General features: G+C 54.8%; 55 protein-coding genes (1 of these 55 running past the window's edge). 3 read left to right on the top strand and 52 right to left on the bottom strand.

Annotated features, from left to right (window positions below; genetic code table 11):
* Positions 1-123: the final stretch of a nitrous oxide-stimulated promoter family protein gene (locus FZ041_RS00275; RefSeq protein ID WP_075442748.1), read on the top strand. Its footprint begins 339 nt before the window's first position; 123 of the gene's 462 nt are visible here — the last part of the coding sequence; its start codon lies beyond the left edge, outside the window; the stop codon is at positions 121-123.
* Positions 124-176: 53 nt separating this feature from the next.
* Here FZ041_RS00275 and FZ041_RS00270 read toward each other — a convergent pair whose 3' ends face one another.
* The 4 genes from FZ041_RS00270 to FZ041_RS00255 all read right to left on the bottom strand — a co-directional run bounded on the left by FZ041_RS00270 (position 177) and on the right by FZ041_RS00255 (position 7,461).
* On the bottom strand, positions 177-1,376 hold the full coding sequence (locus tag FZ041_RS00270) for an FtsW/RodA/SpoVE family cell cycle protein (protein WP_149188138.1): 1,200 nt from the start codon (positions 1,374-1,376) through the stop codon (positions 177-179).
* 12 nt (positions 1,377-1,388) lie between these two features.
* Entirely contained in the window at positions 1,389-2,039 is a 651-nt protein-coding gene (gene trmB / locus FZ041_RS00265) for a tRNA (guanosine(46)-N7)-methyltransferase TrmB (RefSeq protein ID WP_075442746.1), read from the bottom strand.
* Positions 2,040-2,057: 18 nt separating this feature from the next.
* Complete coding sequence (locus FZ041_RS00260; protein WP_149188137.1) at positions 2,058-3,974, bottom strand: sigma 54-interacting transcriptional regulator; 1,917 nt, start codon at positions 3,972-3,974, stop codon at positions 2,058-2,060.
* A 109-nt stretch (positions 3,975-4,083) separates the two neighbouring features.
* Entirely contained in the window at positions 4,084-7,461 is a 3,378-nt protein-coding gene (locus tag FZ041_RS00255; protein WP_187626264.1) for an EAL domain-containing protein, read from the bottom strand.
* 185 nt (positions 7,462-7,646) lie between these two features.
* On the opposite strand from FZ041_RS00255, the gene FZ041_RS00250 reads away from it, so the two are divergent.
* Positions 7,647-7,979, top strand: a complete 333-nt coding sequence (locus FZ041_RS00250; RefSeq protein ID WP_075442743.1) for a hypothetical protein — start codon at positions 7,647-7,649, stop codon at positions 7,977-7,979.
* 53 nt (positions 7,980-8,032) lie between these two features.
* On the opposite strand, the gene FZ041_RS00245 is transcribed toward FZ041_RS00250, so the two are convergent.
* From FZ041_RS00245 to FZ041_RS00025, 45 genes are all read right to left on the bottom strand, one after another.
* Positions 8,033-8,467, bottom strand: a complete 435-nt coding sequence (locus tag FZ041_RS00245) for a F0F1 ATP synthase subunit epsilon (protein WP_149188135.1) — start codon at positions 8,465-8,467, stop codon at positions 8,033-8,035.
* 3 nt (positions 8,468-8,470) lie between these two features.
* Positions 8,471-9,886, bottom strand: a complete 1,416-nt coding sequence (gene atpD, locus FZ041_RS00240) for a F0F1 ATP synthase subunit beta (RefSeq protein WP_075442741.1) — start codon at positions 9,884-9,886, stop codon at positions 8,471-8,473.
* Between the two features lie 23 nt (positions 9,887-9,909).
* The gene (gene atpG / locus FZ041_RS00235; protein WP_075442740.1) at positions 9,910-10,764 is read right to left on the bottom strand and encodes an ATP synthase F1 subunit gamma; all 855 of its coding nucleotides are present in this window, start codon (positions 10,762-10,764) and stop codon (positions 9,910-9,912) included.
* A 19-nt stretch (positions 10,765-10,783) separates the two neighbouring features.
* Positions 10,784-12,301 carry a F0F1 ATP synthase subunit alpha gene (gene atpA, locus FZ041_RS00230; RefSeq protein WP_075442739.1) on the bottom strand — a complete coding sequence of 506 codons (1,518 nt, stop codon included), beginning with the start codon at positions 12,299-12,301 and terminating at the stop codon, positions 10,784-10,786.
* A 24-nt stretch (positions 12,302-12,325) separates the two neighbouring features.
* Positions 12,326-12,868 (bottom strand): F0F1 ATP synthase subunit delta, encoded by a 543-nt coding sequence (locus FZ041_RS00225; protein WP_075442738.1) that lies wholly within the window; start codon positions 12,866-12,868, stop codon positions 12,326-12,328.
* A complete protein-coding gene (atpF, locus tag FZ041_RS00220; RefSeq protein WP_149188134.1) occupies positions 12,862-13,365 on the bottom strand; it encodes a F0F1 ATP synthase subunit B in 504 nt (167 codons plus the stop codon). Before atpF ends, FZ041_RS00225 begins: the two co-directional genes overlap by 7 nt.
* A gap of 42 nt (positions 13,366-13,407) precedes the next feature.
* Positions 13,408-13,659, bottom strand: coding sequence for a F0F1 ATP synthase subunit C (gene atpE / locus FZ041_RS00215; protein ID WP_075429131.1), 252 nt, complete (start codon positions 13,657-13,659; stop codon positions 13,408-13,410).
* A gap of 45 nt (positions 13,660-13,704) precedes the next feature.
* Positions 13,705-14,385: a F0F1 ATP synthase subunit A gene (gene atpB / locus FZ041_RS00210; RefSeq protein WP_075442737.1), complete on the bottom strand. Its 681-nt coding sequence runs from the start codon at positions 14,383-14,385 to the stop codon at positions 13,705-13,707.
* 31 nt (positions 14,386-14,416) lie between these two features.
* Positions 14,417-14,791, bottom strand: a complete 375-nt coding sequence (locus FZ041_RS00205; protein WP_149188133.1) for a hypothetical protein — start codon at positions 14,789-14,791, stop codon at positions 14,417-14,419.
* Between the two features lie 323 nt (positions 14,792-15,114).
* Positions 15,115-15,360 (bottom strand): AtpZ/AtpI family protein, encoded by a 246-nt coding sequence (locus tag FZ041_RS00200; RefSeq protein WP_149188132.1) that lies wholly within the window; start codon positions 15,358-15,360, stop codon positions 15,115-15,117.
* 53 nt (positions 15,361-15,413) lie between these two features.
* Positions 15,414-16,577: a non-hydrolyzing UDP-N-acetylglucosamine 2-epimerase gene (gene wecB / locus FZ041_RS00195; protein WP_149188131.1), complete on the bottom strand. Its 1,164-nt coding sequence runs from the start codon at positions 16,575-16,577 to the stop codon at positions 15,414-15,416.
* Positions 16,578-16,653: 76 nt separating this feature from the next.
* The gene (locus FZ041_RS00190; RefSeq protein ID WP_149188130.1) at positions 16,654-17,706 is read right to left on the bottom strand and encodes an MraY family glycosyltransferase; all 1,053 of its coding nucleotides are present in this window, start codon (positions 17,704-17,706) and stop codon (positions 16,654-16,656) included.
* Positions 17,707-17,807: 101 nt separating this feature from the next.
* Complete coding sequence (locus FZ041_RS00185; RefSeq protein WP_075442732.1) at positions 17,808-18,272, bottom strand: deoxycytidylate deaminase; 465 nt, start codon at positions 18,270-18,272, stop codon at positions 17,808-17,810.
* Complete coding sequence (locus tag FZ041_RS00180) at positions 18,262-18,678, bottom strand: RuvC family protein (RefSeq protein ID WP_149188129.1); 417 nt, start codon at positions 18,676-18,678, stop codon at positions 18,262-18,264. The genes FZ041_RS00185 and FZ041_RS00180 overlap by 11 nt, the downstream gene beginning before the upstream one ends.
* A gap of 50 nt (positions 18,679-18,728) precedes the next feature.
* The gene (locus FZ041_RS00175; RefSeq protein ID WP_149188128.1) at positions 18,729-19,952 is read right to left on the bottom strand and encodes a DUF3084 domain-containing protein; all 1,224 of its coding nucleotides are present in this window, start codon (positions 19,950-19,952) and stop codon (positions 18,729-18,731) included.
* Positions 19,953-19,991: 39 nt separating this feature from the next.
* Positions 19,992-21,092 (bottom strand): LptF/LptG family permease, encoded by a 1,101-nt coding sequence (locus FZ041_RS00170; protein ID WP_149188127.1) that lies wholly within the window; start codon positions 21,090-21,092, stop codon positions 19,992-19,994.
* Positions 21,093-21,106: 14 nt separating this feature from the next.
* A complete protein-coding gene (gene lptB / locus FZ041_RS00165) occupies positions 21,107-21,826 on the bottom strand; it encodes an LPS export ABC transporter ATP-binding protein (RefSeq protein ID WP_075442728.1) in 720 nt (239 codons plus the stop codon).
* A 37-nt stretch (positions 21,827-21,863) separates the two neighbouring features.
* Positions 21,864-22,553, bottom strand: a complete 690-nt coding sequence (locus tag FZ041_RS00160; protein WP_149188126.1) for an LptA/OstA family protein — start codon at positions 22,551-22,553, stop codon at positions 21,864-21,866.
* The gene (gene lptC, locus FZ041_RS00155) at positions 22,550-23,101 is read right to left on the bottom strand and encodes an LPS export ABC transporter periplasmic protein LptC (RefSeq protein ID WP_149188125.1); all 552 of its coding nucleotides are present in this window, start codon (positions 23,099-23,101) and stop codon (positions 22,550-22,552) included. The genes FZ041_RS00160 and lptC overlap by 4 nt, the downstream gene beginning before the upstream one ends.
* Positions 23,101-24,012: a lysophospholipid acyltransferase family protein gene (locus FZ041_RS00150; protein ID WP_149188124.1), complete on the bottom strand. Its 912-nt coding sequence runs from the start codon at positions 24,010-24,012 to the stop codon at positions 23,101-23,103. Before FZ041_RS00150 ends, lptC begins: the two co-directional genes overlap by 1 nt.
* A gap of 38 nt (positions 24,013-24,050) precedes the next feature.
* The gene (locus FZ041_RS00145) at positions 24,051-24,611 is read right to left on the bottom strand and encodes a KdsC family phosphatase (RefSeq protein ID WP_075442724.1); all 561 of its coding nucleotides are present in this window, start codon (positions 24,609-24,611) and stop codon (positions 24,051-24,053) included.
* A gap of 1 nt (position 24,612) precedes the next feature.
* The gene (locus tag FZ041_RS00140; protein WP_075442723.1) at positions 24,613-25,584 is read right to left on the bottom strand and encodes a KpsF/GutQ family sugar-phosphate isomerase; all 972 of its coding nucleotides are present in this window, start codon (positions 25,582-25,584) and stop codon (positions 24,613-24,615) included.
* 50 nt (positions 25,585-25,634) lie between these two features.
* The gene (gene kdsA, locus FZ041_RS00135) at positions 25,635-26,462 is read right to left on the bottom strand and encodes a 3-deoxy-8-phosphooctulonate synthase (RefSeq protein WP_149188123.1); all 828 of its coding nucleotides are present in this window, start codon (positions 26,460-26,462) and stop codon (positions 25,635-25,637) included.
* Positions 26,463-26,496: 34 nt separating this feature from the next.
* Positions 26,497-27,228, bottom strand: a complete 732-nt coding sequence (kdsB, locus tag FZ041_RS00130) for a 3-deoxy-manno-octulosonate cytidylyltransferase (RefSeq protein ID WP_149188122.1) — start codon at positions 27,226-27,228, stop codon at positions 26,497-26,499.
* 31 nt (positions 27,229-27,259) lie between these two features.
* Entirely contained in the window at positions 27,260-29,767 is a 2,508-nt protein-coding gene (gene lpxK, locus FZ041_RS00125; RefSeq protein WP_149188121.1) for a tetraacyldisaccharide 4'-kinase, read from the bottom strand.
* An 18-nt stretch (positions 29,768-29,785) separates the two neighbouring features.
* Positions 29,786-31,516, bottom strand: a complete 1,731-nt coding sequence (gene msbA / locus FZ041_RS00120) for a lipid A export permease/ATP-binding protein MsbA (RefSeq protein WP_075442720.1) — start codon at positions 31,514-31,516, stop codon at positions 29,786-29,788.
* A 16-nt stretch (positions 31,517-31,532) separates the two neighbouring features.
* A complete protein-coding gene (lpxB, locus tag FZ041_RS00115) occupies positions 31,533-32,696 on the bottom strand; it encodes a lipid-A-disaccharide synthase (RefSeq protein ID WP_149188120.1) in 1,164 nt (387 codons plus the stop codon).
* An 82-nt stretch (positions 32,697-32,778) separates the two neighbouring features.
* Complete coding sequence (locus FZ041_RS00110; protein ID WP_075442718.1) at positions 32,779-33,585, bottom strand: LpxI family protein; 807 nt, start codon at positions 33,583-33,585, stop codon at positions 32,779-32,781.
* Positions 33,586-33,609: 24 nt separating this feature from the next.
* Positions 33,610-34,425, bottom strand: a complete 816-nt coding sequence (lpxA, locus tag FZ041_RS00105; protein ID WP_149188119.1) for an acyl-ACP--UDP-N-acetylglucosamine O-acyltransferase — start codon at positions 34,423-34,425, stop codon at positions 33,610-33,612.
* A 190-nt stretch (positions 34,426-34,615) separates the two neighbouring features.
* Positions 34,616-35,056, bottom strand: a complete 441-nt coding sequence (gene fabZ, locus FZ041_RS00100; protein ID WP_149188118.1) for a 3-hydroxyacyl-ACP dehydratase FabZ — start codon at positions 35,054-35,056, stop codon at positions 34,616-34,618.
* A 36-nt stretch (positions 35,057-35,092) separates the two neighbouring features.
* A complete protein-coding gene (gene lpxC, locus FZ041_RS00095; protein ID WP_149188117.1) occupies positions 35,093-35,923 on the bottom strand; it encodes a UDP-3-O-acyl-N-acetylglucosamine deacetylase in 831 nt (276 codons plus the stop codon).
* A gap of 74 nt (positions 35,924-35,997) precedes the next feature.
* Positions 35,998-36,864 carry a lysophospholipid acyltransferase family protein gene (locus FZ041_RS00090; protein ID WP_149188116.1) on the bottom strand — a complete coding sequence of 289 codons (867 nt, stop codon included), beginning with the start codon at positions 36,862-36,864 and terminating at the stop codon, positions 35,998-36,000.
* A 75-nt stretch (positions 36,865-36,939) separates the two neighbouring features.
* Positions 36,940-37,959 carry a UDP-3-O-(3-hydroxymyristoyl)glucosamine N-acyltransferase gene (gene lpxD, locus FZ041_RS00085; protein ID WP_149188115.1) on the bottom strand — a complete coding sequence of 340 codons (1,020 nt, stop codon included), beginning with the start codon at positions 37,957-37,959 and terminating at the stop codon, positions 36,940-36,942.
* Between the two features lie 21 nt (positions 37,960-37,980).
* Positions 37,981-38,430 carry an OmpH/Skp family outer membrane protein gene (locus tag FZ041_RS00080; protein WP_075442712.1) on the bottom strand — a complete coding sequence of 150 codons (450 nt, stop codon included), beginning with the start codon at positions 38,428-38,430 and terminating at the stop codon, positions 37,981-37,983.
* 20 nt (positions 38,431-38,450) lie between these two features.
* On the bottom strand, positions 38,451-39,584 hold the full coding sequence (locus tag FZ041_RS00075) for a hypothetical protein (RefSeq protein WP_149188114.1): 1,134 nt from the start codon (positions 39,582-39,584) through the stop codon (positions 38,451-38,453).
* Between the two features lie 70 nt (positions 39,585-39,654).
* The gene (locus FZ041_RS00070; RefSeq protein ID WP_075442710.1) at positions 39,655-40,119 is read right to left on the bottom strand and encodes an OmpH/Skp family outer membrane protein; all 465 of its coding nucleotides are present in this window, start codon (positions 40,117-40,119) and stop codon (positions 39,655-39,657) included.
* Between the two features lie 144 nt (positions 40,120-40,263).
* A complete protein-coding gene (locus FZ041_RS00065) occupies positions 40,264-41,562 on the bottom strand; it encodes an acylphosphatase (RefSeq protein ID WP_149188113.1) in 1,299 nt (432 codons plus the stop codon).
* A 34-nt stretch (positions 41,563-41,596) separates the two neighbouring features.
* Positions 41,597-43,519, bottom strand: coding sequence for a BamA/OMP85 family outer membrane protein (locus FZ041_RS00060; protein WP_187626263.1), 1,923 nt, complete (start codon positions 43,517-43,519; stop codon positions 41,597-41,599).
* Between the two features lie 34 nt (positions 43,520-43,553).
* Complete coding sequence (locus tag FZ041_RS00055; RefSeq protein WP_149188112.1) at positions 43,554-44,084, bottom strand: preprotein translocase subunit SecG; 531 nt, start codon at positions 44,082-44,084, stop codon at positions 43,554-43,556.
* A gap of 149 nt (positions 44,085-44,233) precedes the next feature.
* Positions 44,234-44,866 carry a sigma-70 family RNA polymerase sigma factor gene (locus FZ041_RS00050; RefSeq protein ID WP_149188111.1) on the bottom strand — a complete coding sequence of 211 codons (633 nt, stop codon included), beginning with the start codon at positions 44,864-44,866 and terminating at the stop codon, positions 44,234-44,236.
* Positions 44,867-44,896: 30 nt separating this feature from the next.
* Complete coding sequence (locus FZ041_RS00045) at positions 44,897-49,240, bottom strand: translocation/assembly module TamB domain-containing protein (protein WP_255449168.1); 4,344 nt, start codon at positions 49,238-49,240, stop codon at positions 44,897-44,899.
* 50 nt (positions 49,241-49,290) lie between these two features.
* Complete coding sequence (locus FZ041_RS00040; protein ID WP_149188234.1) at positions 49,291-50,871, bottom strand: TolC family protein; 1,581 nt, start codon at positions 50,869-50,871, stop codon at positions 49,291-49,293.
* Between the two features lie 81 nt (positions 50,872-50,952).
* Positions 50,953-52,242 (bottom strand): MlaD family protein, encoded by a 1,290-nt coding sequence (locus FZ041_RS00035; protein WP_369407306.1) that lies wholly within the window; start codon positions 52,240-52,242, stop codon positions 50,953-50,955.
* Complete coding sequence (locus FZ041_RS00030; RefSeq protein ID WP_149188110.1) at positions 52,239-52,985, bottom strand: ABC transporter ATP-binding protein; 747 nt, start codon at positions 52,983-52,985, stop codon at positions 52,239-52,241. Before FZ041_RS00030 ends, FZ041_RS00035 begins: the two co-directional genes overlap by 4 nt.
* A gap of 27 nt (positions 52,986-53,012) precedes the next feature.
* A complete protein-coding gene (locus FZ041_RS00025; protein ID WP_439653951.1) occupies positions 53,013-53,801 on the bottom strand; it encodes an MlaE family ABC transporter permease in 789 nt (262 codons plus the stop codon).
* 161 nt (positions 53,802-53,962) lie between these two features.
* On the opposite strand from FZ041_RS00025, the gene rnhA reads away from it, so the two are divergent.
* Entirely contained in the window at positions 53,963-54,664 is a 702-nt protein-coding gene (gene rnhA / locus FZ041_RS00020) for a ribonuclease HI (protein WP_075442702.1), read from the top strand.
* 47 nt (positions 54,665-54,711) lie between these two features.
* On the opposite strand, the gene FZ041_RS00015 is transcribed toward rnhA, so the two are convergent.
* The 3 genes from FZ041_RS00015 to FZ041_RS00005 form a co-directional block, all read right to left on the bottom strand.
* A complete protein-coding gene (locus FZ041_RS00015; protein WP_075442701.1) occupies positions 54,712-55,263 on the bottom strand; it encodes a UbiX family flavin prenyltransferase in 552 nt (183 codons plus the stop codon).
* 60 nt (positions 55,264-55,323) lie between these two features.
* A complete protein-coding gene (serS, locus tag FZ041_RS00010) occupies positions 55,324-56,607 on the bottom strand; it encodes a serine--tRNA ligase (RefSeq protein ID WP_149188109.1) in 1,284 nt (427 codons plus the stop codon).
* A gap of 99 nt (positions 56,608-56,706) precedes the next feature.
* Entirely contained in the window at positions 56,707-57,570 is an 864-nt protein-coding gene (locus FZ041_RS00005) for a hypothetical protein (protein ID WP_149188108.1), read from the bottom strand.
* Positions 57,571-57,671 lie beyond the last annotated feature (101 nt).

The following is a 57,671-nucleotide window of genomic DNA, read 5'->3' as shown; positions in this document are numbered from 1 at the left end:
AAGCTGGCCAGCATGGGCGTCGATTATGCGAAATACCAGCAGGCCAAGAAAATCGACGATAAGGTCAAGGCCAAAGAAGAGGCTTCCAAGAAACGCGCCAAAGACCGCAAGGCAAAGAAATAATCCAGCAATATAAAAAACCTTCCCACGGGAAGGTTTTTTTGTTGCTGGATCCATTATTTCACCAAGCGAAGCTGCGGACGGCTGCTGGCCGCTTCCTGGCCAGGCTTGCCCTTGACGGCTTCCATCTTCCTGCCGGCCGCGTCACCGTAATCCGGCGCACGGCCATGGTCGCAGATATTGAGCAGCATCCCCATGGCAATCATCGTGACCAGCAGCGATGAGCCACCATAGCTGATGAAGGGCAGCGGCACGCCGACGACGGCGAACATGCCACCGACCATCGCAAGGTTCGCCAGCGCCTGGCCAAGAATCAAGAGCATGATACCCATGGCCAGGATCTGGCCGAACTCATCGGCCGCACGGTTGGCAATGCGGACACAGAAGAAAATCAACAGGGCAAACAGCAAGAATACCATCAAGGCACCGACATACCCATGCTCCTGGCAGAAAATCGCAAAAGCGAAATCCGTATGTGCCTCGGGCAGATACTCGTACTTGCTGACGCCATCGCCCAGGCCCATGCCCCAGAAGCCCCCCGAGCCGATGGTCGAGAGCGACTGCACCGTCTGATAGCCGATGCCCTGGGCATCCGACCACGGATCGAGCATGATGCGCACGCGGTTCAGACGATACGGCTGCAGCGTGATAAGGCCGACAACGCCCAACGGAATGGCGAGCAGTACGCCCTTGGTCATCGCCGGCGTCATGCCGACGACAAAGGCCATGATGAGCGGCACGCCCAGGATGATGCACGCCGTTCCCATATCAGGCTCCAGCTCCGTAAGGCCAGCCATCAACACGATCAAGGCAAACTGCAGGTTCATGACACTTGCGGGCCGGCCAGCCTTGACCTGCACCGACAGGATTGCAGCCGCCAGCATCAGGCTCACGAGCTTGGCAAACTCCGCTGGCTGGAAGCTCAGCGGGCCGACGCCCAGCCAGCGCCGCGCACCGTTGACGCTCATGCCCACCACGAGCACCGCCGCCAGCGCCAGTATCATGCCGATCAGCAGCATCGGCATCCAGTCTCGCCAGCGCCGGTAGTTGACCTTGCGGCAGATGACAAAGGCGATGAACCCGACCACCAGCCAGACTGCGTGACGGATCAGGAAATAATACGGGTTCTCATAATCCGTCGTCGCAATGACAAAGCTTGAGCTGAATACATTGATTGTCCCAAGAACAATGAGGATAATCATGATGACAAGGATGGGCTCGGCATCGTTGTTCCACATGGTCTTCCTTATCCGCATGACATAGCCCCCTTACGGAAAGATAACCTCACAGCGGTTGATCTTCTCGCCGAAGCCGCTGAACTTGCGTTCATATTCCGTCATGATATTGTCCGGACGGTTCTCAGCATGAAGGTCAAACGACACATCACGCGTCGGCAGGCCTGCCTCCTCGAACTGCTCCAGCGAGAAATCAAACAGCGGACGATTATCGGTCTTGAAATGCAGCTCGCCTGGCTTCTTGAGCAAACGGCGGTACTTCTCCAGGAAACCGACATGGGTCAGGCGGCGTTTCGCATGACGCTTCTTCGGCCAGGGATCGCAGAAGTTGATGTAGAAGCGGTCAACTTCCTCCTCGCCGAAGATTTTCTCGATGTTGTTGATATCAAACACCAGCAGGCGGACATTCTTGAGTTCCTTCTCCGCAATCTTCTTGGCTGCCGAATAGAGGACATCCTGCTGGGCCTCGATGCCGATGTAGTTGATATCGGGGTTGCGCTCAGCCAGCTGGCTGATGAAATCGCCCTTGCCCGTACCGAGCTCGACATGCAGCGGCGCCTGGCGGCCAAAGATCTCCGCCCACTTGCCCTGCTTTTCCTCACCGATTTCCTGGTCACGGCTGATGACAAACGCATCAAATTCATGGATGGCCTCATCCACCCACGGTTTTCTTCTTAAACGCACGTTGTTGCTCCTTTAGCTTTACTTCTTTTCCAATCCGTATTTCTTCAGATAACGATACAGCGTCACGCGGCTGACATTCAAGAGATTCGCCAGACGGCTGACATTGCCGCCCGCAGCCTGCCAGGCCTTGACGAATACTTCCTTGTCTTCCTTCCACTTGTTGTCCGGCTTGACATCGCCCATGAGGCTGATGTCGTTCGGCCGGATGGTCTTGCCCGGCGTATTGAAGAAGGCATACTCCAGAACGCTCTGCAGCTGTTTGATATTGCCCGGCCAGTCGTAGTCCTCAAGCACCTTCTCCGTCGCCGGCAGGATCTCCTTCGGCTCCATCTGATGCTGCTCGGCCAGCTCCTTGACGATATGCTGGGCCAGCTCGGGGATATCCTCGCGGCGGCTCCGCAGAGCCGGCACGCGTACGATGCTGCGGCTGACGATCTCATAGAGCTCGCGGGCGAACAGCCCGCGCTCGGTCAGGCGCTTGAGGTCGCTGTCGCAGGCAGCGATGATGCGCACATCGATCGTGCGCTCCACATTCTCGCCGACACGGCAAGCCTTGCCCGTCTCCAGGGCCTCAGCCAGCTCCAACGCAATGTTCTTCGGCAGCTTCTCGATCTCATCGAGGAACAGCGTACCACCCGAAGCCAGCTCGAGACGGCCTTGATGGCTGACTTCCGGATTCAGCATGACGCCGAAAAGCTCCTGCTCCAGCAGCTCCGGCGTCGTGTCGCCGCAGCGCAGCGTGATCAGCGGACCAGCTGCCCGCGCACTTGCCTGATGGATGCCATGCGCCATGCGCTGCTTGCCCGTGCCGGCCTCGCCCTGGATCAGGACATGGTGGTTGTTCTTGGCCACGCGGCCCGCTTTATTGCGGACACTCAGGAACGTCGAGCCGTCACCGACCATCGAGTTGAGGCTGTACTTGGCCGTATAGCCAGCGGCATGGGCCACGAGCGTGCGCAGATCCTCGATCGGCATCGATACAACCACGACGCTCTGCACGGCCTGGTCTTCATCGCGCTCCAACGGCACGACGGTCGTGATGTCCTCATAGGTCTTAGCCGGCGTGATCCAGGTGACTTCCTTGTTGTAGGAAGGCACACCGCGGAAGCCCTTGTAGATAGGCGTATGCTGATAGTTCATGATGACATCGTTGAGATTCTGCGTATGGCGGCTGCCATCGCCCTTCTTGGCACCGATGCCTTCAAGGCGCGTATGGCCGAGCTGGTTCGCATAGGCGACCTCGCCCCCCGGCATGACATGGTAGACCGCAAACGGCGTCGCGTCAAGGATGGCCTCCTCGGCCTTGATGCGCAAAGACTCGGTCAGATGCTGCTCCAGTGCCGTCCGCATCGTCAACAGCAGTGAGATGACTGCATCCTGCGGCATCGCGATCTGCTCCATCGATACCAGCGTGATGATGTAGTGGAACTCACCATTGACCTTGACCGGCGCCGAGCAGGCATCACCGAGCTGGCACTCTTTGACCCACATCTCCGGGCCAAACATCCAGAAGGGCGTCTGATGCTCATAGGCGATGCAGATGGACGAGGTACCGACCTCCTCCACGCCAACGCGCGTGCCTTCGATCTCGCCCGGCGTCATCTGATAGAACGGCAGCGAATAGCTCTTGAGCACCGTGCAGTCAGCGTCGACCAGCAGCAGGCTCAGGTTGTACTCCTGGAAGAACTCGCGGATGCCCTCACTGAGCTTACTCAGATAGTCGATGGCATCGCGGTGCTTGTTCTGCAGCTCCAGGAATTCCTCCTTGGACATCTTGCGTTCAATCTTCATCGTATCCCGGTTGATGCCCAGTTCCTGGCTCCGTTCCCAGGACTCGGCCACCCAGGGATGTACATTGGGATCTAATATGCCGTCTTCCGTGAATTTCTGATAATAAGCCTCGAGTTTGCTTCTGCTGCGATGCTCTCTAATCATAGCTCAGCCTCCTGTAAATCATTTATTTTCTCCCTGGTACGCGCCAGGTTCCATGTGTTTCGCAAATTATCGTAACTTACATTTTACCAAGCATTGGGTCATCCTGCAATTACTTTTGACCTTTTTGTGTACATTTTTCCAGTTTTTTATTGCCAAGTGCATACATCTCTTCGAGAGAAGAAGCCTCGGTGTCAACGGTCACGCTGCAGCGCACCGTCATCTCCACGAGCTGATGATGGATCTCATAGCTGCCGCAGAGCTGCTTCATCATGGCCGCCACGCGGTTTTCCAGCTCACCAGCCCGCTCGAAATAGCTCAGCACACCGAAGTCAGCCCCTTTGAGGCGCGCCAGCGAACACTGCTTGCCACAGCTCTCCCGCAGCCTGTCAGCGGCCACCCGCAGATACGAGTTGGCGATCCGCACCCCACGCTGCTGGCTGATCTCACCATACTCGCCGAAGCGCAGCAGGATAAGGCCGAAATGGCGCTCGTGGAACTCCATCTGCTCCACATAGCCCACAAAAGTCTCCGCCAGCCCGCGCCGGTTCATAAGGCCCGTGATCATATCCATGCGCACGCTGCCCGTGATATCCTGGATGCGGCTGCGCAGATTCTCGGCATCCATGAAGTAGCCCATGAGACCGACGATCCTACCCTTGTCGTAGATCGGCCACTTGTTACAGACGATGGGGTGCACCGTCCCCTTGATGATGCAGCTGCCAGGCGCATCATGCACCTCAACGCCCTTGGCGATGACATCGAGTTCATCGCTCTTATAGGGCTGGTTGTCGATATGCCAGTGCATCTCCTCATCGTTCTTGCCCACGATATCATCGAGGGATGGCAGCCCATAATAGTCGAGGAAGGACTGGCTGACCCCGACGAAGCGCCGATCGGCATCCTTCCAGAAATAGCAGTCCGTAGTGTGTGCCATCAGCGTGCGCCAAAGCAGTGCCTGCTGCTGCTGCCTGCGCCCTGCCTGCGAGAAGCGCTCCTGCACCTCCAGGTCCTTCCCCACGATCTGCATGAGGGTCTCTGTAAGCGCAGGGTCCTCCAGATTGGCCCGCTTGACACAGAGCACCACCAGCGGATCCTTCACCCCTCCTTCCGCAAACCAGTCGAACTGCTTCCAGCTATACAGACCATCCCGGTCCTTCGTGCGGAAGAAGCCCTCAACGAATCCCTGCGGACTTTCCTTGATGCGCTGCCGCACATCCATACCGCCGACAAAATCCAGATACCTCTGCCGGTCTTCCGGATGCATCATCTCATCGAGCATCTTCTGCCGGTACGACAGCAGATCATACCAGTGACGCTCCCCCGCCTTGCCGGTCACCTTGGAGAACAGCAAGGGCTCGGCACAATCCTTGGCAAAATCCAGCACGACGATATCGTCAAACAAGACACTGACATCGCGCATGACACGATCCAGCCGCTGCTCGGCGACGCGCTCCGCATCGGCTGACAGATTGATAAGCGTCGCACGGTACAGGTATTTGTTCGCATACTCCACCACCGGCTCGAACTTCAGCATGAGATATTGGCCCCGGTTGGCATAGAACATCACATCTTCTGTCTTATGCCGCTTCAGCTTCTCCACGAACTCCCGCAGCCGCAGATGCAGCGGCGAGAATCTTGAATTGACCGTACGCTCGAGCTGCACCAAGCCGTGGATCTCCAGTCCATTCAGCTGCTCATAGAAGGCCACATTGGCGAACAGTACTTGGAAATTCCGGCCGTCGTCCTCCACGATGGCCGTGGGCTGATCGGTGATCAGATTGATGCGGCCGGCCTGGTCGTAATAATGCTGCCAGTCCAGCGAAGCAATCTTCATGCCCTTGCTGATGATATTGTCGATGGATTCCTGATAAGGCAGCGGCTTGCCGAAGAAATAGCCCTGCACCTTCTCGCAGCCGATGCTGCGCAGAAACTCGAACTGCTCCTCCGTCTCGACCCCCTCGGCCAGCGTCTGGATGCCGATCTTCTTGGCCATATCCACCGTGGAGGTCAGGATCGCCTGCGAACGGTCATTGAACGACGACAGGAACATCATATCGAGCTTGATTTCATCAAAATGATAATCCTTGAGCACATTGAGGGACGAATAGCCGCTGCCGAAATCATCCATCCAGACCTGATAGCCGGCATCGTGGAACTTCTGGATCTCCCCCTGCATGTGCACCCCATTGTCAAACAGCATGCTCTCAGTGATCTCGATGTGGATCATATAGCGTGGAATCCGGAACTCCGTCACCGCCGCCTCGATGTCGGCAAAGATGTTGCAGAGCAGGAAATCCAGCCGCGACAGATTGAAGGATACCGGCACAACGACGATATTCTTGTCCATGCGCTCGCGCATGAGCCGGCAGGTCTCCCACGCCATATACGCATCAAGCTTGTGGATCTGGCCGCTGTCCTCCAGCGCACTGATGAACTGCCCTGGATTCAGCATGCCATAGATGGGATCTACCCAGCGCGCCAGCACCTCCATGCTGCAAAGCTCCTTGGACAGCGTCCGCACGACCGGCTGGTAGTAGAGCTTGACCCACTTGCGCTCCAGCGCCATATCGATATGGCTCGTGACATACTCATAGATCTCCAGCTGGCGGTGGATGTCCTCAGAATAATACTGCACCGAGCTGCCGACCTTGTTCTTGATGCTGTCGCAGGCGATCTTGGCATAGTCCAGCGCCACGATTGTCTGTACCTCCCGCTGCTCAGGGATGGCATAGACGCCCGCCTTCATCTCCAGCAGCAGTTCATCGCTCAGTGCCTTGATGGCCTCCCGGACCTGTGCAAGTTTTTCCGTCACACCCTCTGCCTGGGTCAGGATGCCAAAGTGATCGTTGTTGAGCCGCGTCAGCAGATCCTGCGGGAAATGCAGCGTGAGGATGCGGCCGATATTGCGCAAGCATTCGTCGCCGGCAGCCAGCCCATAGCGGACATTGTAATGCTTGAAATTGCGCACGTTGATGAAGACGAGCACCATGGGCCGCGGCAGGGGACTGCGGCGCAGATTGGCCAGCAGCGACTCCGTCGCCTCGAGGAACAGCCGCATGCTCATGAGCCCCGTCACGCGGTCGTGCTCATACTTCTGCGACTTCACTTCCACATCGGCAATGAAGACATAGTAAAGCGGCCCTTCCTCCGGATCGTCGACCAGACGGCCAAAGTCCTCGATATAGCAGGTATTCCCCTTTTTTGTCGTGATGAAATACGTCACATGATCGAAACGGTTGTCATGCTGGCCTACCTGATAGGCAATATCCTTCTCGACGCCCTCGAGCTCATTGCGGTTGACCATTCCCTGGAAGCTGCCGCCGACATACGCATAGAACTCTTCATAGCTCTCGCACTCGAAAAGCCTCAGGACCTGCTCGTTGGCATATAATATTTCCTCAGCCGCGTCCGCCCGGTAGATGAAGAATCCCCCCGGCAGGTAATCCGCCTTGGCTGCCAATTTCTTCCCTAATGCTTCGCTATCCATATAGCTACCCTCTAACTCTTTCCGGCACATTCGTTCACATCATTACCTATATCATTCGCCTCGAACGCGTTATTTCCTGCCCCGCCGCCAAAATAGCCGTAACCCTGTAAACCATGATTTGTCTCGTCCAATCATCTCATGGTATAATGGATATGTTTGATTTCATCGCAAAGGAGTTTTCGCTTATGGCCAAACAATACAAGAAACTGCAAAACAAAGTCTATCCCAAGAAAAAAGCTGACGACAGCAAGCCGCAGGAAAAAATCGGCAAGGACTATCTGCTGCTGGGCATCATCGCCTTCATGATCGTCATCACCCTTGCCGGCTGGGAATACCTCACCAGCCTCAACCGCTGGATGTACGTGCTGCTGACCTTCTCGCTGTCCATGACCTATGTCTTCCGTCATGCCAAGATCTCCGAGAACGCCAAGATCTACGTGAACCGCGCGAGCCTTGCTTCGATGGGCCTTGCCATCGCCATGTTCCTGCTCGAGCTTTATAATAAGTACGCCAACTGATCCGTTCTGCGCACCAAAAAAGAGCTATCCAACGATAGCTCTTTTTGTGTGCCTTATTCCTGGAATTCCGTCTTCGTCGCACGCAAGCGGGCCATAGCACGCTGCATGGCAAGCTGGGCGCGCTCGACGTCGATGTTCTTCGCCTCAGCGGCTCCCTGATGGAACTCATTCAGACGCGCTTTCGCACGGGCCATAGCATCCTTCGCGCGGTTGATGTCGATGTCGATCGGCTGCTCAGCAGCAGTCGCCAGCACCGTGATCTTATCCGGCGTGACCTCCATGAAGCCACCAGCCACCGCGATGAGCTGCTCATCACGGTCGGAGCCTAAGCGCACGCGCATAGCGTGCGGCACGAGGCCCGTGACCAGCGGGGCATGTTTCGGCAGGATGCCGAGCTCGCCGCCCGTGGAACGGACGATGAGCATGCTGATGTCTGCGGAGTAAACAACTTTATCCGGAGAGACAATCTCTAGCTTGATAGTCGCCATAGATTATTCCTCCTCTTTGATCTTCTTAGCTTTCTCCACAGCTTCGTCAATCGTACCTACCATGTAGAACGCATTCTCCGGCAGGTCGTCATATTTACCCTCGAGGATTTCCTTGAATCCACGGACCGTCTCCTTGAGCGGAACGTATTTGCCCGGCGAGCCCGTGAATACCTCAGCAACGTGGAACGGCTGCGAGAGGAAACGCTGGATCTTGCGCGCACGGGATACTGTGAGCTTATCCTCTTCGGAGAGCTCCTCCATACCGAGGATGGCGATGATATCCTGCAGCTCTTTGTACTTCTGCAGGACAGCCTGTACGCCGCGAGCGACTTCATAGTGCTCCTGGCCCAGGACTTCCTGGTTCAGGATACGGCTCGTGGAATCGAGCGGGTCAACGGCCGGATAGATGCCCAGCTCAGCGATCTGACGGGAAAGAACCGTCGTCGCATCGAGGTGCGTGAACGTACCTGCCGGAGCCGGGTCCGTAAGGTCATCGGCCGGGACATAGACTGCCTGGACCGACGTGATGGAACCCTGTTTCGTGGACGTGATACGCTCCTGCAGAGCACCGATATCCGTGGTCAGCGTCGGCTGGTAACCTACTGCCGACGGCATACGGCCGAGCAGTGCGGATACCTCCGAACCTGCCTGGATGAAACGGAAGATGTTATCGATGAACAGCAGCACGTCCTGATGCTGGACATCACGGAAGTACTCAGCCATCGTAAGTCCCGTCAGAGCAACGCGCATACGTGCTCCTGGCGGCTCATTCATCTGGCCATAGACGAGAGCCGTCTTGTCGATGACCTTCGACTCCTTCATCTCGCCCCAGAGGTCATTACCCTCACGGGTACGCTCGCCGACACCGGCAAATACCGAGTAGCCGCCGTGCTCTTTCGCGATGTTATGGATGAGCTCCATGATGAGGACCGTCTTGCCGACGCCTGCGCCGCCGAACAGACCGATTTTACCACCGCGGGCATACGGAGCGATGAGGTCAACGACCTTGATGCCGGTCTCGAGGACCTGCGTGCTCGTCTCCTGCTCATCGAACTTCGGAGCCGGACGATGGATTGGCCAGGATTCCTTGTTGCCGACCGGCGTCGGATCATGGTCAACCGTCTGGCCCAGAACGTTGAAGATACGGCCGAGAACTTCATTGCCGACCGGAACCGTGATTGGAGCGCCCGTATCAACGGCCTCCATGCCACGGGTAAGACCATCGGTAGAGCTCATAGCGATGCAGCGGGTCACGCTGTCGCCGAGGTGCTGCATGACCTCGACCACAAGGTCGATTTCTACTTCACCAGCTTTGCCCTTGATGGTGACTGCATTGAGAATCTCCGGCAGTTCGCCCGCCGGGAATTCGATATCTACGACAGGTCCGATGACCTGTACGACTTTACCTTTTGTTGCCAATGGTAAACCTCCTAACGATGCTCTTATTTCAGAGCTTCGGCGCCGCCAACGATCTCGGTGATCTCGTTGGTGATGCCTGCCTGACGTACCTTGTTGTAGTAGAGGTCCAGCTTGCTCATGAGTTCTTCCGCGTTATCCGTCGCATTGCTCATCGCATTCATGCGGGAGCTCAGCTCAGATGCTGCCGACTGCAGCAGCGCCGCGTAGACCGTCGTATACAGATACTGGGGAAGCATGAAGCCAAGCACCGTAGCCGCATCCGGCTCATAGATGTACTCGGCATGTACCCCCGTCTCACCGCCTGCCTCGGACTGGAACGGCAGCAGCTGAACTGACTGCGGCTCACAGCTGATGGCAGAGATGAACTTCGTATAGACCATCTGCACTTCCCGATATTCACCGGACTTGAAGCGCTCTACAATATCTTCGGCAATATTGCGTGCATGTTCAAAGGACGGACGCTCGCTAATGCCAATGAAGCTCTGGACGACCTCGTAGCCGCGGTTCTTGAAGTGTGCAACACCCTTGCGGCCTACCACGACGAGATCCGTATCATCCTTCGATTCCACAATGGCTTCTACTGCTTTGCAGGCATTGCTGGAATAAGCGCCAGCCAGGCCCTTGTCGGCCGTGACCAGCAGGATGAGCTTCTTGCCATCCTTATGGGTCTCGAGAAGCGGATGCGAGAAATCCGTACCGGCATTGGCAGCGATTTCCTTCACAACCTCCATAACCTTCTCAGCATAGGGACGATTAGCGCTGGCTGCCTCCTTTGCATGACGCAAACGCGAAGTCGCAACCATGTTCATGGCACTCGTGATCTGCTTGGTACTCTTTACGCTTTTGATGCGCTGGCGAATATCCTGTAAACTAGCCAAAAAGAATCACCTCGCTGTCTTATGCCATTTTGTATGTGATGGTTTCCTTGAACTCCTCAATTGCCTGCTTGAGCTCTGCCTCGATTGCATCATCCAGCTTCTTCTGCTCGGCAATCTTGCGGCCGATCTCCGGATGCTGTGCATGCATGAACTTCAGGAAATCTGCATGGAACTCTACGACCTTCTCTACCGGGATGTCAACAAGGAATCCCTTGACAGCCGTATAGATGACCATGACCTGATCCTGTACCAAGAGCGGGCTGTACTGCGCCTGCTTCAGCGTCTCTACCATGCGGGCACCGCGGTCGAGCTGAGCCTTCGTAGCCTTGTCGAGGTCGGAAGCGAACTGCGAGAAGGCAGCCAGCTCACGATACTGGGCAAGGTCAAGGCGCATCGTACCAGCGACCTGCTTCATCGCCTTGATCTGCGCCGAACCACCGACACGGGATACGGACAGACCGACGCTGATAGCCGGACGGATACCGGAATAGAACGAGTTCGTCTCGAGCATGATCTGGCCATCGGTGATGGAGATGACGTTCGTCGGGATGTAGGCAGATACGTCGCCGGCCTGCGTCTCGATGATCGGCAGAGCCGTGATGGAACCGCCGCCGAGCTCGTCGCTGAGTTTTGCCGCACGCTCCAAAAGGCGGGAATGCAAGTAGAATACATCGCCCGGATAAGCCTCGCGCCCCGGCGGTCTTCTGAGCAGCAGGGACATAGCACGATAAGCAGCTGCGTGCTTCGTAAGGTCATCGTATACGCAGAGGCAGGCTTTGCCCTGATACATGAAGTGCTCAGCCATGGCAACACCGGCATACGGAGCCAGATACTGCAGCGGAGCGCTGTCTGCCGCCGTAGCTGCGACGACGATCGTATACTTCATAGCGCCAGCCTCTTCGAGGGTCTTGACGACACGGGCAACCGTCGATGCCTTCTGGCCGATAGCCACATAGACGCAGATACAATCCTGGTCATGCTGGTTGAGAATCGTGTCAACGGCGATAGCCGTCTTACCGATACCACGGTCACCGATGATGAGCTCGCGCTGGCCGCGGCCGATCGGTACGAGCGCATCGATTGCCTTCAGACCAGTCTGCAGCGGCTCATGGACCGATTTACGGTCAGCGATGCCCGGTGCATGATACTCAACCGGACGCATCGTCTCTGCTTTGATCTCACCCTTGCCATCGATTGGACGGCCGATAGCATCGACAACGCGGCCAATCATAGCTTCGCCAGCCGGCACCTGCATAATTTTGCCCGTGCGCTTGACCTGCGAGCCTTCTTTGACCTTCGTCTCACCGCCTAAGATAACGGCACCGACATTGTCCTGCTCAAGGTTCAGGACCAGACCATATACATCATTGCCGAAATCGAGCAGCTCGCCAGCCATAGCCTTCTCAAGACCATGGATATGCGCGATGCCGTCACCGATTTCGATAACCGTGCCAACATCATCCACATTGAGATCAACGTTATAGTTCTTGATCTGGTTTTTGATGATGGCTGTTATTTCTTCCGGATTCATTTTCATAACTTCGCTGTCACCCCAGTTTCATCACTTGTTCGCCAGTAATTCTTTTTTCAGCGTTTCGAGGCGGCCGGCAACACTGCCATCGATGCGGCGGTCACCGATCTTGACGACCACACCACCGATGATGTCTTTGTCTTCATGGAGACGAAGCTCCACTTTCTTGCCCGTGACCTGCGCAATCTTGGCCCGGATGGCCTGCTGCTGCGCCTCACCTGCCGGCTCTGCCGTCGTCACATCCGCAATAAGGATGCCTCTGGCCTCATTGGAAAGCCCACGGTACTCATCCTCGATGGCAGCCAGGAGCGCAATGCGGCGCTTGTCGACCAGCAGCATCAAGAAATTGGACACGTTTGCCGAAAGCTCGCCGGCAAACATCTTCGCCAGGAGCTCTTTCTTCGCCTTCGTCTCGACCTGCGGATTGGAAAGGAATGCGGCAGCCTCGGGAACCGAGTCCAGTCCGGCACGGACATCCGCGAGTTCCTTGCCATACTCCACAAGCTTATCTTCCTCCTGGGCAATCTCGAAGATGGCCCGGGAATATTTACGTGCAAGCTGTAAGTTTAGCATGGCAGATCACCAATCTTATCTTTGTCGAGCTTATCGACGAATTCCGTGATAAGCTGTTCATTCTCAGCTTTATCGATATTTTTCGAGATGATCTTGCCGGCAGCAGCCATGGACAGAGCCACGACCTCAGCGCGGAGCTGGGCAACAGCCCGCTCGCGGTCACGCTGGATCTCCGCTGCAGCGGCTTTCTTCATCTGCTCGATTTCGCGTTTCGTCTCAGCACGTGCGGCCTCGCGATCTTCGCTGGCACGTTTTTCCGCGTTGCGGATAATCTCCTCAGCCTTGATATTGGCAGCAGCCAGCTTCTTTTTGTAGTTAGCCAGCAGCTGATCAGCTTCTGCTGCATCAGCGTCTGCTTTATCGAGGCTTTCCTTTATCTTATCCTCGCGGGCTTTGAGCATGTTGACGACCGGCTTATAAGCCACAGCGCGCAGCAATACGACCAGGATTACGAAGTTGAGGATCTGCGCGAAAAATGTCATATTTAACTCGATCAATTACTATGCCCCCCCTTGTGCATATTCTTCATCAAAAAGGAATTATTTGATGAGCGGGTTAGCATAGAGCATGATCAGGGCAACAACCGTTGCGATGATTGCCATTGCCTCGATCAGACCGACGGAAATCAGCGTATTGGTGAACAGCGTGTTCTTAGCTTCCGGCTGACGCGTGATACCCTCGATGAAACGGCTCGTTACCATACCATCACCAAGACCTGCGCCGACTGCGGCAAGACCCATGCAGAGACCTGCACCGATTAAAGCTGCTGCTACCATAATTGCATTTTCCATGAAAAAATCCTCCTTAAAAATGTACAAACTTCTCAGATAGTAGAGTTATGATTCCTCTTCTTCATGCTTGACTGCATTGGCAAGATATGCCATTGAAAGCATCGTGAAGATGACGGCCTGAACTCCGCCGATGAAGATACTGAACGCCAGCCAGGCAACGGCCGGGATCGGCATCCAGATTGGCATGAGTTTCAGCAGGACGACAATAAGGATCTCGCCTGCCAGGATGTTACCAAATAGACGAAATGCCAGCGTGATCGGCTTGGCAATTTCCTCGATCGCATTGATGATCACAAATACCGGCGTCGGCTTGAAGAAATGCGCCACATAGTGGCCCCCCTTCATGAAAAGCCCCAGTACATGTACCATGACAATGACCAGGAGTGCTAATGCCAGTGTAGTGTTCAGATCATTGGTCGGCGATGCCATCTTCGGCACCAGGCCCAGCCAGTTGGAAACCAGCAGGAACATGAACAGTGACACGATGAATGGCGCCAGGAACCGGCCTCTCTGCCCCATCATCGCATCCAGCTGCTCGTGGAGCCACAAGACAATGATTTCCACGACATTCTGCCAGCCGCTCGGAATAATCTTCAGATTGCGGGTAGCCAGGAATGCGATCAACAGGACAATTGCCATCGCGAGCCAGGTCATATACAGCGTCTCCATGTTAAAGGAGAAGCCCATTATCTGCTCTGTTCCGCGATGAACGACCTCTTCGCCCATACACTCAACCTCCTTCCCTAAGAAACCAAAGTTATTCTTTACCGTGATTCATGTGGATCAGCAAGAATATTGACAGCCCATAACAGATGAGAAAACCCAGCACGGTCACTCCGAACACTTGCGCAGAAATATTCACGGCTGTCAGCAGGATCAACAGCAGAACCATCATCCGCAAAACCAGCCCCCAAAGCATCTGCTTCTTTGCGCCGCCAGTAGGAACCGCAGCGATTCTCCACAATCGCCAGGCCATATTCCAGACAAACACCAGCGCCGCCAGATACCCCAGCAGCAGTGCACCGATGAGATCCGCCTCGTCTCTTGCAAGCAAGAGACTGCCGACCATCAATGAGGCTGCCGCCAAGCCACCCGCCAGGCGCCTTATGAATACCGATAAAACTTCTTTCATATTCCTCCTCCAACGGCAGCCAAAGCCGTCGTTTTCGTTGAATACTTACGACGATAGTATACATCCCTGTGGGACACCATCTGCCTAACAGTCATATTTCGACATCGATGGTTCAAATCCCTTTTGTTTTCTAGAAATCCAACGAAAAAATATGATTTATTTTTCCTATTTAGTCATAAAAAACATTTATTTATACTACCATAAACCAATAAAATTGATTTATCCACGTTGGTCGCAATGTTTATTATATGCGATTGATTAATGAATGGCAAGTATTTTTTCAACAAAATACAAAATATCAACAATTCCATCAATACCGCCATTCAAAGCACATTTCCCTGCTTGAGCTGACGGTATAACGTATAGATAGCGCCAGGGAAACCTACGAGGATCCCGATCAATTTTCCGGCATAGCCAAGCCCGAGATTCTCATCGGCCAAATTGCCCAAGAATACACAAATGCCGACAAAGACCACCAGATATATGCCAATGCCGCCCAGCACCGAAAAAGCCTTGACTGCCTGGCGCAGCCCCTCATGTTTCTGTCCATCATTTCCCTGCTTGTCCATATCTGTCTCCCTGCCAAAAAAGCCTTCCCATTACAGGAAGGCTTATACGTGGTTTATTTTCCTTTGAATACATCTGGGCGGTTCTCAGCCAGGCCGTAATGATAGAGGATTGCCTGGATGATGCGCTCCGAAGCCTTGCCATCGCCATACGGGTTGACCGACTCCGCCATGCGGCCATACTCCGCCGGATCTTCGAGCAGCGTCTTAGCTTCCTGATACACGCGCTCGCGGTCAGTACCAATGAGCTTGACCGTACCAGCGGCAACAGCCTCCGGACGCTCCGTCGTATCACGCAGGACGAGGACGGGTTTCCCCAGTGCCGGTGCCTCCTCCTGTACACCGCCCGAATCCGTCAGGATCAGATGCGCACGGCTCATGAGGTTGGCAAATGGCTCGTAATCGAGCGGGTCAATCAGATGGACTTTCTCCAAGCCGCCGAGTTCCTCGCGGACTACCTCGCGGACCTTCGGATTCTTGTGGACCGGGAATACGACTTCAACGTCCTCGAATTCCTCGGTCAGCTGGCGCAGTGCCTTGTAGACATGACGCATCGGCTCACCAAGATTCTCGCGGCGATGGGTCGTGACAAGGATGATGCGCTTGTTATCGAAATCGATGCTGCGCAGCATCTCATCCTCAAACTCAAAATCGGAACGGACCGTATGATGCAGTGCATCAATGACCGTATTGCCCGTGACAAAAATGCTTTCGGGTTTGACGTTTTCTGCCAGCAGGTTCTGCTCGCTGGTCTGGGTCGGCGCGAAGTTGAGATCAGAAATGCAGCCCGTGAGCTTGCGGTTCATCTCCTCCGGGAACGGCGAATATTTGTTGTGCGTGCGCAGGCCAGCCTCGACATGGCCGACCGTCGTCTGGTGATAGTAGGCAGCCAAAGCACCAGCGAATGTCGTCGTTGTATCGCCATGGACGAGCACGATGTCCGGTTTCTCCTCAGACAGCACAGCATCCAGGCCCTTCATGGCTTTCGTCGTGATATCAAAGAGCGTCTGTCCCTGTGCCATGATATCAAGGTCGTGGTCCGGCGTGATATGGAACAGGTTCAGCACCTGATCGAGCATCTCGCGATGCTGTGCCGTCACCGCTACCACCGGCGTGATCTTGTCAGCATGTTTCTGAAGCTCCAGCACGATCGGTGCCATCTTGATTGCCTCAGGACGCGTGCCAAAGACCGTCATCACCTTGATTTTCTTCTTATCCATCAAAAATCCCCTTTCTATGAAGAAAGGCAGGTCTTCACCTGCCTTCTGGGTTCTTACGCTGTATATTCCCGCGGGCTCAATGCTGATGCGCGGAGTCATTCAACCGGAAAATACCAATCTTCTTTGCCCCGAAGAGCACTGCCACCACGACCGCGCAGACGATGAGGATGGCAATCTGCGTGCTGACCTCGGTGAGCGCCACCGCACTCAGGCCCAAAAGCGCACTGATCACATACATCAGCAGCACGGCCTGACGCTGGCTGAAGCCCAAGTCAAGCAGGCGATGATGCAGATGACCCTTATCGGGCTTGAAGATCGGCACACCGCCACGATAACGGCGGACAATCGCAAACGTCGTGTCGAGGATCGGCAGACCGAGTGCCAGGATGGGCACAATAAGTGCGATCGTCGCAGCGCTCTTCACGGCACCGATCACCGAGATGCCTGCGAGCATGTAGCCCAGGAACATGCTGCCCGAATCCCCCATGAAGATGCGGGCAGGATTGAAGTTGTAATAAAGGAAACCAAAGGCTGCACCAGCCAGAGCTGCCGTGAGCACGGCTACGAGCACGATATCCTGCTGCAAGGCCACGAGGAAGATCGTGATAGCGGCAATGGTCGATACGCCAGCCGCCAGGCCATCAAGACCATCGATGAGGTTGACCGTGTTCGTGAGACCGACAATCCAGAAAATCGTCGCCGGAATCGCAAACCATTCGGTGTAGATGTAGTCACCGAACGGATCGGTGATGAAATCGATGCGCACATCAAAGACAACCACCAGCACTGCTGCTGCCAGGATCTGGCCGACGAGCTTGACCTTGGCCGGCAGATTCTTGTAATCGTCGATGATACCGACCAACACGATCAGCGAACCGCCGACCATGAGGCCGATGAGCTCGTTCGTGACCTCAGCAGACATCGGCACCACAAACATGATGCTGAGCATCGCCGCCATGAACGCTGCATAGATACCCAATCCGCCAATCCGCGGAATCGGTTTTTTATGTACTTTTCTCGCATCAGGAGCATCCATCGCTCCCGTCTTGGCCGCCAAAAAGATCACGCCTGGCGTAATGAGCAAAGCCACACCGGCTGCAATCACAAACGCCATCATATAATCCGGCATACAAGTGCACCTCTTTTTCCCTTTTCATTCAAAAATTTATAGCAAGCCTATTTTACCGCAGTGGTTCGCCAGTGTCAATGAAAATAAGCTGAATGCAGCGTTTAATCATGGATTTCATCCGGACGGCAAGTAACGATGCTGCCATCGGTTTCGTAATAGACTACCTGGCCCAGCTTGGCGTTGCGCAGCATGCGGCGGCAAAGCAGACATGGCTTCCCCGATGCCAGGCTGCCATCGGCATTGATGCCGACGATGTAGATGGTTGCCCCCTCCATCGCTGCAGGATCAGCATTGATGATGGCATTCTGCTCCGCATGGACAGCTACGCAGAGCTCATAGTTCTGTCCCTTGGGCACATGCAGGCGCTCACGCTCACAGATGCCCGTATCGATACAGTTCGCTTCACCGCGCGGCGCACCATTATACCCCGTGCTGATGATGATCTTATCCTTGACGATGATCGCACCATAGCGGCGGCGCAGGCAGGTTGCCCGGCGGCCGACAGCCTTGGCGATATCCAGAAAATACTCCGTCCAGCCCGGACGCTGCTGTTTTTCACGATTCATGCTTCTCTCCCTCTCTAGTCTGCAAATAACGATGCCCCAGGATCACGGCGACAAAATCATCGACCGGCTCAGGCGGCACCTGCATAGTCACCGGCAGCAGCCGCCGCCAGCCCTTGGGCGGATGCGCCTGCCAGTACGCACCACGAGCCATCTCCGTCGTGCGGTATTCATCGACCACAATGACCACAAGATCCGGCAGGGCAGCGGCAATCCGATCCCGCGCCTGCTGGCTCGTCGTACCGTTGCCTTCGATGAGGCAGTCAAACGAAAAACGCTGCCGTGCCATAAGGATTTCCTGCTCCAACTCAGCCGTTGCGATGACCTGCTGCAAAAGCACCGTACCATCGCCAGCCAGCACAGCAAAACCACATTTATCACGGCCAGGATCGAGTGCTGCGATATTCATTGCTTCCTCCTATAAAATAGCCTTCCCCGTAGGGAAGGCTTACTTTTCACTCAACGAACGGCGCTATTGGTCTGGAGCTCCGACCGAAGTGTCAGCCGGAGCGGTCCCATCGCATCCGTGTCGCCATTGGCATACGCCGACAGAACCACCGCGCCATGACGGCCGCGCAGGGAATTGACGATGTCGTAGAACTGCGCCCCCTCCATGACACCAACCGATCCACTGATCGGGTCAGGCAGGATGCCCTTGGTCGTTGCCGCCAGATTGACATCCTTAAGGAAGCTCATTACGGTCTGCTCAGCCTCACCGTCAGATCCACCGTCCAACATATACGGACGGGCAATGATGAATTCCTTGTCCCGATAAATCACACTGTTTTTATAGAGCGCCAATGTCGTGCGTACAGCTTCACCACGCAACAAATTGCCAGCAGCAACGATGCGCACAACCATATCTTGCGGGCTGGCTGCGATTTTCTTTACCGCAGCTTCATATTCCGGCTGATAAATCCAGATATCCTGATCCGAAGTATTCAACCCCAATTTGACCGACACATTACGATTGGCCAACTGAGCCAGCGTCTGCATATCCCTATCCACTTCTGCTACCGGACGATTACCACGAATGACACCACTGGCTATAACCTCACCAGCTTGGAAGACAATATTCCCCTCACGAATAGTAATCAATCCCTCACGCAAATCTGCTGCCCGTTTCTCCAACGTGACATTATCCTGGGTCAATTGCGCATTGCTGTCCGTAAGTTCACCATTCTGCGCACTCAGCGTACTGTTTTGAGCCGCCAGTGTATCGTTACGCAACGTCAGCTCCTGCGTCGCAGCCTCCAGCAGACGGTTGCCTTCCTGCAACCTTGCTGACTCAGCTTCCAGTTCCGACTGCTGTGTCCGCAGTCTTTCCACATCTTCTTTTGACTTGGCCAGATCCTCATTCGTACGCTCCTGCTCAATCTGTGCCGCCTGCAGGTCCGACTGCGCATCCCTAAGGCTGGCCTGCGTCTCCAGCATTGTCCGGTTCAACCGCTCCATGCCGAAAAGCGCTGTGCGCACATTTTCCGAAGCAGCCGCCATGACGCCGAAGGTCAGCGTCGTAATGCAGATACCCGTGAAAATGGTGATGATGATCGATGTATGCCGCGGCCGCAAGCCAAAGATAGATAACCGCTTCTTACCGATTTTTGTTCCCAGCCGATCACCGATAAACGCGATAGCACCGCCGGTAACAATCAGCACTGCAATCAAAAGGACTCCATACATCCTCCATCATTCCACCTTCCTGCAAAAATTTCGGCACCCTTACCGCGATGCACGTCGAATTAAGACAAACCCTGCCGCCATACCAACAATATTCGGTATCCAAACCGCCAGCATCGGCGGCAGGATGCCACCGCGTGCCAACGCATTGCCCAAGGTCATCAGTGCATAATAAAAGAAAATAATAATGACACTCATCGCAAAACCAGCCGAGGATGAATTACGCGTCGGCTGCAACCCCAATGGTACACCGACCAGCGCAAAGATCAAACTCGCCAGCGGCACGGTGACGCGCTGATAGAGCTCAGCTTCCACCGTCTTTGTGTCCACATACTGCGTCTTCATAATCTCAATCTGCTCACGCAGTTCTTTCATCGTCATCTCTTCAAGCTCTTTTTGCTCGCGGACAATCTGTTTGGGATTAGCCTTTATGGGCAATACCTGTTTATTAAAACGCATCGTATGCTCACTTTGCCCATCCTGTTGCGCAATATCATAGATCATACCATTATGCATAATCCACTCGTCGCCATTCCATTCCGCAAACTCAGCATTCTCGACATGACTAACCTTGCTGTCGGCATTGAATTCCTGCAGCGTGATGCTCTGAAGCGTCTGCGTTTCAGCATTATAAACCCGTGCATAGACAAGACGCTTTATCTTGTCATGATCGAGTTCCTTGAGAATAATATGTTCCTGGGACTTCATGCCACTATTTCCCTGGATTTCATAATACAGGACATTATGATATGCCGTATTCGCCCAAGGAACAACGTATTCATTGAAGGCAATTGCCCCGATACTGACCACAAAGCCCATGATTATCGCCGGCGCTGCGATGCGCGAAAAGCTGATGCCGCACGACTTCATGGCCGTAATCTCACTGGAGCTCGACAGCTTGCCAAAGGTCAGCAGACTTGCCAGCAACATGGACATCGGAAACGTCCACATGATGACGCCTGGCAGGCCCAGTACGAATATCTTCACCACCGACTGCAGTGAAGCGCCGTATTCCGTGATGTATTTGGCAATGCTGAACAAAGTTCCCGATCCGACAAAGACGGCCGTGAAGGCCGCGATGCCGAACAGGAAGGTCAAAAATACCTCGCGGAATATATATTTATCTAAGATTCTTAAATGCATCGTTCTTTCTCCAATCAAAGCGTGAAATTCTCGCCGAGGTAGAATTTCTTGGCCACCGGACTGTTCGCGATGGTCTGGCTGTCGCCTTCCAGCAGGATCTTGCCTTCGCTGAGGATGTAGGCACGATCGACGATATGCAGCGTCTCACGTACGTTATGGTCCGTAATCAGTATGCCCATGCCACGCTGGCGCAGATACTGGATGATTTCCTGGATATCTGCCACCGCCAGCGGATCGACACCGGCAAACGGCTCATCGAGCAGAATGAACTGCGGCTCCAGCGCCAGGCAGCGCGCGATCTCCACGCGGCGGCGCTCACCGCCCGAAAGCTCCGTACCCTTGCGCTCCTGCACATGGCCGATGTGGAACTCCTCGATGAGCTCCTTGTATTTCGTGATCTGCTCCGCCTTGGAAAGCTTAGTCGTCTCAAGGATGGCCATGATATTCTCACGCACCGTGAGCTTGCGGAAAATGGACGCCTCCTGCGTCAGATAGCTGATGCCGAGTTCCGCCCGGCGATACATCGGCAGCTCCGTGATATTGATATCCGACAGATATACCTCACCAGAGGTAGGACGCTCAAGCCCTACGATCATATAGAACGATGTCGTCTTGCCGGCACCGTTTGGCCCCAGAAGACCGACGATCTCACCTTTATCTACCCGCAGGGACACCCGGTCAACGGCTGTCCGCTCCTTGAATTTCTTTACCAGATTCTTCGCTTCGATATGCAAAGCTCATACCCTCCAAAAACTTCGGATTAATATCTTTTTATTGTACCTTAGCCTTACCATCCTGTGCAAGATACATTGTCAATCGATTACTTTTCATTGTATTGTTGTCCTGTATAGCCCAAGCATTACCTGTTACCACCACGACACCTTGATCTTTACCACGATAATCCATACGATCACCGCCAGCTTCCATATTGCGTGGAGGACTTACAACATGAGCATTTCCTGTCCCGACATAATGCTCATCATCAAGCCAGCCTTCAATCTTATCTGCGGTAAACGTGCCATCAGCACTCGTCATGGTACCACCATTCGGGATCAGCACATATTTGTTCTGATTTGGGTAGTAATCCACAAGCTCGCCGCGAAAAGTCTTGTCCTGTTTCACACCATAAACATTGCCAATTGCCTGCATATGTCCTGTTCCGTCCGATACCATCTTCGCACAGGTTACACGCAAATCTTCGCGAATGGCAATGACGTCCCCCTCCAGTGTAGCTGCCATCGTCTTTGTATTATAGGTTGCTTTCGCACCTGTAGCCTTAGCGGTGCCACGCGTTAACAACACATTCCCATCGGCAGTTGCCTCTCCTGTACTCATATCATAAGTAACCGTATCAGCATCAAGCGAAGCTGGTTCATTCCCTGCGGCACTCAAATTCGTCATTGGCAGGATCACGCCGATAGACAGCGCCATTAATATCTTTTTCATCTTGCTTATCTTCATTTGTCGTTTCCTCCCTTAACAAGGTGTGCCTTGCCGGTAATCTTGATTTTGTTAAAGCCATCTGTACTCTCAATTTTTTCACCGACAGCCTTCATATCATCTTTTGTCGCCGTAGCATTGCCAATTGCAGCTAACCTTGCTTCCTTCGCCGCCCAGCGCAGCTCATCACTAGTCAATTTAGCACCATCACTGGTGGTAATATCTACATTCCCCTTTATGGCAATATCCTTAGTCCCATTATCATAGGATCCACCATCAGCTGTCACATTTACGACACGGCCATCCTCCGCATAAAAGTGCCCCGTGATTTTCTCCAGCGTCACATCCTGTGTATCAACGTTTACCACCATGTGTTCCGCCTTCAATTCCCAAATCTTGCGGCCATCTTTTTCCTCGCTCAACGTATTATCATCATACGTCATTACGCGCGGCTCATCTGTCTTATCTACTATTTTTTCAACATCCGGAACCGTAGACACAGCCCAGACCACTAAGGCAACAAAAGCCAACACACCCAGGCCAGCTAGAAATTTATTTCTTTTACTCATTACTTAGTCTCCCGTGTTTTTACCGTGTGATGCTTGCCCGTTTTCTGCATATCCGGCGTCGTATTCCAACGCTTCTGAAACCATAGCCACTGGGTAGGATTCTCGCGGATCACCTGCTCTACGACCTTGGTCATACGCACCGTGAAGTCAAACAGATCCTTGTCCGTATCGCCCGTATCCTCGTAACGCATGGCTTCGCAAACGAGCACCTTATGCTTGCCATCCGGCTGGCGCAGGATAAACGCGGGGATGACCGGTGAATTGAACTTGCGGGAAAAAACGGCTGCCCCCATCGGCGTCGATGCAATCTTGCCCAGGAACGGGATGAAAGCACCGCCCGGGCCGCCGTCCTGATCGGCCAGGAAGCCCAGGATCTTGCCCTTTTTGAGGGCCCGGGCAGCTGCAATGAGCTCACTCGTACCACGCGAGAAGATCTCTACATGAATTGTCTTGCGCAGGTCATCAAGAGCCTGGGTGTACTGGATATTCGGCTGCGGCTTGGCAATGGCCGTGACCGGCATGCCATTGAGTGAAAACGCTGCGGACAGCCATTCCCAGGTACCGATATGGCCAGTAAGAACCACAACGCCCTTGTTCTCCGCCAGAGCATCGCGCATGCGCTCTAGGTGTTCGACCTCGATGTACTTGGTGAAATTCTGTTCATTAAGCCGCGGCATATAGAGGATTTCCAATACATTGCGTGCCAGATTCACGAAGGACTCCCGCACCACCTTGCGAGCCTCGGCCTCGGACAAGCCTAAGGCCGGCATCATCTGTGCCACAGCACGCTCGCGCTCCTTCTTGATCAGAAGATAGTAGAGATTGCCCAGCACGCGGCCAGCCGCCATAAGCAAGCCATATGGCGTATGGCATATGAGCCAGCTCATAAACATCACGAATTTATAATGCATGGATTACGTTCCTCCACAAAATGTTTCTAGCAAAAGTATCACTGAGCCAAGCCGCTTCCAGCGTCCGGCTCGTAAAAGTCCTGAAGCAGTGCCTGCCACTTGCCCTGCGCCTTCAGGATGAATTCGATCAGCTCCCGGACAGCCCCCTGGCCACCGGCAAAGCCCGCCGTCAGCAATGCCTGCTGGCGGACCTCCGGCACCGCATCAGCCACGGCCATCGGCAGACCGACCTGGCACATGATGGGCAGATCGATGAGATCATCGCCGATATAGCCGATCTCCTCATCCCGCAGATTGAGTTTTTCCTTCAGCGTGCGATAAGCTGCGCGCTTATCCAAGCTGCCTTGGAACACCTCCGAGATATGCAGCTCCCCAGCGCGGAAAGCTACCTGAGAGGACTTGCGCCCCGTGATGATGGCTGTCTTGAGGCCGGCTTTATGTGCCAGCGTGATGCCCAGTCCATCGCGGCAGAAGAACGGCTTGTAGAGTTCGCCGCTCTCGCCGATATATATCCCGCCGTCAGTCAGCACGCCATCCACATCAAAGATGATCAGCTTCAAGGCCTGCGCCCGCTCCAGCGCACCACTTTTCTGTTCCATATCAGACAACCCCCTGACGCAGCAGATCCGTCAGGTGGACAATGCCCACTGGCGTCTGGTCATCATCGATGACCGGCAGTACGGTGACCGGACGCGGCTTATGCTTCTCCATGACCGAGAGTGCCGCCGCCGCCAGCTCATCCTGCGCAATGGTGAGCGGCTGCTCGAACATGATGTTCTTGACCGACTCGTCAAGGAACTTGTAATCCTTGGCCAGTGCCCGGCGGATGATGCCATCGGTGATGAGACCGACAAATCTGCCCTGCTCATCCACCACCGAAGCAGCCCCGAGGCCCTTGTCCGTCATGATGAAGAGCGCATCCTTCGCCGTCTTATCCTGCAGGACAATCGGATTCTCCTCGCCCGTATGCATGACATCGGCAACCTTGAGGAGCAAGCGGCGGCCCAAAGCTCCGCCCGGATGATAAAGAGCAAAATCCTGACTTGTGAAGTGGCGCACCGACATCAGCGCCATCGCCACGGCGTCGCCCATGGCCAGCGTCGCCGTCGTGCTGGCCGTCGGAGCCAGTCCGAGCGGGCAAGCCTCGCGCGCGACCCCGATATCGATGAAATGGTCACAGGCCTTGCCGAGCTGCGACTCACGGCGCCCTGACATCGCGATGATCGTCGCGCCGATGCGGCTGATGATCGGCAGGATATTGACGATCTCCGACGACTCGCCGCTATTGCTGATGGCAATGACTACGTCGCGCTCCGTGACCATACCCAGATCGCCATGGAAGGCCTCAGCCGGATGCATGAAGAATGCCGGCGTACCAGTGCTCGCCAGCGTAGCCGCGATCTTGCGGCCGATATGGCCCGATTTGCCCATACCGGTCACGACAACGCGTGCCTGACAGTCCAGGATGCACTGCACAGCCGCCACGAACTCATCATCAATGCGCTCCTTGAGCTTCAGTACAGCCTCAGCTTCAATCTCCAGTGTTTCAATTGCCTTTTCTTTTATCTTCATCACAAGTCTTTTCCCCTTATACCCGTAAACGAACCGAAATCAGCGTTTGCTCAGCTTCTCTTCTGGCGCACGATCTCATGGATAGCGACAGCATCCTTGAGCAGGTCCTCGAGCTTGTCCAGATAAACCATGTTGGCGCCGTCGGAGAGTGCCTCCTCCGGATTGTCATGGACTTCGAGGAACAGTGCATCAATGCCAGCACCGACTGCCGCCCGGACAAGATACTCGACGTATTCGCGGTTGCCAGCCGAAGTCGTGCCATTGCCGCCCGGCAGCTGGACACTGTGCGTGCCATCCATGACCACCGGATAGCCGAAGGAACGCATGATGGGCAGCGAACGCATATCGACCACCAGATTGTGATAGCCGAACGAAGCGCCGCGCTCCGTCAGCATGATCTGATTGCAGCCGCTCTCGTGGAGTTTGTCCACTACATTGCGCATATCCTCAGGTGCCAGGAACTGGCCCTTCTTGACGTTGACGGCCCGCCCCGTCTGCGCAGCCGCATGCAGGAGATCTGTCTGACGGCACAGGAAAGCCGGGATCTGCAGGATATCTGCCACCTTCGCCACCGGCTCAGCCTGATACGTCTCGTGGATATCCGTGACTACCGGTACCTGAAGCTCCTCTTTGATCTGCTGGAGCATCTCGATGCCCTTTTCCATGCCCGGCCCGCGGAAACTATGGAAGGAGGAACGATTGGCCTTGTCAAACGAAGCCTTGAATACGTAGTTGATGTCCAGACGCGCACAGATTTCCTTGATGGTGCGGCCGATCAGCAGGCAGCGGTCAAGGCCCTCCAACACGCATGGCCCAGCCAGCAGCGTCAGTTTCTCGCCGCCACCGATTTCAAAGTTTCCCACTTTTACCTTGTTCATACTCGCCTCTCCTTTAAAAAATTTACAACTCTTATTATAAACCCATTTTCTGATAAATCTCGTTGACCTTCTGCAGATCTTCGGCCGTATCGACGCCGACAAACTTGGCCTTCGTCTCGACCACCTTGATGCGGTAGCCATTCTCCAGCGCCCGCAGCTGCTCGAGGGACTCTGCTGTCTCCAGCGGCGTCGACTCCATCTTGGCATACTGCAGCAGGAAATCCCGCTTATAGGCATAGATGCCGATATGCTTGTATACCGGGCAACCCGCATGGCGCGGATACGGCAGCAGCGACCGCGAGAAGTAGAGCGCGTAACCGTTCTTATCGGTGACAACCTTGACGTTGTTGGGATTTTCCTGTTCATCCTTCTCCGTCATCTCGGTCTTTACAGTAGCCATCTGCAGTTCACTATCTGTCTCGAACACGCTGGCCAGCTCGTCGATGAGCGCCGGTTCAATGAGCGGCTCGTCGCCCTGCACATTGATGATGAGCTCCGCATCCGGGAAAGCCGCCGCCACCTCAGCCAGCCGGTCCGTTCCCGTCGGATGGTCCTTGCGCGTCATCATGGCCTCACCGCCATGCTCCTCTACCGCCTGCAGGATGCGCTCATCATCCGTAGCAACCAGCGTCCGGCTGACCTTGGCCGCCTTGGCAGCCCGGTCATAGACCCGGCAGACCATCGGCTTGCCAGCGATATCCTTGAGCGGTTTGCCCGGCAGGCGCGTCGAAGCGTAGCGGGCAGGTATGACACATAATACATTCATGGCATATACCATCCTTTCCTGGGAATCATGATTACTTGTTTTGCTTTGTCTCTCTGGGGCCCAAGCGCTCGGCCAGCCGATCTTTAAGCATATGCCTGAATGCATCCCTTCCCGTCTGGAACGTTACTTCCACACAGATGACATAAACCGGGATATCCCAGCCAGCCTGGATGACCTCCGCCGGAACCTTGACTGCATCCTTTTCCGTGATGACAATGGCATCAGCCCCCATGTTCTTGGCCTGATGCAGGATATCAGACATCTCCTGCATCGTATAATCGTGATGATCCGGGTAGCGCAGGCTCTCAAGGATGACCGTGCCCAGATCCGACAGGGTCTGCTCAAACGAGGCCGGATTACCGATAGCCGATACGGCCATGATCTTCTTGCCACGCATCCGGCTCACGTCGATGCCCTCACCGGCAATATCGACATACCAGTCCGCCAGAGGCACAAAGCAGCGCGGCTGATGGATGCTTTCCACCACAGTTGCCGCCGGATTATAACGCTTGACAGTCTCACGGATATATTCACAGGAACCGGCCGCTGCCTGATCGACCTTGGTCATCAGGCAGACATCCGCACGGCTGATATGGGATACCGGCTCACGCAGCGTACCGCGCGGCAGGATATAGCCATTGCCGAAAACATTGACGGCATCGATGAGCAGGATATCCATATCGCGTTCCAGCTGCCAATGCTGATAGCCATCGTCGAGGATTGCGACCTCAGCGCCGAAATGGTCGATGGCATACTGTCCCGTTACAGCACGTTCAGCACCGATAAGCACCGGCACGTTGGGCAAATGCTTGGCCAGCATGAAGGCCTCATCACCGGCCTCAGCTGCACTCATATGCAGCCGCTGGCCATCTGAGACAATGCCGACCTCACCATGCCATTTGGCCCGATAGCCGCGGTTCAAGATGACCACACGATAGCCCATATTACGGATATCCGCGGCCAACCGCTGGGCCGTCGGCGTCTTGCCCGTTCCGCCCACCGTCACATTGCCGAGACTGATGACATAGCAGCCAAGGCGGCGCTGCTTGAACAGACCGATGCGATATCCGGCCAGCTTGAGGTTGACCAAGCCCACGTAGATCCGTGAGAAAACATACAACACCGCCATAATGATATGCGCACAAAAGCCATTGACTTCCTTACTGTGGACAAGATCGATGAAGTATGTCTGGAAATTGTCGATTTTCTGCGTAGAACGGGCCAGCTGGCGGTTCTCAGGATCGCTCTCGTATTCTTCGAGCGTCTCGCGCAGGATCACCGCCGACTTGCGGGACGCCCCCTTATTCTCGTTGACGATGGCCAGCGTCTCCGCCTCCATACGATGACGATGATCCGGATCGTCAAAGAGACGCACCGTTTCCTCTATCAGTTCCTTCTCATCATTTACGGTGATGCAGGCATCGCGATTCTTAAACAAGGCATGGGTATCCTTGAAATTGAACATATGGTGCCCCACGATGATGGCTTTGCCATGAGCCGCAGGCTCGAGGATGTTGTGTCCGCCATGGGGGATGAGGCTGCCGCCAACATAAACGACATCACCGACACTGTACACCTTGCCCAGCTCGCCGATCGTATCGAGGATCACAATATCCTCATCCTGGGATGCCTGCTGCTGGAGCTTCGTGCGCGTTGTGACCGTAAACCCTGCTTTCTTGCACAGGTGGATGACCTCCTGAGTGCGCAGCAGCTCACGCGGAGCAATAACCAGTTTAGCCCTTGCATGCTTATGGCGCACAGCCGTAAAGGCAGCAAGGACAAGGTCCTCCTCGCCGCGATGCGTCGATCCGGCCAGGAAAATCCCCTCATTATCCGTCAGCCCCATCTCCGCAATGATCTTTGCCTTCTCCTCGGCGCTCACATCGGTATAGGTCTGATCGAATTTCGTGTTGCCCGTGACAGTGACCAGCTCAGGCGGTGCACCGAGGCGCATGATATAGTCCGCATCAATTTGCGACTGCATGGCGAATTTCTTCACGGTGCCAATCATATCGGACAGGATGCTGCGCAGATGCTTGTACTGCTTAACGCTGCGGTCGCTGATACGGCCGTTGACCATCATAACGGGGATATGCATCTGCCGTGCCGTTTTCAGGAAATTCGGCCAGAGCTCCGTCTCCACCGGCAGGAAGACGCGCGGATGGATGCGGCGCAGCACGCTGCCAGCCAAAAACGGCAGGTCCAACGGGAAATAGATGATGGCATCTGCATCCTTAATGATGCGGTTCGCCATCTCATAACCGCTAGTCGTGACCACCGACACCATGATTGGCGTCTTCGGGAACTCGCGACGGAATTCTTTGATGAGCGGACTCGTGGCGACGATCTCGCCAACTGAAGCCGCATGCACCCAGATACAGTGCTTCTTGGCTACCTTATCCAGCGCATGGGCGGGAAAGAACCCGAGACTCTGCCGAATCCGTTCCACAAAGCCCTTTTCACGGACCGAACGGACCATGAACACGGGGATGATCAATATGACGACAAGTATCGCCGCTATATTGTAGAGAAATTGCATATCGCTTTCCCTTCCTCCTTAGACGTTCTGCTTGTTGAACTGGATGTTGTACAGATAACTGTACAGACCATTACGCTTCAACAACTCTTCATGCGTTCCATGCTCGCTGACCTTGCCGCCATCGATGACGAAGATCTGGTCTGCGTTGAAGATGGTCGACAAACGATGCGCAATGACAAAGGACGTGCGGCCGACCATCAATTTATCGAGGGCCGCCTGTACGATCTTCTCGCTTTCCGTGTCCAGCGCCGACGTGGCCTCGTCCAGGATCAGGATGCGCGGATTCTTCAAAATGGCCCGCGCGATAGCCATGCGCTGGCGCTGGCCGCCTGACAGGTTCATGCCGCGCTCACCGATCTTCGTGTCGTAGCCCTGCGGCAAGTTCTGGATGAATTCATCGGCATTGGCCGCCTTGGCCGCCGCCTCGACTTCTTCATCCGTCGCATCCAGGCGTCCATAGCGGATATTCTCACGCACCGTCGTCGAAAACAACACCGTTTCCTGGGGCACGATACCGATCTGCTCACGCAGCGAAGCTACCGTGACATCCCGGATATCCTGTCCATCGATGGAAATCGCCCCTTCCGTGATCTCGTAGAACCGCGGGATCAGGTTGGCGATCGTCGATTTGCCGGCACCACTGGGCCCTACGAACGCAATCATCTGGCCTGGCTTGGCCTCCAGCGATACATCGCTGAGCGCTGGTACACCTTTCTTGTACTCGAAGGTCACCTTATCGAGCTTGACCGCACCGGCGATTTCCGGCAGCGGCTTGGCACCAGGCTTGTCGTGGATTGGCTCCTCAAGGTCGATGACCGCGAAGACACGGTCGACAGCAGCCATCGCACGCTGCAGGTTGCCATAGACGCGCGACAGGCGCTTGACCGGATTGGCCAGATTGACCGCATAGGTCAAGAAGGCCACAAGTGCACCGGCCGTCATCTCGTTGTTGACGACCTCATAGCCGCCGAACCAAACGATGAAGGTGACCGATACAGCTGCCAGGAACTCAACGGTCGGCGTCAGCAGGCTCGTGAGCTGCACATTCTTCATGGCCGCCTGGAAGTTGAGCTGATTCTGGCGCTGGAAACGATCCGTCTCATATTTCTCACGCACAAAGGATTTGACAACTCGGATAGCCGAGATGCTCTCCTGCAAGAGCGAGGTGATATCAGCCATACGCTCCTGGATGACTGTACCGTTGCGCTTGATCTTGCGGCCGAAGATCTTCATAGCCTGGCCCACCAGCGGAATGACCACCAGAGTCAGCAAAGAGAGCTTCCAGTCCAGATAGATCATCATCGCAATCGAGCCGATGAGGATGGAACCCTCTGTCACCATCTCGATGAGCTGATCGACAAGTGCGGACTGGATTGCCGCTACATCGTTGGTGATGAAGCTCATGGTCTCGCCCGTCTGATGCTTATCGAAGTAAGCCATCGGCATGCGCTGGAACTTACGGAACATGACCTCGCGCACATCGATGATGACTTTCTGTCCGATATATGACACCAGATACGACTGGCCATAATAGAAAATACCGCGCACTAAAAATACCACGACGATGCCCACGCAGATCACGTTGAGCATCATCATGTCTTTTTCAGCCAGCACCTTGTCGATCATATCCTTGATGATCCAAGGCAAGTATAGATTGCAGCCGGCTGCCACGATAATACAGATGATAGCCAAGAACAGCTGCTTGAGATAAGGCCGCATATACTGAAGCAGCCGTCGATAATTCTTCATGTTTGTCCCCCGATAATCATTTTGCTGTTGCCAAACGGCGCGCCGCCGCCAGAATCTTCTCCGCCACGCGGAACGATGCGCCAGGGCCTCCCAGTTTAGCACAAGCGGCTTGGAGCTTATCCACCACCAGCTTGCGGTGCGGGTGCCCCGGATAGAGCTTCTCAAGCTCACCGGCAATGTTTTCCGGCGTCACCTCATCCTGCAGCAGCTCCCGTTCAAACTGCTCGCCGAGCAGGATATTGGGCAGGCTGAAATTCTCCACATGGACCAGCAGCCGGCCGATCGCATACGATAGCGGCGACAACCGGTAAAGAACCACACACGGCAGATCCAGCAGCGCCGCTTCCATGATCACGGTTCCCGACGTGGCCACTGCCGCATCGGCAGCCCCCATCAGCGAGTACCGGTCATCATGCACCAGCTTCACCGGCACTCCGGCCGCATCGATCAGCTGCCGGATACGGCTTTCGTCGATGCCATCGGCTACGGGCAGCAGCAGCAGTGTGTCCGGTCTGCGCTCCAACAGCAGCTTGGCCCCCTGCAGCATCGCCGGCAGCAGCAGCTCGATTTCCTGGCGGCGGCTGCCCGGCATCAAAAGCACCGCCGTCTTGTCCGCCGGAATGCGGAAATAACGCCGCGCCTCCTCGCGTGGCATCTTCGCCCGGACTTTATCGACCAGCGGATTGCCTACGAACGAGATATTCGCTCCCGCTGCCTCATAGACGGGCAGCTCGTGCGGAAAGATGGCCACAAACTCATCGGCCAGCTTTGCACAGGACTTGGCCCGCCCCTTGCGCCAGGCCCAAGCCGATGGCGGAATATACGAGAACACCGGTATGCCAAGCTGCTTGGCCCGTTTGGCCAACCGCCAGTTGAAATCCGGATAATCGATGAGCACCAGCAGATCTGGCCGTTCCTCACGCATAAACGCTGTAAGCCCGTCCAATAGTTTCAGGATGCGCCGCAGATTCTTGAGCACTTCCCAGACGCCCATGACATTGTAATCGGCAAAATTCTCATAGAGCCGTACTCCTGCCTGTTCCATCTGCGCACCGCCAAAGCCGATAAGCTCAACCGATGGATCCATGCGCAGAATCGACGTGGCCAGCTGCTCGCCATGTACATCGCCGGATGCTTCCCCGGCAGAAAACATGATTTTCATGCGAATCACCTCCTGCATTTCCTCATAATAGTCCACTCTCTATTATACACAAAAAAGACGCAAGTGGACACAATTTTTTCGTATCCACTGCGTCTCCCAATCACATCGCAACAATGGTGATATCGTTCGCATCAGCCAGCTGCAAGACCTTGTCCTTCTCCACCAGCAGCGTCTCACCAGCTTCGATGACCAAAGCTTTGGCTCCGACCTCCACCATAGTCTTGAGCGTCGTGAGGCCAACGGCCGGCACATCGAAGCGCTTATCCTGCTGCGGTTTAGCGACCTTCGCCACAACGGCACCGCCCCGGGCCAGCTGGCCACCGCGGCGGATGCAGGCATCCGTCCCCTCGATGGCCTCCAGTGCCATGACTGCCAGGTCTTTGACCACCACAGTCTGGCCGACGTCCATGCGCCCGATCTCCTTCGCCATCTTGAAGCCGAACTCCATGTCCTTGCGCTCCTCAGCCGTCGGCTGCCGGCGCGTAAGCGTGCCGGCAGCCGGCATCAGCGGACGGATCAGGGCCGTCTGATCGACAACCTTGGCGCCAGTATTCTTCTCCAAAACATCCACCAAGGCCTCCATGACCGTGTCGTCTTTGCGGTTCTTGAGGCTCATGAGAATCTGCATCGTCTTGAAGTCCGGCATCGTCTTATGCGCATATAAGAGCTCTTTTGTGACTTTGCCGATCATCGTAACCTGCGTGACTTCTTTATCACGCAGGTATTTGAGAATCTTCCCCACCTTGAATACGCCGATTTCCTGATAATCTGTCGCATACTCCTGCAGGCATTTCTCGGTCTCTGGCAACAAAGCGACAACATAGACCTCATAGCCCTGTGCTCTGGCTGCCTTGGCGCACTCTACCGGCAGGAATCCAATGCCGGCCAGCAGTCCAATCTTCTCCATGCGGATAACTCCCTTAACTAATTGTTATTCAGCATCGCGGCGCTCGCGGCAGATACCGCGTTCAGCGTTGCGCAGGAAGCGCAGCAGATGATCCACTTCTTCACAATTGTCGACTTCCTGTTCGATAACCGCAATGGCCTGCTGCATACGCAGTCCCGAACGGTAGAGGATCTTATACGCCTGCTTGAGATTACGGCGTGCCTCAATCTTAATTCCCGCACGTGAGATGCCCACACTATTGAGGCCAACCACCTTAGCCGGCTGGCCATTGACGATCGTAAATGGCACGACATCCTGCGTCAGCCGCGACATACCGCCGACCATCGCATTGCGGCCAATCTTGACGAACTGATGCACACCGGTCATACCACCGATAACCGCCCGGTCTTCCACGATTGCATGCCCAGCCAAGCTAGCCAAGTTGGACATGATGACATGGTTGCCGATCACGCAGTTATGGGCTACATGCGTCAATGCCATAAGCAGGCAATCACAGCCAATGCGCGTCTCCTCACCTTCGCCGGTAGCGCGGTGGACCGTCGCCCCCTCGCGGATGGTCGTGCGGTCACCGATATAGGTGTAGCTCTTTTCCCCTTTGAATTTGAGATCCTGCGGATCTTCGCCGATCGACGCCCCCTGGAAGATATGGCAGTCCTTGCCGATTTCCGTCCAGCCAGTAATGACGACATGCGGGCCAATCACAGTGCCTTCACCAATTTCTACATTCTCGCCAATCACCGAATACGGGCCAATCTCAACATTCGGCGCAATCTTAGCCCCAGGCCTTACGATTGCGGTTTCATGTATATGCTTTGTAATACTGCTATTTTCAGTATTCATCTGCTCCAACTCCTTCAACTATCCTAAACTGTCATAATGCTTTCGCACAATGGCAGCCCTCTTTGCTCTGTCCTTCTATATATACTCCCCAGTAAACTTCAAATTTCGACATCGCATTTGACAGCAAATCCAGGCGTTTATCGAGTTGAACAAAGATTATCTCTTTCTCTCTAGCAAAACCAAGTAAAAATCACAGTTTATCGCCGTCTCGCATAGCAAACTTGAAATCCGCCGATGCTGCCAGCTGGCCATCGACATAGCCATCGCAATGCAGCACACCAAAATCGCCGCGCACGCGGACAATATGAGACTTCGTCACCAGCTGGTCGCCAGGAACGACCTGACGTTTGAACTTGACATTCTCCATGCCGCCAAACAGCGCCAGTTTGCCGCGGTTCTCCTCCGGATACAACATCATGACACCACCGACCTGTGCCATAGCCTCAAGGATCAGCACACCTGGCATGATCGGATGATCCGGGAAATGGCCGCGGAAAAAGTCCTCCATCATCGTGACATTCTTGATACCCGTAGCCGACTTCATCGGATCGATCTCAATGATGCGGTCTACCAGCAGCATCGGCGGACGATGCGGCAGGATTTTCTGAATCTCGTTGATATCTAATACCATGGTTATTCCTTCTTCCTCTTAAAAATCAACTCTTTTTCATCCCAATTCAGCAGCTATCTTCTTAGCCAGCTGTGTATTCAGCGCGTGCCCGGAAGCCACAGCGATGACATGTCCACGGATAGGCCCAGACAGCCGCAGATCACCGATGACATCCAGTATCTTATGGCGCACGAGCTCATCCTCGAAGTGCAGCGGATTCAGCCACCCTTCATCATTATAGACGATGACGCTGTCCAGCGTGCCACCAAGGCCCAATCCCATCTCCTGCAGAGCCTTGATCTCCTTTTCATAAGCAATCGTGCGCGCCGGTGCTACTTCCTGATGATACGTCTCCGGCGTGATTTCGAAGTTCTCATACTGCACGCCGATGAGCTTGTGCGGATTCAACGAAGTGAAACTCACACGGAAGCCGTCATACGGAACCACCATGACAAAGCGCTTATGCTCGTCATCATCGATGCGGTAAACCTTATCGATGACCACCTCACGGCGTGGCGCTTCCTGCTCCTGGCGACCGGCCTGCTGCATGAGCTCGAAGAAAGCCAGCGCAGAGCCATCAGCTACCGGCGGCTCCTCCGAATCCATCTCCACATAGCAGTTATCGATGCCCTGCGCGTGGAATGCACTCATGAGATGCTCAATCGTAAATACCTTATGGCCGTTTTCCTCCACAGTCGTCGCCCGCAGCGTCGACGTGACATTGCTGGCCACGGCGTGGATCTGCGGACGCTCCGGCAGATCCGTGCGGATAAAGACGATTCCGGTATCTGCCGGAGCCGGTTTCAACACCATATGGACGTCACGTCCCGAATGCAGACCGACGCCGGTATAGGCAGCCTCTTGAGCCAATGTAATCTGATTCTGCAAAATTAATCCTCCCGACAGTCAATTACCTTTCTCTATTTTAACGGACAATGCCTGGTTGCGCAAGTTCTGGCCACCTACTCCTCACGGATAGACTTCCAGCGATCATGCAGCCAGAACCATTCCTCTGGATATCTGCGCACATGTTTCTCGATTTCATGGGTGAGAAACTGCGTCATCTGCCGGACATCCTCGCGCTTATCCTTCGTCTTTTCCACATGGAACGGACCCTCGACAAACAAAGTATGCCGCCCCTGGGCATCGCGATGCATGAACGAAGTGAAGATCGGCACATCCTGGAACCTGGCCATGGATGCCGCCCCTGGCGTACAGTTCGTCGGCTGTCCAAAGAAATCCAGCACCAGGCCATCATGGCGATTCGTGTCCTGATCCATGATGAGCCCGATTGCCCAGCCCTTTTTCAGCATATCAAACATTTCCCGCACACCGGTCTTGTAAGTGATATGCATACCGATCAATGTACGGTATTCGTTGATGAAGCGGTCTGAGCCGGACGATTTCTGCTTCATGGCCACGCCGACGAGGGGAATGCCAGCCATGGCAAACGCACCGCCCATGAGCTCCCAGTTGCCGCTATGTGCCGAAGCTATCACAGCGCCCCGGCCCTCGGCCATTCCCTGCTGCAGTTTCTCAAGCCCCTCGATGCGCACATACGCCTGCGGATCTTTCTTGATCACAGGGAACCGCAATACCTCAAACAACATCGGGCCAAAGCGGACTACACTGGCTTTGGCTATCCGCTCCGCTTCCTCATCCGTAACGCCCAGGCAGGCCACGATCTGATCGTGCGCCAGCACTTTACGCTTCCGCGGGATGACCAGCCAAGCAAAATTTCCCAGCCCCAGCCCCAAGACCTCGGCAAAGCCGCGTGGCAACAGACAGACAATGGCACTGATTGCCTTGAGCAGATAATATGATACCATTTTCTTCCTCCTAACCGCCCCGGTAATCACAGTAAAAAACCTCCTCAAAACGAGGAGGCCTGTTGCTGAGTTAGATCACTCTTTCTCGTACTTAGCAAGCTTCTTTTCGAGCTGCTTGAGCTTCTTGTGCATCTCGGGCAGATGCTTCATGGCCGCCTGCATGCGCAGCCACTCAGCATGCGGCTGCACAGGGAACCCCGCACAGAACACGCCCTCCGGCATATTGCCGATAATGCCCGAACGGGCCGCGTAGACCGAGTTGGCACCGATCTTGATATGGCCAACCGTGCCGACCTGGCCGCCAAAAGTAACATTATGGCCCACTGTCGTCGAACCGGAAATACCCGTCTGGGCAACAATCAGGCAGTTCGGCCCGATCTTGCAGTTATGGCCGATATGCACGAGATTGTCGATCTTCGTGCCCTTCCCAATGACCGTCGACCCCATGGCCGCACGATCGATACCGTCGTGGGCACCGATCTCCACATCATCCTCGAGCACGACATTGCCGACCTGCGGCACCTTCGTATGTACACCGTCTTTGGTCGTGAAGCCAAAGCCGTCAGATCCAATGACCGCCGAGCTATGTATCACACAGCGTTTGCCTACGCGGCAGTGCTCACGGACCGTTGCATTCGAGTAGATCACACTGTCATCGCCCACCTCCGCATACTGGCCAATGTAAGTATGCGGATACAAGGTAACGCGATCACCGATCACCGCATGGTCATCCACCACAGCAAACGGCATGATGACAACATCCTTGCCCAGCTTCACATCCTTGCCGATATGCGCCTTATCGCTGACCCCCTGCGGAAATTCGAGCTTCGGCGTAAAAAGCTCCAAGAGCTTTGCAAAAGCTGCACGCGGCTCCTCCACATAAAGCGCCGTCTTCGGGAACTCCCCAGCCCCCTCCGGCAGCATGACAGCAGCCGCCTGACAGGTCTTCGCTTCCTCAATGTGAGGTTCCACGGCGAAGGTCAAGTCACCTGCACCTGCCCCCTCGATATTGTCGAGACCGTGGATTTCGATGGCCGCATCACCTACCACCCGGCCACCAAGGAAATCGGCGATTTCCTGCAACGTTTTCTTCATGATTCCTCTCCCATCTAATCCTTACTGCAGTTCCTTGATGACATCATCCGTCACATCCGTAGCCCCCGAAATGGCAATCGGCTGCTCCTGGGAATTGTTGACTACTGCATCCAGTTTCTTGTCCTTGGTCACTTTAGCCAGTGCCGCATCTACCTTCTGGCGCAGCTGCAGCGCATACGACTGATTAAGTCCCTGCAGTTTGCGCTGCGTATCCATCTGCAGCTTCTGCGCTTCTTCCTGGCTCATATTCGGATTTTCCTGCAATTTCTGCTTGAGATCTGCTTCTGCCTGCGTCTGGGCTTCCTGCAGCTTCTGATTGCCCTCCTCGACGAGCGATGCGATCTGCGGAGCTTCTTTCGTCACCCGCTCGCCGTCGATATATCCAATCTTTGCCTGGCCACAGCCGCTCATAAGCATCATGGAGGCAAAGGCCGCCATCAGCAGGGCCGTTGATTTCTTGCGTAATTTCATCTGTAATCCGCTTCTTTCTATTAACCTTTAGTATTATCTGTATCTTGAACCTGCGCATCACTGCCAGGCGTAAGCGTCTGCACTTCCTGTACGAGCTCATCAGTCACATCCACCGTCGTCACGCCGATAGCTCGGCTATACGTACGATGCAGCGGATCGGCCTGCTCCAGATCCGGTGCAAAGCTCGTAAGCACACGAGGATGATCCACCAATATCAAGGTGAAATGATGCAGTATCGCTATCTTTGCCGCTCTGCCAGCCACATCATTCAAGATATGCGCCTCCAGAGCTTGCAGCTGCGCCTGTTTGGCCAGTAATTCCTGGCGCTTTGCCAGCCGCTGCTGGACCTGCTGCGCAAGTTCCATCTGCTTCTGCATGGTCTCAGCATTGCGCTTGTCTGCCTCGGATTGCGTGGCAGCAGCGGCTGCCCGCTGCTGGGCCTGCTGCTGGGGCAGATTCGCCCGCCAAGCGGCAAGCTCCGGCCCCAGGACCTGCTGGACATGCGCCGCGACCTGCTGCTCATAGGCCTGCCTCAGCTCATACTGACGCCGCCCGCGTTCCTGCTGCAACTGCTCACGCTGCTGCAGCCAGATAGCGCGTTCTTCTGCCAGCTGCCGTTCCGGATCCAACGGATTATGCATCGCTTCTTGATTATCAAGCTTGATGTTGATATTCAGGATATCGTTGAGATACTCCTCATCAATTGCCCGGATCTGTTCCTGATAAGCCGCCTCAGTCTGCGCACGGTACTCCGCTGCAACGCGCTTGCTCTTGCGCTCCAGCTCAGCCCGCTGGCCGACGACGTCCAGTGCATTCTTCGCCCATACCGAATCCTCCAAGGGTTTAGGATCCTGCTCTGGCGGCTTGACGGTGAAGATATCCTCGACTTCACTCGTCTCCAGCTCCAGTACCTTGCATTCTTCACGCAGCTTCGTGAGGCGCGCATGATCTGGATGTGCTTCGATGACCTTCTGCCAGTCGATCAGGCCGGCATCAGCTGCCAGCGCCTGCTGCTGGCTTTCCCCTGGCGGGCGAACCAGGCTATGGAAGATTCCCGCACCTGCTGCAAGCAAACAGATTGCAGCGATTGCGCCCGCCGCGATATTACGGCGCCGTCTTCTAGCGCCATCCTCCGTGGCTTTTTCCTCGTCCATGCCCGTCTCCCCCCTAAAAGAAGTACCGAGCGCAACAAGTGGCTCGGTATTTCCAGGTCTATATCCCGTTTTATTTGCTTACCTGTTTTACAACATCCTGCGTGATGTCGGTGCCACCGTAAACGACTGCACTCTTCTCCAGAACAACGGAAAGGCCCTTCTGCTCGGCCACCTTCTTGACGGAAGCCTCAACGCTCTTCGTGATTGGCTCCATCAGTTCCTGCTGTTTCTGCTGCAGACGCTGCTGTGTCTGCTGATAATAGTCATGTTTTTCCTGATCGTTCATGTTTGCCGCCTTCGACTCGAACTCTTTCTGGGCATCCTGGACAGCCTGCTGCATTTCCGTGCTGGCTGCCTGCACCTGCGGATGCTGGCTCATGATCTGGTTGTAATCAACGACGCCAACATTCGAGCTGGCAGCGCTGGCAATACCCGACCCCGACTGCGTCAGGGCTAAAGCTACAACAGAACCGATAAATACAATCGCAATCAGTACGCTGATGATCTTGACCTGTTTTTTCTCTAATTTAACCATTTTTCTTTCTCCTTTTCCCTTGCGGGTTTGTTTAAGAGTTATGATTCCGCTATGGCTGGCTTCGCCGCCATATACGAATTTCATTATAACAAACTCTCATTTCTTATTCAAGCAAATTTCCGCCGATCAAGCCGGCATCATCCATTAGAAATTGCCTATAAATCGAAACCACTTCTGCCGCCGATTAATGAGATACTCTACACTCAGGAAATCGTGAAGCTTATAGCGCACAGCTGTCTCCCCCAGCGCATCGTCCAGCCGGTATTCATAACGCAGCAGCCAGCGTGGGGCAAGCTGCTGCGTAGCCGCCAGCACAAAATCCCCCGCCGTGAAATCATAGCGGATCTGCCCATGCGTATAGGGGCTCAACATACGATCATATCCCAACTCCCAGCGCCACTTCACAGCCTGCGGGGCAAAATCCAGCAGCAGGAACAGCTCGTCCTGCCGGGACAGCATGCTCCCCGCATGCAGGCGCAGCATCAAATTCTCATCTTCCGCCTTGCCATCGATATTCTTGCGGCCCGCATCGCCCCAGCCAGTCAGACGCAGCCGGTAACGGCTCGTGTCCGAACGGCTCATGATCTGCAGCTGCTCAGCTACTTCCAGCGTCATCTGCGTCTTCATATGCATGACCCGGAAATCCGGCTGGCAGTCAAGCTCCTCGGCAAACTGCCGCGAGAGCTCCTGCTTGTGCCGGGCCACGAAGGCCACAGGAACCCCCACTAGCTCATCAGCTTTCTCCTGAACAAGCTGGCGATGGTTAAGCAGCGTGAAATTCGGCACCGTATCCGATCGCATGGATAGATCCACGGTCCGCACCACTGGCAGCCGCGGATAAAGCACTAGCTGTACCTTCGTCACCTGTTCCGGATCCAGCTCGAAATCAGCCCGGAACTCCGGCAGATGCTCAGCCAGATAATCGTTCAGATGATGCTTGAGCACACCGTTCGTCCAATCCGAAGCCGCAGTCGGCAGCCCCGTCAGCGCTGCCTGGAAAACCTGCTCTACCCCAGCGATATCCTGCCGGACCAATTTCTCGATGCGCGGTGACATACCTTCGACACTTGTCTTTACATCCACCTGCTGGATGGTATCTGCCCAAGGGTATAGCTCTACCGCCACCGTTGCTGTCTGCGACGGCTGGATGTCCACGCCTTTGACCGTATAGCCGACCAGCACCTTATCAAACACCTCATGGATGAGTTGTTCCTGCTGCTGGCGCGAAGCCAGCGTCTCGGCAACAGTCTTGCCTTCCAACAGCTGGCGGGCAATCGCCCCCACACTCTGCTCCATGCGTTCCTGGACCAAAGGCGGCAAGCTGCCGGCGGCAGTAACTTTAGCCGTCACCTGCTCAATACGGGGGGCTGGCGCTGCCAGCACGGACGGCACCATGCACAAAAAACTGCAGAACATCGCAAGTGCAACTGCTACATACCTCATGCAGCCTGGCACTTCCTTTCTCCCCTGCCTATTATCAGAACGAACCGCCTACCGTAAAGTGAACACGTCCACCGTCGCGACCACGACCATAATCCAAACGCAATGGGCCCAGCGGCGTGTTCAGAGCAATACCTACGCCTACGCTTCCCCGGATGTTTTTAGGTGTCAATCCACTAGTCCATGCAGCACCCCAATCAGTAAACAACGCCCCTTGCACCTTAGATGCTATCGGGAATCTATACTCAAGTGTTCCCAACATCATGCGCGTGCCACGGAACTGGTCATCACGATACCCGCGTAGCGTAGTCTGCCCACCGACCTTGTATTGGTTAAACTCTGAAATATGACCAAAACCAACGCCATATTGCCCACGCAACGCAATAACATGCGCACGTCCCACCTTGGTATAGCGCTGATCTTCAATAGTGACCTTTTGGAAATTGAAATCTCCGCCAAAGCCTGCCACTTCCCCCATTAAACTGATACGTCCGCCAGACGTTGGATTATAAACATTATCACGCGTGTCCGTGACATGTTCAAGCGTGACACTACGAGTAGTACCGAAATTATCTTTCTCCCATGCCGTATTGCTGCGGCCTTTAGGATACACGCTTCCCCCTGTATGTCTGACATACTTATCATTACGATTACGCAACGTGATATAATTCGTAGAATACTCACTTACCGGACGACCAAACGTAATTTCTCCCCCTGAGTATTTACGCATATATGACTCCACAAGGTTTCCACTCGTATTATAGTCATCATATTCATACGTACGATTGTAAATACGCAACGTACCAACAGTTTCCTTGGAATCAAGCCACGGTTTGCGATAAGAGAACGTATAGCCCTGCGCATCGCGGTTTCCGCCACTCTTTTGATATGTCACATTGATAGCATCACCAGTACCAAACAAATTCGTATCGCCAATGCTGACCATGCCCAGGATACCATCTTTACTGCTATACCCTGCGCCAATACCAAAGGTACCCGTGCGCTTCTCTTTGACATCGAGCTCCATGACAACAGCATTAGGCTCAACGCCCGGGTTCATTTTGATGTTTACATCCTCAAAAAAACCGAGGTTATAGACACGCTGCATGCTGCGGCGTGCTTTCTTAGAATTAAACGGCTCGCCTACCTTCTGACGCATCTCACGCAAAATAACGCGATCCTTGGTCTTTGTATTACCTTTAACCTTGTAGCCTTCCAGTACGCCCTCGTTGATTGTGAGTTTCAGCGTACCTTCATGGTCAATGTTCATGTCCGTAATTTTTGCTAAGATATAGCCATCTTTACGATACTGATCCTGAATAGCCTGCACACTATCCTGCAAAGTACGGCTATTGATAATTTCACCCTTCTTGAGTGTCACGAGACCATAGAGTACCTCATCCGATTCCACCGTATTCCCCGAAATCTTCACACCGTTCAGAACCGGATTTTCAAGTACATGATAAGTAAGTACCACTCCTTCTGGCACTACCTCAAACGATGGATAGAGGTCATAGAAGTACCCCGTATTGTAAATGGCTTCACGATCCTTGTTGAGGCCAGCTGCCGTAAACATATCACCGGTGTGCATGCCAATAGCGGCTTTAGCCGTCCCCTCCGTAAGGCTTGTCGTCCCCTCAAATACTGTATCAACAATCGTCTTGCCCTCATATTGACTCAGCATGTCCGTAATAGTCTTTTCCTGCGGACGATTTTGTGACCACTTGGCCGTACGTGTATCGGCTGCATTTTCAGACGGTGCTTCAGCTGCCTGCTGCGCCACTGCCGCACTATTGGCTGAAGCCCCCTCCTTATCCGTCTGATTCTGTGCAGCTGCTGAAGCCTCAGCAGTCATAGCTGGTACTGCAGCTTCAGCAGCATAAGCAGCCCCAGGAAATGCGGAAAAACTGGTAGCCAATGCAACCGCATAGGCAAGGAATCGTTCATTCTTTCTATTCAACAGACAAACCTCCTAAGGTTGATGTTTTCTATCGTCATTGCTGCCGCAGGATCTTGCCTGCCGACTGCATGAGTCGCTGTTTCTGCGCATCCGGCACCGCCGCTGTTGCTGGCACCGCTGCTTTCTCTTCCGGAGCAGCCGTCGTCGCAGCGGGAGCTTCTGCCTCCCTGGCCCCGGCCTCAGCTTTGGCTGGTGCAGTTGCAGCTTCACCAGCTGCCTGCTGCGGCTGCTCTTCCACAACAGGCGGCGTGACCGGAGCTGCTATGTCATCCACGGCAGGAGACTGCGGCCCAGGCGGCACTTCATCACCTGCCAGACGGCCACTAGCGAAAATACCAGCCGCCACGAGCAAAAGCGCAACCACAGGCGGCAATAGCCGCTTTGCCCAGCACTTCAGCCACGCACAGCGCGGACTGTCTTTTACCTGTGACAGCTCCGCCCGTGCCAGCATGAGCTTGAGATCTCCCTGGATGTCATTTTCATGCTCCAAGGAATGCTCCGCCTCGCCAAGCCAATCCCGGGCTGCCCGGATATGATTTTTCTGCGTTTTGCGCCGGTCCGCCATCACATAACCTCCTGTAACCCACTCTATCTTATAATCCAATTGGCTATATAGAGCGTGACCTGCAATATAACGCGGTTTTGGATAAACGTTGGCATTTATCCTTGATTTTAAGCCCTATTGAGCTTGATTTCACTGTTTTTCAGCCATTTTCACCAATGTTGCATGAAACGCGACAACATGCCACGCACGCGGCGGATGCCGTTTTTCTGCAGCCGGTAGATATGTGACTTGCTGACCTGCAGCCCTGCAGCCACATCGCCAGCCTCCTCACTCTGCATGTACATGCTCTCCAGCACGGCGCGCTCGCGTGCCGGCAGCCGCTCCATCGCTTGATGCAGTCTGGCTGCCAGCTCATTGGACTCAGCCTGCTCGGTGACCGAGGGGCTCAGATCCATGAGATTTTCCTTGAGTGTCAAGCCGCCATCGGCCGGCCGCTCATCCATACAGGCAACATCCACGCGGCCCTCCTTGTGCAGGTAATTCAGCATGCGCCCGCGGATGCGATGCACGGCAAACAGGCTGAAAGCCACACCGCGCTGCGGATCATAGCTTTCCACCGCCTCGATAAGGCCAATAGTACCTTCCTGCACGATATCCATGATATTCTGCAGGTTGCGGTAAGGCACCGCCTGCTTGAACACCAACGGCTGGTAAGACTCGATGAGCAGGCGGCGGGCTTCGCTTTGCCCCTCCTCTTTGTAGGCCTGCCAAAGCGCACGTTCCCGCTCGGGGGACAAGGTCTTTACCTGTTGCAGCGCTGCGACATATTGTTCAAACTGCATCCTGCTCACCTCCTTTTCCAGCATGCCATCTCAGAACGATGTCCTGGCTTCAACACCGACGACGTAATCACGGCCTTCACGCTCCAGCGTCATGCCCCATCTGTCGTCGAAATCATAGCGAAGCCCATAGCGGTTGACACTTTTGTTGCCGCCCAGACTGCGCGTATATTTCACCATAACCTTGTCCGAGATATATTTTCCCATCTGAACATTAAAATCGTATTTGTTTCTTTCATTTTCTTCGGCGCGATTTTCAAAAGCCGAACCATTGCCGCGGGAAATCGTGAACTGGTCGAGATAGAGAACGTCACGCATGACACCCTCCACTTCCGACAGGAAACTCATCTGTAAGCCCACAGTCAGAAGATCCGCCGCTGTCATGTTGTTTTGCCCATGCTTGTATGCATCGCGCAATGTGAGCAGCTGGATAATCTGCGTCTGGCTCATCTGCGGGCTTGACGACAGGATGACCCTCATGTTCCCCAGTGGCCCCTTGGCCGCCAGGAACACCCGCGTCCGCGTCAGCCGTGTGTCGGCGAAGAAATCAATGCTCGGCAGGAACAACCCCACTTGATTGAAGGTCGCCCGCCCTTCGCGGATGGCAAACTCTGTTTTGAGGTAGTTTAGCGTACCACCACGCTTGACCTCCAAGCTGCCCGACATCTTCGGATGGCTGGTGATGCCGCCAGCATGGATCTGGCCAGTCAGATACATATCGTAAAGGTAGGGACTGTAGAAATGAACCTTCTTTCCGACATTAACCTGTACATCGAGCACAGCCTCAGGCATCTCGCCTTCACTATCGGGGATAGCCGGCACCGAGACAAGACAATCAGCAAAATCGATTTTTCCGTAAAGTTTCGGCAGGGTTTTCCCGTAGAAATCCGTATCGAACACCCGGAACTCACCGGTAAGCGGGCCACGGAACATACTGCTTTGCACATCCAGCTTATCAAACTGCAGCTTCAGATCGTATTTCTGCGGCTTCACGCCATCAAACTGTATATCACCAGTCAATGAATACGTACCATTGCCCATTTTACCAGAAAAATCCCTGACTGTCATCTTGCTGCCCATGAATGCGATATCCGCATTCATATCGGTCACCGGATTTTCAAGTGCCTTGAATTTAACAGCACCAGCCCTTATCCCCAGCGTACCATCGATATAAGGGTGCGCCAGCGTGCCATGAATCTTCAAGTTGCCCGTCGTCGCGCCCACAGCCCAGTCAAGCTGCTTGGACAGCAGGGGCAGCAGTGACAGATCCGCCTGATCAAGGCTTAGCGTCAGCTGCATCTGCTCAATATCATCCAGCGCCTCATCACGGTCCGCCGAAAGCGCCCGCAACGGAATGATTCCCTGTGCACTGGCCTGATACGTCCTGGCTCCAGACATTTTTTTCATGGTCAACGTATCAACACGTACCAAACCATTTTGGAGATGCAACTCACCATCAAGACTGTCAAAAGTCGAGCCCTGCACACCGCCGTCACGGCCCTTAATGGTTACATCGGCGGACGGATTAGCCAGCACACCGCCGAACACTGCCTCAACATCAGCTGTGCCGATGACCGCGGTCTTGATACCTGCCAGCTGCGCAAACATGCCCATTTCCAGATTGGACGCGGAAAGTTTTGCTGCCAGCGGCCCGCCAGCCAGCCCGGCACTGCCGGACAAGGTCATCAGCCCCGTCGGCCCTTGACAGGCCGAGAACTTATCGATATACACCACTTGATCTGCCAGCCGGAGGTTGAACGCCACATCGTGGATATCGTAGCCGCCCACGGTGCCCTGTTCCATAGCACCAGCCAGCTGTACCTGCGGATTGCGCAGCGTACCGCCTACATCAGCGGTACAGTCGACCCGTCCCTGCAGCAAATCATTCTTCTGATTGGCCAGCGCCGCTATCGCATTGGCATCTGCGTTATCGATCTTCAGCTTGCCTGCTATCTTTTCAGTAGCCGTATCGACCGAGCCGGTAACCTCATACGTGCCGCCATTCTGTTCAAAGCGGAATTGATCGAGGTCAGCAATCTCACGCCGGTACTTGACCAGACCGCGCAGATTCGTGATTTCCTGCTCATTCAGCACCAGGCTCGATGCCTCGAGGATACCATAAAACTCCGGGCTGTCCGTCGTGCCCAGGATCTTGCCCTTGAAAGTTCCATGACCGCTTACCTCATAGGGCAGCTTGTGCTCCACGCGCTTCAGATCGATGTCCCGGGCTTCTACCTCCATATCGAGATGCTTCGCCTGGTCGATCGTGCCGTTGAGCACCATATCAACCATCGGCGAATACGCATGGAAATCCTGCAGGCGGATCACGCCATTATCCAGGAAATAGTCGCCGTCCATACCCGAAAGCAGTACCCCATGATAACTGCCGCGATAGAAGTGAATATAACCGACGCCTTTGGGATTATCCAGCGTCCCGGTGAATGTGATGATATTATCGACATTGCCCGTGATTGGCTGATTGGGTGCCACCAGCGCCACGATATCTTCCATGCGGGCGCCCATCGTATCGATCTGCAAGTTCAGCCGGCGCTCCCCGGTAAAGCCGATAGAGCCTGCTACCCGCCAGACCTCCCGGCCATCCTTCTCCATCAGGAAGTCATCAATGTGCACACCATCCAAACTGCCGCTGGCCATAAGTTTCAGACTGTCAAAGGGCTGTTTGAACAAAGTGCCATTAAGGCCAGAAAACTTGATCTCCACCTGCGGATTGACGGCGGGGCCCTGCACCGTCCCCTTGAAATCACTGACACCAGTCAGGTCGGCCTCAGGCTCAAGCTTGCTCAGCAAAGACAAATCGAAATGCGCTCCATAGAACGCCAAGTCAAGCGTCGGTTCAGCCAGCACATCGGCCACCGTGCCCTCGACCCCTAAGCGGCTCTTGCCTGGCAGGTTCATGCTGACGAAATCCAGCTTGAGGTCGTCACCAGCCAGATAGAAGGAGCCATTGAGATCCTCGATGGGCAGATCCCGATAGGCACCATGCTGCAGCTTGGCATTGCCGTACGCCTGCATCACCTCCAGTTCCAGGCCGGTACCGCTGAAGCCGATGTCTCCCGACACGCGTCCGGTCACCTCACTGACAGCCGGAATCACAGCGGCCACCTCTGCCATATCGATTCCTTGTACCCGTACATGGGCAGTATATCCCAGATCAAGCGTCGACAGCGCAAACTCGCCTGCCGCATGACCACCCAACGTGTCCATGCGCATGTCTTCCACAAACACATGGCCGTCCTGATAGCGAACCTTCGCCGCCAGATTTTTGAAGGACACTCCTGCGGCGGAACCGGCGGCTACCTTGACGCTGCCATCAACCAACGGATTCTGGATGGTACCTTTCACCTTAGCTGCAAAAGACGCCGCCCCCTGATAGGGGATATTCACCAGGATCTTTCCAGGGTCGAATGAATCCGACGTGGCCTCAAGATCCAGATAGGGTACACCTGTATCCAGCCGAATCTTGCCATGTGCCTTAGCCTGCTGGCCATTGGCTTCCGCCTCAGCCGAAAGCAGGACCTCCGCATTGGTGAAGGCCGTATGGCCCTTGATACCCTTGATTTCCGTCGACTGGACGCGCAGAGCCCCCTCCGTGAAGTCTGCCTCGCCACTGAATGACAGCTGGCTGCCATCCCGGAATACATGCAGTTCCGCCTGGCTGATCCGGCCACCTTCAAGTGTCACCTCATCGGGCAGCCAATCAGCTGGCAAGAGTCCAAGATAATTCTGCACATCAGCATCATGGACTACCGCATTGACGATCTGCCGCGCATCATCAAAAGTTCCCGACGCCTCAATGGCTGCCCCTTGATTATTGGCTGTGACCCGTGCCTTGAGCACCGGATAATCAGCAAAATCCAAGCTGCCATTGACATCTGTAAGCGTCAGTTCCTTCCCCTCCATGCGGCCGGTCACCTGTGCATCCTCGACATTGACGATGCCGTGGAACTGCTGGCCGTCCGCTTGTTCACTGATTACATCACGATAATTCCAGCTGCCATCGGCGCGCTGCTCGACAACAGCCGTCACATTCGAGACCGTGATTTCTTTTATCGCTTCTGCTGGCGACGAAAGCGCAGAAAGCAGGCGGTAGGTCACCTGCGCTTTTTCCGCCCGTGCGATGACTGCCGCCTGCTTATCATAGATTGCCAGATTGTGCAACTCCAGCGTGCGGAAGGACGTCACTTCAACATCCCCGACATCAACCTGCACGCCTAAAGTCTCTGTGGCTACCGAGGCTATCGTCTGGCCAGCGGATTCCATGAAAGCAGCCGTCTGCATATAATAGCGGAGCCCCAGTGCCCCAATCACGCATATACAACAAACAACTGCCAGTATTCCCATTGATTTCCGCTTCATGATATACCCCTCAAAAAGCCCAGTCCCTGGCTATATTATTCCGGCAAGATTTATTTTGCCATTTCCTCTGCTACTGAATCCGTATTCTGTGCTGCCTCAGCCGGTTCTGCCACCGGTGCAGACTTAGCCGTTGCTGCACTCTCCTTAACCTTCTTCTCCTTGGCTGCCTTCTGTGCTTCCCGCTCTATTTGACGGCCAGCCTTGACCTCTTCCTTGGAGGCCTGTTTTGCATCCTCCGTCAGTTCAAGAATTGCATCCGCATGGAGCTTGGCATCCTCGCGGACTTTTTTGACACGGTTGCCAGCAAGCTGCGACTCACGGTACTTCACGACATCGATATCTACGGGGAGGCCCATTGCTTTATCAAGCGCTGCCTTGCTTGTATTGTACTGATAGAGCGCCGTATAGTAATTCGTCCGGGCCGACGTCAGCTTCTCGTTGGCATCCATGACGTCAAGGTTCGTACCGACACCAGCACTGTAGCGGACTTGCGCAATCTTATAATCCTCCTCAGCCTGCGTCACAGCTACCTGCGTCGTCTGGATATTCTTCTCTGCAGCCTGCAAGCTCAGATATGCCGTGCGCACGTCAAGCTGTATGGTCTCATCCGTCTGATGAGCTTTTTCCTGCTTCGTGACCAGGCTGGCTTCTGCTGTTTTGATATTCGCTGCGGTTACACCATTATCGAAGATATTCCACGATGCCTCAGCACCTGCCACCCAAGTTTCTGATTCATTATCCTTGAACCCGCTGTCACCAGCAATGGTCTTGCTGGCCACAGCATTGACCGTCGGATAATAGCCCGAACGTGCCGTATTGATGGAGGCCTCAGCCTGCTTGACAGCATAATAGGCAGCCGCACCATCTGCACGGTTGGCCAGTGCATACTTCGTGCAGTCATCGAGAGACAGATCATACTTCGTGTATTTGAGCTGGTCGCGGATGTCGAGCACCGTATCCGTCGGCAAGCCGACAACGTTATTGAGCGTTGAGATAGCGATATCGTAATTGTTCTGCGCTGTCACCAGTGCCTGCTGTGCATTAGCCAGCTGTACCTGGGAAGCCAGCACATCTGATTTGGCTACCGTCCCCACACGATACTGCGCATTGACATTATCGAGATGTTCCTGCAGCGTATTGACGGCATCCTGCTGGACACTGATAAGATTGCGGCACTGCAAGATCTTATAATAATCCGCCGTTGCTTCATAGCGGATGCCCTGTTTCACATTCTCCAGCGTTACATCGGCTTCATTGAGCCCATAGCCATACTGGTCGATAGCTGCACGCAGCGAACCATTGTAAAGCGGCATGGAAGCCTTCCAGGTATTGCCATACTGCGAACCATCGATGCCGTTTAGCTCATTCGTTCTGCCGCCAATACGCTGAGCCGTCGCTGCCCAGGAAAAAGTCACGCCGGTCTTGCGGCGATAAGACGACAGATTCCACTTCGCCGCATCTACGCCCGCCAAGGCACTCTTGATATTGCGGTTATTCTCCAGCGCCATCTGCACGCTGTCCTTGAGATCCAGCTGCACCGTGTCTGCAGCCATCGCCGTCCCTGTCACCATCATCATCGTCAAGCCGCCCATAACGAGCGCCGTTAATTTTTTATGAAAACCTTTATTCATCTTCAAGACTATATCCTCCCTTGAAATCAGATTTTATCATGTATATAGATGTCCGCTTGCGCGGACAGAGATTATCAAAAATCAAAATGACTGCCTGATGCCTACATATGTCGCGCGATGCTCACTGTCATTGACATCATTCATCTGGCCCAGCAGCCAGGTATCACTGTTCCCCAGACGATACTGTGCCCGCAGGCGCACCGATGGATCACTCGCATCATAGACATCCGCCGAAAACTTGAACTTATCGCCTGCATAGGCATCTACACCAAGACCAGCCTTGCCATAGATGACGCCGCCACGCGCACCAAAACTGCCAGCACGTGTCCCCAGCTGGAAATTCCCTCGGCCATCTTTACCGATATTATCCATGCCAAAATTCAGGAATGCCCCTTCCGGCGCTCCCACATTGACATTCAAATTGGTGCTCCACTTTCCCTGGCCCCCGCTGTAGAGAACATCCATCTCCGGTGACACCTTGATAGATTCGAGGCGGCGTTTCATTTTTCCTGCCTTCTCTGTCAGTTCACGCGTATTATGGATGATAGCCTTCGTATCTTCGATAGTCTTTTCATCGCCAGCCACTTTAGCCAGCCCTTCCGCAATCACCCGGATCTTATCACTGGCCTCGGCAATGTTGCTAAGTGTCAGCCGCAGATTCTCAGCCGTCTGCGGATCAGCTCCCACAGTCGAAAGATTTGTCATCATGGCTTCGACAACCTGGGCCGTCCGGTTGAGGCTGGCCGTCATCGCATTCATATTGCCAAGCATCTGATTGATGTTGCCCTGATTGGACTGTGCCATGCTTTCCAGCGCCGCCACGAGTCCATTGACATGTGCTGTCGTATCGCGCATATTCACAGCCATCATAATAATCGACTGCTGGAAATCCGCGTTCCCCAGGATACCGTGCATATCGGCAATCAAGGTCTGCGCCTGTTCGGTCAGCTTATTGAGGTTGGCGAACATTGTATCCATGCCTTCCTCGTCCTGGCCAATCAAGTAGTCACCATCTTCAACCCAGCCTTTATACGTGTCTGCCGGTACGATGTTGATAAACTTCTCGCCCATGACGCCAGCTGAGCCGACCGTTACCTGCGACCCCTTCGGGATCTGCGCATCACCATGGATGCGCATCGTCACGGTAACACCACGGCCATCATTCCTGACTTCCTTGACTTCGCCGACCGGCACACCAGAAAGCCGGACAGTCGACTGCGGTTCTACGCCAATGACCTGACGGAAACCGGCATAGAGCGTGTAGTCCTTGTCACCACCGAACTTGAATCCGCTGAGCATGACGATGACACCAGCCAAGAGTGCCAGCCCCACCAGCGTAAACGCACCTACCTTTGCCTCTGTTGTCATCATCCCTGTGCCTCCCTATCTATCGCCACTGTGCGGAAGAATGCCCGCACCCTTTCATCCTTGCTCTGCTTGATGTTCTCGACCGTGTCGAGGGCAATGATGCTCCCTTCGTGAACCATCGCGATGCGATCGGCAATGCGGCAAGCACTCACCATATCATGCGTTACGACGACCGAAGTCACATCGAGAGTCTGCTGCGTATGCAGGATGAGCTCGTCGATTTTTGCCGTCATCAGCGGATCAAGGCCCGAACTCGGTTCATCGTAGAAGATGATGTCCGGACCAAAGGCAATGGCCCGCGCCAAACTCACGCGCTTCTTCATGCCGCCCGAAAGTTCGCTCGGCATCCGCTGCGCAGCATTGTCCAAGCCGACAAGATGCAGCTTCTCCGTCACGATACGCTGGATTTCCGTCTCAGGAAGATCCGTGTGCTCTCGTAAGCCAAAGGCTACATTATCCCCCACAGTCATCGAATCAAACAGGGCTGAATACTGGAACACCATGCCCATATGCAGCCGGACCTTATCAAGCTCCTTCTCCGTCAACTGTGCAATGTCCTGATCACCGATCCAGATCTCGCCCGCAGTCGGCCGGATCAGACCGATAAGCAGACGCAGGAGCGTGCTCTTGCCTGAGCCTGAGCCCCCGATGATGGCAAGCGTCTCCCCCTCTTCAATTGTCAGATTGATATGGTGCAGGACTTCTTTCTCGCCAAAGCTCTTGCACACATCCACGAGTCGAATCATGATTCCTCACACTTTTACAAGCAAATCTCAATATAGGACGAACGTCAGCACGGCGTTCAGGATAAAAATGACGATGATCGAAGAAACGACCGTCTTGGTCGTCGCCTTGCCGACGCCCTCGGCACCATCGGGACTATGCAGGCCGTAATAACAGCCCAGTACAGCAATGACATTGCCGAAGAACACCGCCTTGATGACACCGCCCGTGATATCGAAGACTTCCGTGAACTTATGGATTGAATTCATGAACAGATACGAACTGATGCCATTGTAGTAGACCGCCACAAACCAGCCGCCGATCACACCGATGATATCGCCGAACACGGTAAGTATCGGAACGGCAATCATGCAGGCGATCATGCGCGGCACAATGAGGTAATTGACAGGACTGACCGCCATGACGCGCAACGCATCGATCTGCTCCGTAACCTTCATCGTCGAGATCTCCGCCGTGATTGCCGCCCCCACGCGGCCCGCACAGACGACGCCGACCAGAACAGGGCCCAGCTCACGGCCGATAGCGATTGAAATGATACCACCGATTGTCCCCTGCGCCCCGAAACGGATCAGGATATCTGCCGTCTGCAAGGTCATTACCACACCTGTGAACAGCAGAGTCAAGCTCACGATCAGCAAAGAGTCGACGCCAAGATGCGACATCTGCGCCAGGATATGGCGCAAACGCGGCTTATGGCCGAGCTCCCGCATGGTATCACGGTAAAGCAGCACAATCGTGCCCAAATCATCCAGCCGGCGCAAAACAAACGCACCGACAAGCTCCAGCAGCTTCAGCAGCCTCACCATCTCCCTTCCCATCCGCCGAGAATTCTCCTATCCTATACTACCTTTCGATTTTAGCAGAGATAACCGAAATAGTAAAGATAAGTTTACTATTTTTACTGGAAATTTCAACTTCTTTTTCCCTGCATTTCCCTATATAATAAAGGTACTCTCACTTTACGATTCAGGAGGTTTCTATGCCAAAGAAAGTATACGCCGTACGCGCTGGCCGCGCCTGCGGCATCTTCACGACCTGGGCCGAATGCAAGAAACAGGTCGATGGTTTTGCCGGTGCCCGTTACAAGGGCTTCACCGATGTCAGCGAGGCCCTCGCCTGGCTGAATGGCGGCGAACGCACCCTGCCACAGGCTGCCCCTGCCCCCCGGCGCGCCACGAACCCCGCCAGACGTACAGCAGCTTCCCAGCCAGCCGCGCCGGCCCTGCCAGATGACGAACAGGATTACGTCATCTACACCGATGGCTCCTGCCTGCGCAATCCCGACGGGCCTGGCGGCTGGGCCGCCGTCGTCACCGATGTGCACACCGGCGAAGTAACTGAGCTCCACGAAGGAACGCCAAGCACCACCAACAACCGCATGGAACTATCGGCAGCCATCGCCGCCATGTCGTTCCCCCAGTCCCCGGCCAAGATCGCGATCTACACCGACAGCCAATACCTGAAGAACGGCTTCACCAAGGGATGGCTCAAGTCTTGGAAAAGCCGCGGCTGGAAAAAAGCCGATGGCAATCCGGTGCTCAACCAGGATCTCTGGATGAAACTCGACGAGCTCTACGCCCGTCACCAGATCACCTTCCACTGGGTAAAAGGCCACGTCGGTGTCGACCTCAACGAACGCTGCGACCAGCTCGCCAAGAGCGAAGCAATGAAATACCTGTAAAAAAAGCCAGCAGGAGGATATATCCTCCTGCTGGCTTTCGCTTTATCTCATTGCCAGCGGGCAAACAGCTCATGCTCCACCCCCAGCTGATCGCAGATCTTGCCCACGAGCATGTCCACGAGATCAGCCAGCGTCTGCGGACGATGATAGAACCCCGGGCTCGCGGGGATAATGCGGGCTCCCGCCTGGGAAAGTTTCAGCAGATTCTCCAAATGAATCGCATGCATCGGCGTCTCACGCGGCACGATGAGCAATGGCCGGTATTCCTTGAGCGCGACATCCGCCGCCCGCGTCAGCAGATTATCCGATACCGCATGGGCGATACTGCCGGCCGTCTTCATCGAGCACGGCACGATGACCATCGCATCCATGCGGAAGGAGCCGCTCGCAATGGCAGCTCCGATATCATGGTTATCGTAGAGCACGTCGACGCGCTGGGCAAAAGCCTCGCGGCTCACGCCGCATTCGTAATCCAGCACCTGCCAGCCGCTGTCCGTGACGACAGCATGCACCTCATGGCCAGCCTGCCGCAGCGTATCGATGAGCCGCAGGCCGTAGATGCTGCCGCTGGCACCAGTGATTCCCACAACGATTTTCATAGCGCTCTCCTTCTTTCAGCAAAAGAGCCTCCCACCTGGGAGGCTCTGAATCGTTCTCGCTTAGAGTTCTGCTTTCTTGATGACTTCGACGCCGCCCATATAAGGTACGAGAACCTTCGGGACGATAACGCTGCCGTCTTCCTGCTGATAGTTCTCGAGGATAGCGGCAACGGTACGGCCCACAGCCAGGCCCGAACCATTGAGCGTATGCACGAATTCCGGCTTGCTCTTGGCATCGCGGCGGAACTTGATGTTCGCACGGCGTGCCTGATAATCCGTGCAGTTCGAGCAGGACGAGATCTCACGGTACTTGTTCTGGGACGGGAACCATACCTCGATGTCGTAGGTCGTTGCCGACGTGAAGCTCATATCGCCCGTGCAGAGCTTGACGACATGATACGGGATTTCCAGCAGGCGCAGGACGTCTTCCGCATTGTCCACCATCTTATCGAGCTCTTCCCAGCTCGTCTCCGGCGTGCAGAACTTGATCATCTCGACCTTGTTGAACTGATGCTGGCGGATAAGACCACGCGTATCGCGGCCGGCACTGCCAGCCTCAGCCCGGAAGCAAGCCGTGTAGCAGCTGAAATACTGCGGCAGCATCTTGGCATCGAGAATCTCATCGCGGTAATAGTTCGTCGTCGGAACTTCAGCCGTCGGTACGAGATAGTAGTCAAGCCCTTCGAGCTTGAACATATCCTCTGCAAATTTCGGCAGCTGCCCCGTGCCCGTCATGCTGTCTTTGTTCGCCATATACGGAGCGAGCATTTCGGTGTAGCCATGCTTATCCGCATGGAGATCCATCATGAAGTTGATGCAGGCACGCTCAAGACGGGCCCCCAGGCCCTTGTAGAACGTGAAGCGCGCCCCCGTGACCTTGGCAGCACGGTCAGCGTCGAGGATATCGAGATCCGAGCCGATATCCCAATGAGCCTTCGGCTCAAACGTGAATGCACGCGGCGTCCCCCATTTGCGGACTTCCGGATTTTCCGTATCATCCTTGCCGATAGGAACATCCTCACGCGGCATATTCGGGATATGCAACAGGATATCACGGAGTTTTTCCTCGACCTCTTTGAGCTCGCCGTCGAGCTCTGCAATCTTCTGGCCGACCTCACGCATCTCCTTGATGCGCTCGTCCGCATTCTCCTTGTTCTTCTTCATCGCGCTGATTTCCTTGGAAACCGCATTGCGCTGGCTTTTAAGCGTCTCGGTCTCCTGCAGAAGCTCACGACGGCGTTTCTCGATACCCTCGAAATCATCAAGATTCAGCGGATTACAACGATTCTTGAGCATCTGACGGACTTCGTCAAGATGTTCACGGACAAACTTCATGTCTAACAAAATACTCACTCTCCATATCTCAATACAATCGAACAGATCATATCATTTCCTGTCATTCCATTTCTCTATTATATCGTCTAAAAGAATCTCGGTCAATATTCAGACACTTATCTCAAAATGCTCTTTCTCATCGGAGCTGGACGGTGGCTTGCGCACGATCTTCTTCGGCTTTGCCTTTACCTCAGGCGGCATGGCCGTTACCTGCTCGCGATACTGCTGTGCCGCCTGCTTTGGTGCCGCCGCTGCCGACTCCCCGCGTGACGGATGCACAGGCACGCCGCGGCTGGCTTTGGCTGCTGCAAGCCGCTGTTTCGCCTCCGCACGTGCCTGACGCATCTCGGCTTCAGCCTTGAGCTGTTCCTGTTCCTCCAGCTGCCTGAGTACCTCATCTGGCGTCATTCCACGCAAGTTCGGCAAATCTTCTGTCTCCGGCATCACCGCCTGCCGGATATCTTCAGCCGACAGTTCGCCCTTGCCCCCGCGCCGTTTCTTCATCGCCACACGATAAAATACAAATGCCAGCGCGACAACCATAACAAACGTAAACGCCCAATAACCAGCGCCCTGCGTCAACGGCGAAGCAGGCTGCTGCCCCGTCATTGTTTGCGCCGAAGCCTGTGCGGCCTGTCCCCCCTGCTCCTGTGCAGCATCCGCCTGTAATGCCGCAGCTGCCTGCGGGTCAGTCTGCACCACAGGCGTCGCGCCATTTTGCTGGCTGCCAGTTTGCTGCTGCCCCTGCTGGGCCTCATTCTTAGCATCCGGCCGCGCCTGCGTCGTCTTAGAAAGCGCACCATCACCACGCGCTACAGCCTGACGGGCCTGTGCCTCCTGCCGCTGCGCATCCGTCTGCTGGCTGTTCTGCGGCACAGTCGATTCCGTCACACTGCCGCCATCCCCCATCATCACTTTCGGCACAGACGGAGGCGTCGGCGGTGTCGGTGCCACCGGTGGTGTCACTGCCATACCATTCCCTCCCCATCATTCATTATCTTCATTATACCCTATCCCGGCCAAAATAGATAACGAAATATGGGCTGCGGCTACAAGCAACTACTTCCATATTG

Source organism: Pseudoselenomonas caprae, from assembly GCF_008271345.1.
In the GTDB taxonomy this organism is placed as follows: Bacteria; Bacillota; Negativicutes; order Selenomonadales; family Selenomonadaceae; genus Selenomonas_A; species Selenomonas_A caprae.
The sequence above is the reverse complement of the archived record's forward strand: the minus strand, read 5'-3'. Positions and strand labels throughout refer to the sequence as shown.

Coding starts and splice junctions, on each gene's coding strand:
- wecB (WP_149188131.1), bottom strand. CDS start 16,577: ATGGATAAGAAGAAAATCAAGGTGATGACGGTCTTTGGCACGCGTCCT.
- atpA (WP_075442739.1), bottom strand. CDS start 12,301: ATGAAAATGAATCCGGAAGAAATAACAGCCATCATCAAAAACCAGATC.
- kdsA (WP_149188123.1), bottom strand. CDS start 26,462: ATGAACAAGGTAAAAGTGGGAAACTTTGAAATCGGTGGCGGCGAGAAA.
- atpE (WP_075429131.1), bottom strand. CDS start 13,659: ATGGAAAATGCAATTATGGTAGCAGCAGCTTTAATCGGTGCAGGTCTC.
- lpxB (WP_149188120.1), bottom strand. CDS start 32,696: ATGCAGGAGGTGATTCGCATGAAAATCATGTTTTCTGCCGGGGAAGCA.
- msbA (WP_075442720.1), bottom strand. CDS start 31,516: ATGAAGAATTATCGACGGCTGCTTCAGTATATGCGGCCTTATCTCAAG.
- rnhA (WP_075442702.1), top strand. CDS start 53,963: ATGCCAAAGAAAGTATACGCCGTACGCGCTGGCCGCGCCTGCGGCATC.
- FZ041_RS00190 (WP_149188130.1), bottom strand. CDS start 17,706: ATGCCGGATTATATGATGGCGTTTGTGATTGCAGCCGGTGTGGCTTTG.
- FZ041_RS00025 (WP_439653951.1), bottom strand. CDS start 53,801: ATGGGAAGGGAGATGGTGAGGCTGCTGAAGCTGCTGGAGCTTGTCGGT.
- FZ041_RS00090 (WP_149188116.1), bottom strand. CDS start 36,864: ATGGTATCATATTATCTGCTCAAGGCAATCAGTGCCATTGTCTGTCTG.
- FZ041_RS00245 (WP_149188135.1), bottom strand. CDS start 8,467: ATGGCGACTATCAAGCTAGAGATTGTCTCTCCGGATAAAGTTGTTTAC.
- lpxK (WP_149188121.1), bottom strand. CDS start 29,767: ATGCAATTTCTCTACAATATAGCGGCGATACTTGTCGTCATATTGATC.
- FZ041_RS00030 (WP_149188110.1), bottom strand. CDS start 52,985: ATGATTCGACTCGTGGATGTGTGCAAGAGCTTTGGCGAGAAAGAAGTC.
- FZ041_RS00080 (WP_075442712.1), bottom strand. CDS start 38,430: ATGAAATTACGCAAGAAATCAACGGCCCTGCTGATGGCGGCCTTTGCC.
- FZ041_RS00145 (WP_075442724.1), bottom strand. CDS start 24,611: ATGGAACAGAAAAGTGGTGCGCTGGAGCGGGCGCAGGCCTTGAAGCTG.
- FZ041_RS00200 (WP_149188132.1), bottom strand. CDS start 15,360: ATGGACAAGCAGGGAAATGATGGACAGAAACATGAGGGGCTGCGCCAG.
- FZ041_RS00040 (WP_149188234.1), bottom strand. CDS start 50,871: ATGAATAAAGGTTTTCATAAAAAATTAACGGCGCTCGTTATGGGCGGC.
- FZ041_RS00015 (WP_075442701.1), bottom strand. CDS start 55,263: ATGAAAATCGTTGTGGGAATCACTGGTGCCAGCGGCAGCATCTACGGC.
- FZ041_RS00075 (WP_149188114.1), bottom strand. CDS start 39,584: ATGGACGAGGAAAAAGCCACGGAGGATGGCGCTAGAAGACGGCGCCGT.
- kdsB (WP_149188122.1), bottom strand. CDS start 27,228: ATGAATGTATTATGTGTCATACCTGCCCGCTACGCTTCGACGCGCCTG.
- FZ041_RS00270 (WP_149188138.1), bottom strand. CDS start 1,376: ATGCGGATAAGGAAGACCATGTGGAACAACGATGCCGAGCCCATCCTT.
- FZ041_RS00045 (WP_255449168.1), bottom strand. CDS start 49,240: ATGAAGCGGAAATCAATGGGAATACTGGCAGTTGTTTGTTGTATATGC.
- FZ041_RS00250 (WP_075442743.1), top strand. CDS start 7,647: ATGGCCAAACAATACAAGAAACTGCAAAACAAAGTCTATCCCAAGAAA.
- FZ041_RS00180 (WP_149188129.1), bottom strand. CDS start 18,678: ATGAATATCGCAGCACTCGATCCTGGCCGTGATAAATGTGGTTTTGCT.
- lptC (WP_149188125.1), bottom strand. CDS start 23,101: ATGAGTAAAAGAAATAAATTTCTAGCTGGCCTGGGTGTGTTGGCTTTT.
- atpB (WP_075442737.1), bottom strand. CDS start 14,385: ATGGGCGAAGAGGTCGTTCATCGCGGAACAGAGCAGATAATGGGCTTC.
- FZ041_RS00140 (WP_075442723.1), bottom strand. CDS start 25,584: ATGAAGATAAAAGAAAAGGCAATTGAAACACTGGAGATTGAAGCTGAG.
- lpxD (WP_149188115.1), bottom strand. CDS start 37,959: ATGAAGAAAACGTTGCAGGAAATCGCCGATTTCCTTGGTGGCCGGGTG.
- FZ041_RS00055 (WP_149188112.1), bottom strand. CDS start 44,084: ATGGCGGACCGGCGCAAAACGCAGAAAAATCATATCCGGGCAGCCCGG.
- lpxA (WP_149188119.1), bottom strand. CDS start 34,425: ATGAATACTGAAAATAGCAGTATTACAAAGCATATACATGAAACCGCA.
- FZ041_RS00050 (WP_149188111.1), bottom strand. CDS start 44,866: ATGCAGTTTGAACAATATGTCGCAGCGCTGCAACAGGTAAAGACCTTG.
- FZ041_RS00175 (WP_149188128.1), bottom strand. CDS start 19,952: ATGTATGGAGTCCTTTTGATTGCAGTGCTGATTGTTACCGGCGGTGCT.
- FZ041_RS00260 (WP_149188137.1), bottom strand. CDS start 3,974: ATGATTAGAGAGCATCGCAGCAGAAGCAAACTCGAGGCTTATTATCAG.
- FZ041_RS00255 (WP_187626264.1), bottom strand. CDS start 7,461: ATGGATAGCGAAGCATTAGGGAAGAAATTGGCAGCCAAGGCGGATTAC.
- FZ041_RS00070 (WP_075442710.1), bottom strand. CDS start 40,119: ATGGTTAAATTAGAGAAAAAACAGGTCAAGATCATCAGCGTACTGATT.
- fabZ (WP_149188118.1), bottom strand. CDS start 35,056: ATGGTATTAGATATCAACGAGATTCAGAAAATCCTGCCGCATCGTCCG.
- FZ041_RS00225 (WP_075442738.1), bottom strand. CDS start 12,868: ATGCTAAACTTACAGCTTGCACGTAAATATTCCCGGGCCATCTTCGAG.
- FZ041_RS00160 (WP_149188126.1), bottom strand. CDS start 22,553: ATGAAGATAAGCAAGATGAAAAAGATATTAATGGCGCTGTCTATCGGC.
- FZ041_RS00170 (WP_149188127.1), bottom strand. CDS start 21,092: ATGCATTTAAGAATCTTAGATAAATATATATTCCGCGAGGTATTTTTG.
- FZ041_RS00005 (WP_149188108.1), bottom strand. CDS start 57,570: ATGGCAGTGACACCACCGGTGGCACCGACACCGCCGACGCCTCCGTCT.
- FZ041_RS00110 (WP_075442718.1), bottom strand. CDS start 33,585: ATGGAGAAGATTGGACTGCTGGCCGGCATTGGATTCCTGCCGGTAGAG.
- FZ041_RS00150 (WP_149188124.1), bottom strand. CDS start 24,012: ATGCATTATAAATTCGTGATGTTTATGAGCTGGCTCATATGCCATACG.
- FZ041_RS00185 (WP_075442732.1), bottom strand. CDS start 18,272: ATGAATCGTGAAAAACAGCAGCGTCCGGGCTGGACGGAGTATTTTCTG.
- FZ041_RS00065 (WP_149188113.1), bottom strand. CDS start 41,562: ATGAGGTATGTAGCAGTTGCACTTGCGATGTTCTGCAGTTTTTTGTGC.
- FZ041_RS00035 (WP_369407306.1), bottom strand. CDS start 52,242: ATGATGACAACAGAGGCAAAGGTAGGTGCGTTTACGCTGGTGGGGCTG.
- FZ041_RS00205 (WP_149188133.1), bottom strand. CDS start 14,791: ATGAAAGAAGTTTTATCGGTATTCATAAGGCGCCTGGCGGGTGGCTTG.